Annotated in this window: 51 protein-coding genes (1 of these 51 running past the window's edge); 30 read left to right on the top strand and 21 right to left on the bottom strand. The window is 68.9% G+C overall.

The window, feature by feature from the left end; all coding sequences use genetic code 11:
- From ON21_RS20170 to ON21_RS20105, 14 genes are all read left to right on the top strand, one after another.
- Nucleotides 1-676: the 3' end of a cytochrome P450 gene (locus tag ON21_RS20170; protein ID WP_083880754.1), read on the top strand. 734 nt of this gene lie to the left of the window's left edge; 676 of the gene's 1,410 nt are visible here — the last part of the coding sequence; its start codon lies beyond the left edge, outside the window; it ends in the stop codon at nt 674-676.
- Nucleotides 673-3,417, top strand: coding sequence for a PEP/pyruvate-binding domain-containing protein (locus tag ON21_RS20165; protein ID WP_039799826.1), 2,745 nt, complete (start codon nt 673-675; stop codon nt 3,415-3,417). The genes ON21_RS20170 and ON21_RS20165 overlap by 4 nt, the downstream gene beginning before the upstream one ends.
- A complete protein-coding gene (locus ON21_RS20160) occupies nt 3,414-4,706 on the top strand; it encodes an aminotransferase class I/II-fold pyridoxal phosphate-dependent enzyme (protein ID WP_051021083.1) in 1,293 nt (430 codons plus the stop codon). The genes ON21_RS20165 and ON21_RS20160 overlap by 4 nt, the downstream gene beginning before the upstream one ends.
- A 1-nt stretch (nt 4,707) precedes the next feature.
- Entirely contained in the window at nt 4,708-6,114 is a 1,407-nt protein-coding gene (locus ON21_RS20155) for a nucleotidyltransferase domain-containing protein (protein ID WP_039799825.1), read from the top strand.
- Nucleotides 6,111-6,845 carry an HAD family hydrolase gene (locus ON21_RS38530; RefSeq protein WP_051021077.1) on the top strand — a complete coding sequence of 245 codons (735 nt, stop codon included), beginning with the start codon at nt 6,111-6,113 and terminating at the stop codon, nt 6,843-6,845. The genes ON21_RS20155 and ON21_RS38530 overlap by 4 nt, the downstream gene beginning before the upstream one ends.
- On the top strand, nt 6,830-7,771 hold the full coding sequence (locus tag ON21_RS20145) for a diacylglycerol/lipid kinase family protein (RefSeq protein WP_039799824.1): 942 nt from the start codon (nt 6,830-6,832) through the stop codon (nt 7,769-7,771). The genes ON21_RS38530 and ON21_RS20145 overlap by 16 nt, the downstream gene beginning before the upstream one ends.
- Nucleotides 7,768-8,547 (top strand): SDR family NAD(P)-dependent oxidoreductase, encoded by a 780-nt coding sequence (locus ON21_RS20140; protein ID WP_157170892.1) that lies wholly within the window; start codon nt 7,768-7,770, stop codon nt 8,545-8,547. Before ON21_RS20145 ends, ON21_RS20140 begins: the two co-directional genes overlap by 4 nt.
- Nucleotides 8,548-8,886: 339 nt before the next feature.
- Nucleotides 8,887-9,471, top strand: a complete 585-nt coding sequence (locus ON21_RS20135) for a GNAT family N-acetyltransferase (protein WP_051021111.1) — start codon at nt 8,887-8,889, stop codon at nt 9,469-9,471.
- Between the two features lie 314 nt (nt 9,472-9,785).
- Nucleotides 9,786-10,883 carry a cytochrome P450 gene (locus tag ON21_RS20130; RefSeq protein WP_218004112.1) on the top strand — a complete coding sequence of 366 codons (1,098 nt, stop codon included), beginning with the start codon at nt 9,786-9,788 and terminating at the stop codon, nt 10,881-10,883.
- 328 nt (nt 10,884-11,211) lie between these two features.
- Nucleotides 11,212-12,993, top strand: coding sequence for an ABC transporter ATP-binding protein (locus tag ON21_RS20125; protein WP_039799822.1), 1,782 nt, complete (start codon nt 11,212-11,214; stop codon nt 12,991-12,993).
- Nucleotides 12,994-13,059: 66 nt separating this feature from the next.
- Entirely contained in the window at nt 13,060-13,314 is a 255-nt protein-coding gene (locus ON21_RS20120; protein WP_051021071.1) for a winged helix DNA-binding protein, read from the top strand.
- 122 nt (nt 13,315-13,436) lie between these two features.
- Complete coding sequence (locus tag ON21_RS39285; RefSeq protein ID WP_169332711.1) at nt 13,437-14,135, top strand: aminotransferase-like domain-containing protein; 699 nt, start codon at nt 13,437-13,439, stop codon at nt 14,133-14,135.
- A 2-nt stretch (nt 14,136-14,137) separates the two neighbouring features.
- The gene (locus ON21_RS20110; RefSeq protein WP_157170891.1) at nt 14,138-14,935 is read left to right on the top strand and encodes an NAD(P)-dependent oxidoreductase; all 798 of its coding nucleotides are present in this window, start codon (nt 14,138-14,140) and stop codon (nt 14,933-14,935) included.
- Nucleotides 14,932-15,744: a DUF1206 domain-containing protein gene (locus ON21_RS20105; protein WP_039799821.1), complete on the top strand. Its 813-nt coding sequence runs from the start codon at nt 14,932-14,934 to the stop codon at nt 15,742-15,744. The genes ON21_RS20110 and ON21_RS20105 overlap by 4 nt, the downstream gene beginning before the upstream one ends.
- A 6-nt stretch (nt 15,745-15,750) precedes the next feature.
- On the opposite strand, the gene ON21_RS20100 is transcribed toward ON21_RS20105, so the two are convergent.
- Nucleotides 15,751-16,641 carry a class I SAM-dependent methyltransferase gene (locus ON21_RS20100; protein ID WP_039799819.1) on the bottom strand — a complete coding sequence of 297 codons (891 nt, stop codon included), beginning with the start codon at nt 16,639-16,641 and terminating at the stop codon, nt 15,751-15,753.
- 3 nt (nt 16,642-16,644) lie between these two features.
- Entirely contained in the window at nt 16,645-18,009 is a 1,365-nt protein-coding gene (locus tag ON21_RS20095) for a flavin monoamine oxidase family protein (RefSeq protein ID WP_039799818.1), read from the bottom strand.
- Nucleotides 18,010-18,310: 301 nt separating this feature from the next.
- Between ON21_RS20095 and ON21_RS20090 the strand changes: the two genes are divergently transcribed.
- The gene (locus ON21_RS20090) at nt 18,311-19,552 is read left to right on the top strand and encodes a cytochrome P450 (RefSeq protein ID WP_039799817.1); all 1,242 of its coding nucleotides are present in this window, start codon (nt 18,311-18,313) and stop codon (nt 19,550-19,552) included.
- 135 nt (nt 19,553-19,687) lie between these two features.
- On the opposite strand, the gene ON21_RS20085 is transcribed toward ON21_RS20090, so the two are convergent.
- Nucleotides 19,688-20,338: a TetR/AcrR family transcriptional regulator gene (locus ON21_RS20085; protein ID WP_039799815.1), complete on the bottom strand. Its 651-nt coding sequence runs from the start codon at nt 20,336-20,338 to the stop codon at nt 19,688-19,690.
- A gap of 273 nt (nt 20,339-20,611) precedes the next feature.
- On the opposite strand from ON21_RS20085, the gene ON21_RS20080 reads away from it, so the two are divergent.
- Nucleotides 20,612-21,691 (top strand): ADP-ribosylglycohydrolase family protein, encoded by a 1,080-nt coding sequence (locus tag ON21_RS20080; RefSeq protein ID WP_039799814.1) that lies wholly within the window; start codon nt 20,612-20,614, stop codon nt 21,689-21,691.
- A gap of 43 nt (nt 21,692-21,734) precedes the next feature.
- On the opposite strand, the gene ON21_RS20075 is transcribed toward ON21_RS20080, so the two are convergent.
- From ON21_RS20075 to ON21_RS20060, 4 genes are all read right to left on the bottom strand, one after another.
- Nucleotides 21,735-22,688 (bottom strand): alpha/beta hydrolase, encoded by a 954-nt coding sequence (locus tag ON21_RS20075; RefSeq protein ID WP_245562659.1) that lies wholly within the window; start codon nt 22,686-22,688, stop codon nt 21,735-21,737.
- A 117-nt stretch (nt 22,689-22,805) separates the two neighbouring features.
- On the bottom strand, nt 22,806-23,366 hold the full coding sequence (locus ON21_RS20070) for a DoxX family protein (protein WP_051021055.1): 561 nt from the start codon (nt 23,364-23,366) through the stop codon (nt 22,806-22,808).
- A complete protein-coding gene (locus ON21_RS20065) occupies nt 23,363-23,809 on the bottom strand; it encodes an ABA4-like family protein (protein WP_039799811.1) in 447 nt (148 codons plus the stop codon). Before ON21_RS20065 ends, ON21_RS20070 begins: the two co-directional genes overlap by 4 nt.
- Complete coding sequence (locus ON21_RS20060; RefSeq protein WP_174372189.1) at nt 23,806-24,768, bottom strand: hypothetical protein; 963 nt, start codon at nt 24,766-24,768, stop codon at nt 23,806-23,808. Before ON21_RS20060 ends, ON21_RS20065 begins: the two co-directional genes overlap by 4 nt.
- A gap of 107 nt (nt 24,769-24,875) precedes the next feature.
- Here ON21_RS20060 and ON21_RS20055 point away from each other — a divergent pair, with 107 nt between their 5' ends.
- Both ON21_RS20055 and ON21_RS20050 read left to right on the top strand, forming a co-directional pair.
- On the top strand, nt 24,876-25,535 hold the full coding sequence (locus ON21_RS20055; RefSeq protein ID WP_039799810.1) for a MerR family transcriptional regulator: 660 nt from the start codon (nt 24,876-24,878) through the stop codon (nt 25,533-25,535).
- Nucleotides 25,536-25,595: 60 nt separating this feature from the next.
- Nucleotides 25,596-26,162: a type 1 glutamine amidotransferase domain-containing protein gene (locus tag ON21_RS20050; RefSeq protein ID WP_039799809.1), complete on the top strand. Its 567-nt coding sequence runs from the start codon at nt 25,596-25,598 to the stop codon at nt 26,160-26,162.
- A 19-nt stretch (nt 26,163-26,181) separates the two neighbouring features.
- Here the strand turns inward: ON21_RS20050 and ON21_RS20045 are convergent, their stop codons facing one another.
- Nucleotides 26,182-26,853 (bottom strand): TetR/AcrR family transcriptional regulator, encoded by a 672-nt coding sequence (locus tag ON21_RS20045; RefSeq protein ID WP_039799807.1) that lies wholly within the window; start codon nt 26,851-26,853, stop codon nt 26,182-26,184.
- Nucleotides 26,854-26,963: 110 nt separating this feature from the next.
- On the opposite strand from ON21_RS20045, the gene ON21_RS20040 reads away from it, so the two are divergent.
- From ON21_RS20040 to ON21_RS20030, 3 genes are all read left to right on the top strand, one after another.
- A complete protein-coding gene (locus ON21_RS20040) occupies nt 26,964-28,109 on the top strand; it encodes an acyl-CoA dehydrogenase family protein (protein WP_039799806.1) in 1,146 nt (381 codons plus the stop codon).
- Nucleotides 28,110-28,253: 144 nt separating this feature from the next.
- Nucleotides 28,254-28,718 (top strand): PaaI family thioesterase, encoded by a 465-nt coding sequence (locus tag ON21_RS20035; protein ID WP_039799804.1) that lies wholly within the window; start codon nt 28,254-28,256, stop codon nt 28,716-28,718.
- 595 nt (nt 28,719-29,313) lie between these two features.
- Nucleotides 29,314-29,643 (top strand): transglycosylase family protein, encoded by a 330-nt coding sequence (locus ON21_RS20030; RefSeq protein ID WP_039799802.1) that lies wholly within the window; start codon nt 29,314-29,316, stop codon nt 29,641-29,643.
- A gap of 264 nt (nt 29,644-29,907) precedes the next feature.
- Here ON21_RS20030 and ON21_RS20025 read toward each other — a convergent pair whose 3' ends face one another.
- The 3 genes from ON21_RS20025 to ON21_RS20010 form a co-directional block, all read right to left on the bottom strand.
- On the bottom strand, nt 29,908-30,648 hold the full coding sequence (locus ON21_RS20025) for an SDR family NAD(P)-dependent oxidoreductase (RefSeq protein ID WP_039799800.1): 741 nt from the start codon (nt 30,646-30,648) through the stop codon (nt 29,908-29,910).
- Nucleotides 30,645-31,814, bottom strand: a complete 1,170-nt coding sequence (locus ON21_RS20020; protein WP_039799798.1) for a thiolase family protein — start codon at nt 31,812-31,814, stop codon at nt 30,645-30,647. Before ON21_RS20020 ends, ON21_RS20025 begins: the two co-directional genes overlap by 4 nt.
- Nucleotides 31,815-32,216: 402 nt before the next feature.
- Nucleotides 32,217-33,461: a PucR family transcriptional regulator gene (locus tag ON21_RS20010; RefSeq protein ID WP_039799796.1), complete on the bottom strand. Its 1,245-nt coding sequence runs from the start codon at nt 33,459-33,461 to the stop codon at nt 32,217-32,219.
- Between the two features lie 266 nt (nt 33,462-33,727).
- Between ON21_RS20010 and ON21_RS20005 the strand changes: the two genes are divergently transcribed.
- The 6 genes from ON21_RS20005 to ON21_RS19980 all read left to right on the top strand — a co-directional run bounded on the left by ON21_RS20005 (nt 33,728) and on the right by ON21_RS19980 (nt 40,775).
- Entirely contained in the window at nt 33,728-34,867 is a 1,140-nt protein-coding gene (locus ON21_RS20005; RefSeq protein WP_039799795.1) for an esterase/lipase family protein, read from the top strand.
- Nucleotides 34,868-35,010: 143 nt separating this feature from the next.
- Entirely contained in the window at nt 35,011-36,393 is a 1,383-nt protein-coding gene (locus ON21_RS20000; RefSeq protein WP_051021047.1) for a lipase family protein, read from the top strand.
- Between the two features lie 141 nt (nt 36,394-36,534).
- Nucleotides 36,535-37,899: a glutamine synthetase family protein gene (locus tag ON21_RS19995; protein WP_083880751.1), complete on the top strand. Its 1,365-nt coding sequence runs from the start codon at nt 36,535-36,537 to the stop codon at nt 37,897-37,899.
- Nucleotides 37,880-38,626, top strand: a complete 747-nt coding sequence (locus ON21_RS19990; RefSeq protein WP_039799790.1) for a gamma-glutamyl-gamma-aminobutyrate hydrolase family protein — start codon at nt 37,880-37,882, stop codon at nt 38,624-38,626. The genes ON21_RS19995 and ON21_RS19990 overlap by 20 nt, the downstream gene beginning before the upstream one ends.
- Nucleotides 38,623-39,981: an aldehyde dehydrogenase family protein gene (locus tag ON21_RS19985; RefSeq protein ID WP_039799788.1), complete on the top strand. Its 1,359-nt coding sequence runs from the start codon at nt 38,623-38,625 to the stop codon at nt 39,979-39,981. Before ON21_RS19990 ends, ON21_RS19985 begins: the two co-directional genes overlap by 4 nt.
- Entirely contained in the window at nt 39,981-40,775 is a 795-nt protein-coding gene (locus tag ON21_RS19980; RefSeq protein WP_373281141.1) for a 3-oxoacyl-ACP reductase, read from the top strand. Before ON21_RS19985 ends, ON21_RS19980 begins: the two co-directional genes overlap by 1 nt.
- Nucleotides 40,776-40,778: 3 nt before the next feature.
- Here the strand turns inward: ON21_RS19980 and ON21_RS19975 are convergent, their stop codons facing one another.
- On the bottom strand, nt 40,779-41,498 hold the full coding sequence (locus tag ON21_RS19975; protein WP_039799786.1) for an SDR family oxidoreductase: 720 nt from the start codon (nt 41,496-41,498) through the stop codon (nt 40,779-40,781).
- 72 nt (nt 41,499-41,570) lie between these two features.
- Between ON21_RS19975 and ON21_RS19970 the strand changes: the two genes are divergently transcribed.
- Together ON21_RS19970 and ON21_RS19965 are read left to right on the top strand one after the other, a co-directional pair.
- Nucleotides 41,571-42,158: a TetR/AcrR family transcriptional regulator gene (locus ON21_RS19970; RefSeq protein WP_039799785.1), complete on the top strand. Its 588-nt coding sequence runs from the start codon at nt 41,571-41,573 to the stop codon at nt 42,156-42,158.
- Nucleotides 42,159-42,456: 298 nt separating this feature from the next.
- Complete coding sequence (locus ON21_RS19965) at nt 42,457-43,746, top strand: MFS transporter (protein WP_051021104.1); 1,290 nt, start codon at nt 42,457-42,459, stop codon at nt 43,744-43,746.
- A 15-nt stretch (nt 43,747-43,761) separates the two neighbouring features.
- Here the strand turns inward: ON21_RS19965 and ON21_RS19960 are convergent, their stop codons facing one another.
- From ON21_RS19960 to ON21_RS19950, 3 genes are all read right to left on the bottom strand, one after another.
- The gene (locus tag ON21_RS19960) at nt 43,762-44,454 is read right to left on the bottom strand and encodes a hypothetical protein (RefSeq protein WP_157170890.1); all 693 of its coding nucleotides are present in this window, start codon (nt 44,452-44,454) and stop codon (nt 43,762-43,764) included.
- 125 nt (nt 44,455-44,579) lie between these two features.
- Entirely contained in the window at nt 44,580-44,927 is a 348-nt protein-coding gene (locus ON21_RS19955) for an SUKH-4 family immunity protein (protein WP_039799781.1), read from the bottom strand.
- Nucleotides 44,928-45,013: 86 nt separating this feature from the next.
- Nucleotides 45,014-45,583, bottom strand: a complete 570-nt coding sequence (locus ON21_RS19950) for a TetR/AcrR family transcriptional regulator (protein WP_039799779.1) — start codon at nt 45,581-45,583, stop codon at nt 45,014-45,016.
- A gap of 99 nt (nt 45,584-45,682) precedes the next feature.
- Here ON21_RS19950 and ON21_RS19945 point away from each other — a divergent pair, with 99 nt between their 5' ends.
- A complete protein-coding gene (locus ON21_RS19945) occupies nt 45,683-46,120 on the top strand; it encodes a DoxX family protein (protein WP_039799848.1) in 438 nt (145 codons plus the stop codon).
- A gap of 61 nt (nt 46,121-46,181) precedes the next feature.
- Here ON21_RS19945 and ON21_RS19940 read toward each other — a convergent pair whose 3' ends face one another.
- The 6 genes from ON21_RS19940 to ON21_RS19915 form a co-directional block, all read right to left on the bottom strand.
- The gene (locus ON21_RS19940) at nt 46,182-46,985 is read right to left on the bottom strand and encodes an SDR family oxidoreductase (RefSeq protein ID WP_051021045.1); all 804 of its coding nucleotides are present in this window, start codon (nt 46,983-46,985) and stop codon (nt 46,182-46,184) included.
- A 9-nt stretch (nt 46,986-46,994) separates the two neighbouring features.
- Entirely contained in the window at nt 46,995-47,957 is a 963-nt protein-coding gene (locus ON21_RS19935) for a DUF1702 family protein (protein WP_051021043.1), read from the bottom strand.
- A 97-nt stretch (nt 47,958-48,054) separates the two neighbouring features.
- Nucleotides 48,055-49,269, bottom strand: a complete 1,215-nt coding sequence (locus ON21_RS19930) for an RnfABCDGE type electron transport complex subunit D (RefSeq protein WP_039799778.1) — start codon at nt 49,267-49,269, stop codon at nt 48,055-48,057.
- Nucleotides 49,266-51,278: a CRTAC1 family protein gene (locus ON21_RS19925; protein ID WP_218004111.1), complete on the bottom strand. Its 2,013-nt coding sequence runs from the start codon at nt 51,276-51,278 to the stop codon at nt 49,266-49,268. The genes ON21_RS19930 and ON21_RS19925 overlap by 4 nt, the downstream gene beginning before the upstream one ends.
- On the bottom strand, nt 51,275-52,699 hold the full coding sequence (locus ON21_RS19920) for an aminotransferase class I/II-fold pyridoxal phosphate-dependent enzyme (protein ID WP_039799777.1): 1,425 nt from the start codon (nt 52,697-52,699) through the stop codon (nt 51,275-51,277). Before ON21_RS19920 ends, ON21_RS19925 begins: the two co-directional genes overlap by 4 nt.
- Nucleotides 52,696-57,648: an SDR family NAD(P)-dependent oxidoreductase gene (locus ON21_RS19915; RefSeq protein ID WP_083880755.1), complete on the bottom strand. Its 4,953-nt coding sequence runs from the start codon at nt 57,646-57,648 to the stop codon at nt 52,696-52,698. The genes ON21_RS19920 and ON21_RS19915 overlap by 4 nt, the downstream gene beginning before the upstream one ends.
- Nucleotides 57,649-57,671 lie beyond the last annotated feature (23 nt).

Below are 57,671 nucleotides of genomic sequence, written 5' to 3'. Positions count from 1 at the left end.
CGGGCACGCGATGGACGACGCGCAACTGCGGCACGAGGTGCTGACTTTTCTGCTGGCCGGTCACGAGACCACCGGAGGGGCGCTGGCCTGGACGATCTACGAGCTGTGCCGCAACCCCGCGGCACTCGAGCGGGTGCGCGCCGAGATCGACACGTCGGCGCGAGGTCTGGACGATCCGGACGCGATGCGCGCCGCGCTGCCCGAGTTGGAGTACACCGGCCGCGTGATCGACGAGGCGATGCGCCTGCACCCGCCGGCTTGGGCGTTCAGCCGCACCGCGCTCGCGCCGGACCATTTCGACCGGTTCGACCTGCGTCCCGGCGCGATCGTGGTGATCAGTCCGTTCGTCAACCACCGGCTACCCGATTTCTGGGACTCGCCGCTGACCTTCGACCCCGACCGGTTCACCAAGGAGCGGAACCGGGCGCGCCCGCCGTTCCGGTACTTCCCCTTCGGCTGGGGCGCGCATCTGTGCGTGGGTCAGCAGATGGCGTCGATCGAGATCCGCGTGGGTCTCGCGATGCTGCTGTCCCGCTACGACATCGAACTGGTGAACGGGATGCGGGTGCGCGAGCGCCCCGAGATCTCGAACACCCCCGACCCGGTCCTGGTCCGGCTGACCCGGCGCGAGCACGCCGCCGCGGCGATCCCGGCCGGACAGGAGATCGCCCCATGACCAGTACCACCACCGGCGCGATACTGCGCGCGCAAACCCTCGCCACGGACCCCGACGCCGACGCGCACGCGGGCGCCAAGGCCGCCAACCTCGCCCGGCTGCACACCGCCGGGCGTCACGTCCCGCCGTTCGCGGTGTTGAGTACCGACGCGTGCGCGCGGGTGCTCGCCCCGGCGGCCGATTCCATCGCCGACCTGCTGGCCGGACTCGACCCGGACGACCCGGCCGCGCTGCGGGCCGTCTCGCTGCGGATCCGGGCGCTCGTCGAGGCGCTGACGCTGCCCGCGGACATCGCGGCCGAACTGGATGCCGTTGTCGCCGAGATGTCCACCGCAGGCTCGTCTACGGCGGACGTGCGCTTCGCCGTCCGCTCCTCGGTGCGCGGCGAGGATTCGGCCACCGATTCCTTCGCCGGGCAGCTCGACACGGTGCTCAATGTCGCCGCGACGGGCCTGCCCGCCGCGATCGGCACTGTGCTGGCCTCCGCGTGGTCGGAGCGGGCGCTGTTCTACCGGGCGCGCCGTGGTCTCGACGCGACGCCGATCGCCTGCGCCGTCGTGGTGCAGGTGCTGCTCGACAGCGCCGTCTCCGGGGTGGTGTTCAGCTGCAACCCGCAGACCGGTGATCCCGCCGAGGCGGTCGTCGCGGCGGCGCTCGGATTGGGTGAGGGGGTCGTGGCGGGAACAGTCGACTGCGACACCTATTTCGTCGATCGCGACACCCGCGCCATCACCTCGCGTGTCGTCGTCGACAAGCACAGCCGGGTGACGCCGTCGCCCGACGGTACGGGCACCGCCGTCGAAGACCTCGGCGACCCGGTGCGGACCCCGGCGCTGTCGGACGCTCAAATCCTCGAATTGGCCGAGACAGCAGGGGAACTCGCCGACCGCTTCGGCGCGCCCCAGGACATCGAATTCGCCTACACACCCGACGGCCTGCTGCATCTGTTGCAGGCCAGGCCGGTCACCGTGACCGGCGCGGAGGAGACCATCTTCGACAACGTCAACGTCGCCGAGTCGTATCCGGGAATGTCGAGTCCACTCACCTTCTCCGTCTTGCGAGCGGCCTACGAGCAGGTCTTCCGGGCCTGCCACCGGGATTTCGGCGCCACCGCGCGGATCGTGGAGCGCAACGCCGCCGATCTGTACCCCTATCTGGTCGGCACGGCGCGCGGCCGGATCTACTACAACATCAGCAACTGGTACCGGCTCTTCCTCGAGATTCCCGGCATGGAATTCGCCATCGAGGGCTGGGAGGCCGCACTCAACATCGAGAACCGATACCGGCGACCGGACGCGCCCGCCCACGGCGTCGCCCGGGTGCGCGCGATCGCCCTGCGGCTACGGGTGTTCGCGGTCATCCTGCTCGGCTGGCTGCGGCTGCCCCGGCGACTGCGCGCATTCTTCAGCGAACTGGCGGCGATCACCGCCGACCTCGATCGCCGCCTCGACCCGGGCACGCCGGAGCGCGAACGCGACGCGCAGGCGTTGCTGGCCTGGATGGAACGCTTCTTCGCCGAGCTCGTGCCCGTGTATTCGGTGCAGATCTTCAACGACTTCCTCGCCCAGCAGATGTTCCATGTGGTCGGTCTGCAGCTGCGGCGGGCGGGCTTGGCCGAGGACGCGGCGCTCACTTTGCGCAACGAGCTGTTCTGCGGTGAGGACGGCGTCGACAGCGTCGACCCGGTGCGTTCGGCGCTCGCGCTCACCGCCCGGGTGCACGCGGATCCGGCGCTGCGCGCGCTGTTCGACGGCCCCGACACCGCACCGGAAGTGTGGACGACGTTGTCGGAGGATCGGTTCGCGGACTTCCGCGCCGCCTGCCTGCGCCACATCGCGGAGTTCGGCGACCGCACCGTGGACGAGCTGAAGCTGGAGACCGATCCGCTGGGCGAGCACCCCGAACGGCTGGTGCCGATGCTGCGCAACTACCTGCGCGGCGGGCAGAACGCCGACGACATGATCGCGCGGGAGCAGGCGATCCGCCGCGCGGCGGAGCAAACGGCCGCCGGACTGTTCGACGGTAAAGCTTTACGGCGCGCAGCCTTCCGCCTCACGCTGCGCTTGGCGCGCGAACACGTCAAGCAGCGGGAGAACATGCGTCTGGGCCGCAGCCGCTCTTTCGGCTTGGTGAAGCGAGTGTTCCGCGAGTACGGCCGACAGCTGCACACGTCCGGGCTGCTGGACGATCCGCGTGATGTCTTCTGGCTGACCTACGAGGAGATCGCCGCCCTCACCCGCGGCACCGCGGTGGACACCGACGCCGCCCGCACCGTGGCCCTGCGCAAGGCCGACCACGAGCGCTGGCGTGCCCAACGACTGCCCTCCCGCATCGTCACCACCGGGATCGCCGCGGCAGGCATCGCCGACCCGACGCTGGAGGAACCGGACGACGGCGTTGTGGCCGGCGCTCGGGTTCTGCGTGGAATCGGTTGTGCCCCCGGCCGTGTCGAGGCCCCCGCGCTGGTGCTGCGCACCCCGGACCCGGACGTGGCGATCGACGGCCAGGTGCTGGTGGCCTCCACCACCGACCCGGGATGGGTGTTCCTCATGGTGGCCGCGGGCGGTCTGGTGAGCGAGCGCGGCAGCCTGCTCTCGCACACGGCCATCATCGGACGCGAACTCGGCATCCCCACGGTCGTCGGGGTTCCTGGCGTCACCCAGTTGGTCGCCAGCGGCGACGTCCTGGTGCTGGACGGCCGGGCCGGAACCGTAACACTCGGTAAGGAGCAGCGAGCATGACAGCTCCCGATCTCGCCCACGGCGAGAACTTCAGCCTCGAACACTATCTCGACCCCACGGCACATACCTTCGAACAGCGTTTCGCGGAGTTCCGCCCCTACGCCGAGCACGCCCGTGGCAGTGGGTTCGTGCTGCGCGAGGTGGCCGGCCCTTCCGGCGCGGTCGTGCCGGTGCGCGATCCGGCGACCGGCGCGACCGACGAGCTGATCATGCTCGGGTCCAACAACTACCTCGGCCTGGGCAACGAACCGCGGATCGCCGAGGCAGCCATCGCGGCGATCCGGGAATACGGTGTCGGACACGGCGGCCCGCCGCTGCTCAACGGCACCACGACGCTGCACCGGCGGCTCGAGGAACGGCTGGCCGAGCTCAAGGGCAGCGAAGCGGCCATGGTGTTCTCCTCCGGCTACGCCGCCAACGTCGGCTGGGTGACCGGTCTGCTGCGCAAGGGCGACGTGCTGCTCTACGACGAACAGAATCACGCCAGCCTCTACGACGGCATCCAGCTCGGCCGGGTGCGCTCGATGGCGTTCGCCCACAACGATCTACGTCACCTGCGCCACCGGCTGATGCAAATCAGGTGGCGCAATCCGGGCGCGAACATCGTGGTGGCCGTCGAGGGCGTGTACTCGATGGACGGCGACATCGCCCCGCTACCGGAGATCCGCGCGCTGTGCGACGCCTTCGGCGCATGGCTGGCGGTGGACGACGCGCACGGCACCGGGGTGCTCGGCGCACGCGGGCACGGCACCGCCGAGCACTTCGGACTCGGAGCAGGCGCCGTGGAGCTGTCCATGGGCACGTTCTCGAAGGTCTTCGCGAGCACCGGCGGTTTCGTGACCGGCTCCAGGGATCTGGTGGACACGCTGCGCTTCTTCGCCCGGTCCTACATGTTCTCCGCGGCGCTCGCGCCGCCGGTGGTCGCGGCGGTACTCGCCGGAATCGACTTCCTGGCCGAGCATCCCGATCGGGTCCGGCGATTGCACGACAACGTGGCGTATTTCGTGCGCGGATTGCGCGCCATGGGTTTCACGGTGGATCCGCAGACCGCGATCATTCCGATCCTGGTGCCGCAACGCCTCGCCGTCGCCGACGTGGTCACCGCCCTGCACCGCGAGGGCGTGTTCGTCAACGGCGTCGAATTCCCCGCGGTGCCCCGCGACCAGCAGCGCCTGCGGATCAGCATGATGGCCACCCTCACCCGCGACCACCTCGATCACGCGCTGGACCGGATCGACACCGTCGCCCGCCGCTTCGGCTTCCATCCCGAACAGGAAGGGATCGCCTGATATGACCGACACCATGATCGCCGCGGGCGGGACGGACGCCGAGCGGCTGCTGGTGCACGCCGCGCTGGCCGCGCCGACCGAATCGGAGCGCTTCGAGCTGACCGAGTTGGCGCACCGGGTCACCGACTGGACGAGCTTCTTCGAGCTGGCGCAACTGAACGCGACGGTTCCGCTGGTGCGGAACTCGCTGCTCGCCGCCGGGGTGTACGAGCTGGTCCCGCCGTTGACGCGAGTACGGTTCGACGCCGTCGCGGAGCGGATCGCGGCCGCGAACGACCGCCGCCTGGCGGGCGCGGTGCGCCTGTTGCGCCGGTTCGACGAGCGGGGTGTGCGCTGCGTGGTGCTCAAAGGCATGCTCTTCGCCACCGAGATCTACCACGACCCGCGCTACAAGCGGATGAACGACCTGGACATCCTGGTGGAACCGGAGCAGATCGACACCGTTGTCGAGATCTATCGTGAGCTGGGCCTGTTCGCGACCTCGGAGCTGCTGGGCAAGGCGCCCAAGGCGCGGGCCGAGCGCTCCCACCACCTGCCGTCGTTCGTCTCCCGCGACGGCGCGCTGGTGGTGGGCACGCACTGGGGCCTGATCACCCCGCTGGCGCCCTACACGGTCGACTATGCCGCGATCTGGAAGCGCGCGCGGCGCATCGATTTCCACGGCGTGCCCGCGTGGGCGATGGCGCACGAGGACAACCTGCATCACCTGGGCATCCACCTGCCCTACTACAAGACCGGCGTCCGCGAACTCGGGGACATCTGGAACTTGGCCCGCTATGCGGGCGCGGATCTGGACTATGACCTGCTCGCCGCCGAGATCGCGGCGGCGGGCAGCGAAGGGCTGATGTACCACGCCCTTTCGCTCGCCCACCGGCTCGTGCCCAACGACGACTTCGCCGTGCTGCTGGACCGGATCGCCGCGCGCGTGGACCGGTTCACTCGCGGCGACACCGCGCGCAAGGTCGCCGACGTGCACACGCTGCTCCGCAGCCGCTCCACCCACACATCCCGCATCGAGAAGGCCTACACCGAGTTCAACATGACCGCCGACGTGCGGGAGAAGCTGGACGGTTTCGGCCGGCTGTGGTCCGGGCTGCTCCTGGTTCCCGGCGCGGAGGCGGCCCGGATGAGTTCGCTGCGCGACCCGGGCCCGGTAGCCGCCCTCGGCGCGCGCGTGATCGCGCCCTACCGCCTGACCCGCGTGTTCCAGCGCGACCTCGGCCGATGGCTGTTCCCCGCCGCGCTCGCCAAGACGGTCTTCGACCTCGGTGCGGCATACGCCGGACAGCTGCGGTCGCGCACCGGGCTCGGCGGCGCGCGGACCACGCCGCCCGGTATCGAGGAATACGCCGCCCGGCTCGGGCTGACCAAGGCGGATCTGCAAGCCGTACTGGACAGCCAGGAATGACCGAGCGGCGCACGGTGCTGTGGGATCTGGACGGCACCCTGATCGGACTGCGGCGGCGCACCTTCGCGACGTTGATGCCCGCCGGGGCGGCATGGGTGTTCCGCGATCTCGCGCCGCCGCACCGTTTCCTGCCGATGTTGCGCCGCACACTGCGGGACGTGCGCGCCAACGACACCGACCACACCAATACCGAGCTGATGCTGCGACTGCTCGCCGAACGCGTCGGCACCAGCCGCGACGTGGTCGCGGCCCGCTTGGCGCGGCTGTCGGAGGTCGAATTCGTCCGGCTGCGAGCGTGTTTCCCGCCGAGCCCGGCCGCGGTCGCGACGGTGCGCCGTTTGACGGCGTCGGGTGCGCGTCAAGTGGTCGCGACCAACCCGTTGTGGCCGCGCAGCACCGTCGAGACCAGGATCCGCTGGGGCGGACACGATCTGGCGTCGTTCGCGTTCACCACCAGCGGTGAGACCATGCGCCGCGCCAAGCCACGGCTGGATTTCTATCGCGAAGTGCTCTACCACCTCGGCGCGGCGGCGGGGGAGTGCGTGATGGTCGGCAACGATCCCGTCAGCGACGGACCCGCGGCGCACCTCGGGATTCCGGTGTTCCTACTGGGCGCGCGGAGCACCGACATACCACCCGCGGTGGCCCGCACCGGTTTGGTCAGCACGGGAGACCACAGCGCGCTGCGCCGGTGGCTGGGCATCGAGGAGGATTCGTGCTCGTCGTCCTGAACCCGCGGTCGAACGCGGGCACCGCGCTGCGGCGTTGGCAGCCGGTGGAATCCGTGCTGCGTACTCGCCATCCGGACCTGTCCGTCGAACTGCCCTCCGACCCTCGGCACGCCACCGAGATCGTGCGCGCGGCCGCCACCCGGCCGAATCCTCCGCGGGTGCTGGTGGCCGCCGGTGGCGACGGCATGGTGAACCTGGTGCTGAACGCCCTCATGGACCCCGCGACCGACCGGCCCCGCGCCGCCGGGTCGGCGCTCGGGGCGGTCGGACTGGGCAGCTCCAACGACTTCCACAAGCCGGTGCCCGCGAGCGCGCGCGTCGGCGCCATCCCGGTGCGGCTGGACGCCGCGCGCGCCGAACTCGTCGACGTGGGCAAAGCCGGCATGCTGCTGGCCGACGGCACGCGCGTCGTCCGCTACTTCTTGCTCAACGCCAGCATGGGACTGGTCGCGGCGGGCAACCATTCGTTCAACCACGCCACCGGCGTGGCAGGCTGGCTCAAGTCGCGCAGCGTCGAAGCCGCCATCCTCGCCACGGCGCTGGCCACTATCGCCACCCACCGGCCGCTGCCGGTCTCGATACGCGGCGGCACCTGGACCCACAGCGCCCCGATCACCAACATCGGCGTACTCAAGAGCGTGCACTTCGCGGGCGGCATGCGTTACGACACCGAGGTCACCCGCGGCGACGGCCAGTTCGACGTGAACATCTGGTCCGCGGCGGGAAAGCTGCGGACCCTCGGCCTGATCGCCGGGCTGTACGCCGGGCGGTTCCGAGGCTCCCGGCTGGCGGTGTGCTACCGGGACACGGCGGTGGAGCTGCGGCCCGACCGTCCGGCGCCCCTGGAGCTGGACGGTGAGATCACGATGGTGGAATCGGCGCGACTGGAAGTTCTGCCACGGGTACTGCGGGTGTGCGCCGCATGACCGTCGTGCTCGTCACCGGGGCCGCGAACGGTATGGGTGCGGCCACCATGGAACACCTTGCGGCACTGGGATACACCGTCGAAGGATGCGACCGGGTGCCGGCATCGGGTGTCGCGCGAGTGGACGTGCGCGACCCGGAAGCGGTGGACCGCTGGGTGCGTGACGCGCACGCACGGCACGGCCGCATCGATGCGGTAGTCACCTTCGCGGCCTACGGCGTGGTCGGCTCGGTCGAGGAGACCACGCCGGAGGAAGCCGCGGCACTGTTCGACACCAACGTGCTCGGCACCCATCGCGTGCTGCGAGCCGTGCTGCCGCTACTGCGGGATCAGGGCGCGGGCCGGGTGATCGTGGTGAGTTCGGGAGCGGGCGCGATCGCGGAGCCGTACGGCGGTTGGTACTCGGCCACAAAGGCGGCTGTCGAGCGTATCGGCGAGGCCGCGCGGATGGAGGCGGCCGGGTTCGGTGTGCAGGTGTCGGTGCTCGTCCCCGGATGGACCGTCACCCCGATCATCGACACGGCAGTGCACATGTCCGACCCGATCGCCGCATACGACCGCGACCGCGCGGCCGTGCTGAACCTGGTGCGCGGCTACCTGGCGGCGGGACAATCCGCGGAAACGGTCGCAAGGAAGGTCGCGGTGATCCTCGCCGCCGCCCGGCCCCGGCAGTCGTACCTGTGCGGTCGGGACGTCCGGTTGTCCTTCTGGACCCGCAGGCTTGTCCCGGCCTACGTCTACGAGCGACTGGTGCGGCGGTACTACGGTTATGCCTGATGCGGCCGGCGACGGTCAGAGGCGTGTCGCGGTGTGGACGAGGTCGGCGACGGTTTTGGATCTGCTGTGTGGCGGCCAAGCGATGACGGTCGTGACGGCCGGTGCGTCCGGCACGGGCACGACGGCATGCTCGTCGCGTAGCTGGGTTCGCAGCAGCCCGGATCAAGCGCCTGTTGCTCGAGCATGGCTACCCGCCGGACAAGGAGTCGTCGGCAACCGCCCGATGCCTGCCGGAGGCGATCGAATGCGGGGGTCGGCGTGTGCCTGCGGTACCCGGAAGTGGAAGTGGTTATGGTGACACCGGGCCGATATCCTGTGCATATCGTGGGGAGGCTGACCATGGACGATGCTCTGCAAGTACCGCATCTGAGAGCCACCGCAGACTTGGAACTCCGCCCGTGGTCGTTGTCCGCGGCAGACCTCGAGCTTGTCAGGGAAGCCTCTGCCGACGACGTGATTCCGATAACCACGGTGCCGGAGACCTTCTCTCGCGAGGATGCAACGCGGTTTGTCGAACGCCAGCGGCAACGAGCGACCGATCGAACCGGATACCCGATGGTGATCGTCCGGCGACGGGACAACACACCACTGGGAAGTATCGACCTGTGGTTGAAGGACATCGACGAAGGTCGCGCATCGCTCAGCTACTGGGTGGTCCGCTCTGCCCGCGGCCATGGCGTCGCCGCGCATGCTCTGGCGGCAATGGCTACCTGGGCGCTGGAAGAGCTGCATATCCCACGGCTCCAGCTCTATGTGGAACCTTGGAACCGCGCTTCGATCCGCACTGCGCAGAGAGCCGGTTTCGAATGCGAAGGGCTCCTCAGATCGTGGCAGAAGGTCGGCGATCGACGCCGCGACATGTTCATGTACGCGCGCCTGGCCACGGGAATCCTCGCCGAGACGGATCGGGTTTGTACCGGTTAGACCTCAATGACCGGTTGCCCGGCGGTCGCGGGTGATCGTGAACCGATACCACTGCCGGCACAGTGTTCGATAGGCGGCGGTGCCGGGGTAATCGCCTGGTGGTCGACTTCCACGGCCTCGCTTGCAAAATTACTCGAGACTATGCTTGATCTGCGTTCGTACGCACAGCCAGTGGACTGATCCGCTCGAAACATCTGATGAATCGCTCACCCTCTCTATGAGAGGACCGTCCGATGGGTTTTGCAGAGATGCGCCGGTTCCGGCGTGATCCGTTGGGTTTCCTCGAGAATCTGCGCCGGACCAGCCCGGTAGAGGTGTTCGGGCTGCCGTGGGGCGGGTGGTGTGTCGGCGATACGGGTCTGGCGCTGACGGTGTTGAGTGACCGCGCTTTCAATGCGGGGAAGTCCGGGTTCTTCGGTTCTATGCTGCCTTCGCGGTCTGCTCAGGTCGATTTCGGCCGCGCGGTGCGCGCGATTCTGCGGACGCATACGCCCGAGTATCGCGAGTCCCTGGCGGCGGCGGTGCTCGAAATGCCCTCCGTCACCCGCTGGCCCGCAGCGGGGGTCGAGCTGGTGTTTCGGTGCACCGCGGACCTGTTATTGCACCCCGATGGTTCTCCAGAATTGCGGCGGTTGCTGGAGCGAAATGCACGCGTGGGCGCGCTCCGCCCGGCCCGAATGGCGCAGCGGGCGCGGGCGCAGTTGTTGCGCACCAAGCTGTCCACCGCGCTGAACGAGCAGATCCGGGACCGGCGCAGCGCCACCGGCCGCAGTGCGGAAGCCGAACCACGGGATCTGCTCGATGCCGTGATCGGTGCCTGTCCCGACGGCATCACCGATACGACGGTGGCGCAGCTGTATGTGCTCATGTTCCGGTCCATTGTGGGACCGCTGGGCTACTCGCTCGCGTGGTCGGTGCTGCTGGGCAGTCTCCACTCTCCCGGCGCACCATGGCCTTGGCCCGTCGATTGGGTGGTACGTGAGGCCCTGCGGCACCGGCCGGTCTCCTGGATGGTCAGCCGTCCCGTCCCCTATCCCGCCGAGTTCGGGGGGATCGCCTTCCAGACCGGCGACCTGCTGTCCGTCAGCCCCTATCTGCTCCATCACGACAACAAACACTGGACCAGACCATGGGCATTCCAACCCGACCGCTGGATTCGACCGGGCGAGCACGGCCCATTCGTGCCCTTCAGTTCCGGCCCCTTCACCTGCGCCGGCGCCGCGGTCGCCCACGATCTGGTCACCGATGCAGCCACCACCCTCATCGAGAACACCTCTCTGCGCGTCATCGGCGGCGGTGATACCCGCCCGATCGTGACCAATGCCGCGACCCCCAGGCCGTTCACCCTGCGGCGTACCCCCACGAGCCCTGTCCACGCCCGACCGAGCCCCAGGAAGGAGGTGACATCATGATCAAGGCATTGCTGTTCATCATCACCAACAAGCCGACCCGTACCTGGGACCCCGCCCAATACGGATGATTCTGCTACCGGCTGGATGGCTCGACCGACGCCAACCAGCTCTCGGTCATCGTGATGCTCGATTCGGCCGGCGAACAGTGCTGTCGGTCAGAGGAACACCCACGGCAAAATCGTGCTCGAGCCCTGACCTGTACCTTGTTGGCCGATCATGAGAACCACGGTTCGCAGCCGTGGTCGGCGAAAATCGCTGGCGGTAGGCCGCCTGTGCTCGGGATAATTGCTCACCTGCGTCGCTCGTTCGATTCCAGACGAGGGGGAGCATGAGTTCACGCGCGACGGCGGTCGAGTTGGTGCTGCGTTTCTATGGGCGGGAGATGGCCGCGCGCAAGGCCACGACGATTCCGGCGCTGTTGGCGCCTGCGCTCGGCAATGTCTGCAACCTGTATGTCGCACCGCTGATCGTCGCCATGGTGGTCGGTCGGGTCGCGGTGACCGGGGACGCGAGTTTCGGGTCTCTGGCCTGGTACATTCTCGCCTTCGGCGGCACCCTGCTGCTCGCGGAACTGCTGTGGCGCATCGGGATCCACTGTCTGAACCGAGTGGATGCCTACGGTATCGAGCACCTGTACGTGCTCGCCATGGACGAGCTGCTCGCCAAGGACGCGGCGTTCTTCCACAACAACTTCGCCGGTTCGCTGACGAAGCGATCACTCAGCTTCGCGTCCCGATTCGAGCAGTTCGTGGACACCCTCGCCTTCGAGATCCTGGCGGCGCTGGTGCCGCTGATGTTCGCCTCGGTGGTGTTGTGGCGCTACAACCCGGTGCTGGTCGTTGTGCTGGTGGGGATGATCGTGGTGACCGCGCTGGTCATCATGCCCTTGATCCGCCGCCGCCAGAAGCTCGTCGACGACCGGGAGGCCGCCATCGCGCAGGTTTCCGGACATGTGGCCGACAGCCTGGCCAATATGCAGGTGGTGCGCGCCTTCGCCGCCGAACCGCAGGAGGCGGCCGAGCATCGGCGGCGGGTCGCCTCGTCGCGGCGGAAGTCGTTGCGCTCCTGGGATTACGCGAACCTGCGGATAGATACGCTGGTGGCGCCGCTGTTGGTGCTCACCAACGTGACGGGCCTGTTGATCGCGCTGGGCCTCGGCGGCGGGAATGCGGGGGTGGAGGCCATCGTGGTGGCGTTCACCTACTACTTCAACGCCACCGGGATCATGTTCCGGTTCAATCAGATCTACCGGCGGTTGGAGACCGTGCTCACCGAGGCGGCGCAGTTCACCGAACTGCTGCTCGACGAGCCGAAGGTGCTCGATGCCGCACATCCGGAACCACTGCGGCCCGCGGGCTTCGACGTGCGCTTCGAAGCAGTGGACTTCACGCACGAGGGTGCTCGGCAGCTGTTCCGCGGATTGGATCTGCACGTACCCAGCGGCGCCAAGGTAGGCCTGGTCGGACGATCCGGCGGTGGCAAGACCACCATCACCCAACTGCTGCTGCGGTTGATGGATGTCCAATCCGGAACGATACGCATAGGCGGGCAGGACATCGCTCGGCTGCGGCAGGCGGATCTGCGCAGTCTGATCGCCTACGTGCCGCAGGATCCGGCCATGTTCCACCGGACCCTGAGCGAGAACATCCGGTTCGCCCGCCCGGAGGCCACGGACGAGGAGATCCTTCGGGCCGCCGATGCCGCGCACGTCACCGAGTTCGCGGACGCGCTGCCGCAGGGTATGGAAACGCTGATCGGCGAGCGCGGCGTGAAACTGTCGGGCGGCCAGCGTCAGCGGGTCGCGCTGGCGCGCGCCATCCTGCGGGACGCGCCCATCCTGCTCTTGGACGAGGCCACCAGCGCCCTCGACTCGGAGAGCGAATTACTTGTGCAGCAGGCGCTCTGGGGGTTGATGGATGGGCGAACGGCGCTGGTCGTTGCGCATCGGCTGAGCACCGTGGCCGGGATGGATCGGCTGGTGGTGCTCGACCACGGGCGTGTCGTCGAGGAGGGGACGCACGAGGAGCTGTTGTGCGCGCGAGGGACCTACGCTCAGCTGTGGCGGCACCAGTCGGGTGGATTCCTCGGCGAGGACGTGGTCGCCCGCTGAACGGAGTTCGCACTCGACGGCATCACTCGTTGTGAACCCTCGGCCGAGCTGGCGCGCCTGTGCTTCGTGACGCGGCAATCGCTGCAGGACGTGCTGGGCGGGCTGCGCCAGGCTGGGCTCGCCGAGGTCGCCGAGCGGGCCGATACCGGTCGCGCCAGACCCATCACGCTGACCCCGGAGGGCCGGGCGCGGCTGCGCGCCGCGGAGGAGGTGGTCACGGCGGTCGAGCGGCAGATGTTGGGTGGCCTGGGCGCCGCGTCCGGACGAACACTGAGCACGTTGCTCGCCACGTGCGCGGAAAACCTCTCCGCGGAGTTCTGAGCGGCGCCCTGCTTCGTCGCCGACGTCCTTCGCGCGGGTCGAGAATTCTCGATTCTTGCGCCCTTGGCATTCAGCTCTATGGCTCGATCCGTACCGTAGTTTACGGTTCGTCACTCGACCCCGTGATGAATCGCCCGGCATTCCCACAGCTGGAGCCGGGCGATGCCGTGGTGATGAGACGATCTGACGGTGAACGAGCAAGTCGACGCCGAGATGCCGGTCAGCACATACGATTACGACGAGCATTCTCACCTCTGCCGATCGGTTGGTCGCAGTACGAGGTCCTGGAGGAATCGGGAATCTCGTATATCGTTCTCGAAGACACGGGAAAGACCTGGTCCACCAGTGAAATAAAAGTCGGATTGACGGTGTGCAGTCCGGATATGTACGCAGAGATGTACCGGCTCCACGACGATCTTTTGCAGAGCGTCTCACCTTTCCATCTGCGGGTGCTGACGGAATTCATAGAGGATAGTTCGAGAAATGGTGTGGAGCACACCATCCTGCCGGCTGTGCAGGAGAGCAGGGCTATTCTCCGGTCGATTCTGTCGGACGATGAATTGGAGTTCCTTACCCAGTTGCGATCGCCTGTCTCGGTGGACTGGCTGCGCCTGGGAAAGGGACTCGATTGCGAAGACTTCGTGCGCGAGGCGATTCGGGAAGGCGTGCACATTCTACCGGGAACGAACTTTTTCTGGAATCAGCCGGAGCGCGGGCGGCAGTTCGTTCGCGTTGCGTTGGCCCGCGATCCACAGCTGGTCCTGGAGGGTGCGCAGTTGCTGCGAGACACCGCCATTCGGCTCGCCGCGAAGGATGCGTGACCGTGAGCGGTCGATCGAGCCGGTGCCGCGTCTTGCTCACCGGGGCAGACTTGTCGTCAGCCGATTCCGAATGGCTACGGCAGCAGAATCTCGAGGTCGAAGTTCGTCGCTACGACCTGTCCGAGATCGAGTTGGCCCGCGCCCTGGTGGACAAGGACGCATACATTCTCGGGGGTGTGGAGCGTGTGACCGCTGCCGCGTTGTCCACTGCCGAGAACCTGAAAGTCATCGCGTTCATGGGTGTGGGATACCACGCATACATCGATACAGCGGCAGCGTCCGCGGCGGGGATCGCGGTGACCAACGCGCCCGGAGCCAACGCACGTGCGGTCGCGGAATTCGCGATCGGTCTCATGCTCGATGCCTGGCGCGCGATCACGGACCTGGCGATGGAGACGAGAGCCGGTCGATGGCGCGAGACAAAGGGACGCAACCTTCACGCGAAGACGCTGGGCATCGTCGGCATGGGGACGATCGGCACCATGGTCGCCCGGATAGCGGCCAACGGGTTCGGGATGCGCGTGGTGTATGTGAGCCGAACAGCCAAACCAGAGCTGGAACGTGACATCGCGGCTCGGCGGGTATTCAGAACCTTCTGGCGACGGGAGGAGATCCACGCCTTGTCAACCCCGGCTTCCGTGATCATGCCCGGTGGTTGCCCGTGCGTCCGAGCGGCTCCGGTCGATGATGGCGAATCAGTGGGCACCGAGACGGACAGGTGCTTTCTCGACCGACTTGGGTATCCGGTCGGTGTCCTGCGGCGGCTTTCGTCGTGGTATCCGGACGGAGGAGCAGCATGACCCACACCGGTCTTTCCGGCACCGCCGGTCGTATCGCCCAGAACGGCGTGTTCGCGCGGTTCGCCCGCGCGGGCTACGTCATGTCCGGCCTCGTGCACCTGCTCATCGGCTACATCGCCATCCGGCTCGCGTTCGGTGGCGGGGGCAGCGCCGATCAATCGGGGGCGATGGCCGAATTGGCCGATAAACCGGGCGGTGTGCTCACCCTCTGGGTGGCTGTGGCCGCGTTCGTGGTCATGGCGCTGTGGCGGCTGGCGGAGGCGGTCTTCGGTAGTGCGTCGGAGCAGGGGGGCGGCGGTGATCAGCCAGGAGTGTTCGACCGCGTCAAAGCCTTCGCCCTGTTCGCGGTCTACCTGGGATTGGCCGTCACCGCGTTCCGTTTCGCCCTCGGCAGTGGGAAGTCGACCAGCAGTCAGAGTGTGGGGCTCACGGCACGCCTGATGCAGCACACGGCCGGAACCATCGCTCTTGTCGTGGGTGGGCTGGTCATCATCGCGGTCGGCGGATACCACGTGTACAAAGGCGCCACCCAAAGCTTTCTCGACGACCTGCGCGGGGCTCCGAGCGCATTCGTGCGGCGGCTCGGCACGGTGGGGTACATCGCGAAGGGGCTGGCCGTCGCCGCGGTCGGGTTGCTGGTGATTCTCGCCGCGACCGAATCCGATCCGAACAAGTCCGCCGGACTGGACGGAGCCATCAAGACGCTCGGCGCGCAACCCTTCGGTATGGTTCTGCTCCTGATCGCCGGGCTCGGCATCATCACCTACGGTCTCTACAGCTTCGTCATGGCCCGCAGCGCCAAGATGTAGCGCGGCCTACCGCACGGCGGTCAGAAGCCTGGGCTGCCGCCACAGCTCGTCGAGTTCCTCGGGGAGGTCCTGGACCGATCGCCTGTAGGACGCGGCGAGTTCGCTCGGACTCTCGCTCCGCACCGACCAGCCGTGGCCGGCCAGCCACTGCGCCGGATCGGCCCGGTCGTCGTCGTAGAACAATTCGGCCGGATCGACGTCACCGAACGGGTTGCAGCGGTCGAAATACTTCTTCTCGATGTTCGCGAAGCGTTTGACGTCGGTTCCGGCCACGAAGCTTTCCACGGCCAGCCTGCTGCCAGGGGCGGACAAGTCGTCGATGTACTCGAACAGTTTGTCCTGCGCGGCGCCGGGCAGGTAGGGCAGCAACCCCTCGGCGGACCATGCGGCCGGTTCGCCGGGATCGAAACCCGCGTTGCGCAGCGCGGCGGGCCAGTCCTCGCGCAGGTCGACGGCCACCGTGCGCCGGTCGGCTTTCGGGCGCGCGCCGTTCTCGGTGAGCACCCTCTCCTTGAATTCGAGGACTTTGGGCTGGTCGATCTCGTAGACCGTGGTACCGGCGGGCCAGTCGAGGCGATGTGCCCGCGCGTCCAACCCCGCGGCGACGATCACGGCTTGCCGAACACCCGCCGCGGCGGCCGACAGGAAGAAGTCGTCGAAGAACTTCGTGCGGAAGCCCATGAACCCGGGGACCAGCGGTATGTCGTCGAGCTGGGAGGGGTCCGCCAGCAGCCCGGTGAAATGCGGATGGCCCGAAGCCGCGACGAACAGGGGCGCGTAGTCGTCCCGGATCAACGGATCGGGAGCGGTTGTCTCCAGCGCCCGGAACGTCGCGACTCCCAACGCGGTGAGCCCGACACTGCTGACGATGTCCCATACGTCTCCGTCGGTTCGCATCGCTCAGCCCACCGCCGCGGTCTCGTGTTCCAGCACTTCGCTGGCCGCGCGTTCGCCGGAGCGGATGGCCCCGTCGATCCAGCCGCACATGACCGCGGAACTCTCGGTGCCCGCCCAGTGGACGCGGCCGCACGGCTCGCGCAGGGCGTGGCCGAATTGCGTGAGCACCCCGGTGGGCGCGTGGCTGAGCATCCCGCCACCGGAGTAACGCTCGGCGCTCCAGTCCTGCTCGAGGTAGTCGACCGGCGAGCGCGCCTTCGGGCCGAATCGCTCGACGAGCGCGTCGAGGATCGCGCCGCGGCGCTCCGCGTAGTCGAGTCGGGCGACCTGCCGCGCGATGGGTCCCTCGATGATGACGCACAGGACCCCGGGCCGCCCGGTGTCCGTGCACGCATCGATGGTGATCGTCGCGGGCGAACCCGGCGCGGCGGACTGGCCGGACAGGCCGTCGCCCCGCCAGAACGGCTCGTCGTACACGACGGAGACTTTGATGATCGACCCGCTCGGCATGCGCTGATGCAGGAACATGCGGTCGGCGGGCAGCATCGGTTTGTACGAGATCTGGCCTGCGACCGCGAGGGGAACGGTCACGATCGCCCGGCGCGCGCGCAGCCTCAGGTCGGTCGCGCGGACCGTCACCCCCGCGTCGTCCTGGTGGATGCAGCGGACCGCCTGTGACAGGTGGATCGCGTCGCCGAGTTCGGCGGCCATCGGCCGGTAGATGGCGCCCATACCCCCGACCGGTCGCGCGTCCTGGGCCGCGTCTTTGACGCCGAGCACGAAGCCCGGCCCGCCGCCCGAGGCCATCTGGTACAGGACGAAAAGCAGCGAGACCTCCGACGCCGCCGAGGTGTAGCAGCCGGCGACGGCGGTCTCGAGCAGATCGTGCGCCGGCTTGGACAGGACATTGGTCTCCAGCCAGTGCGCCAGGCTGACCTGATCCCACTTGTCGGCCTTCTTCGCCGCCCACGGCGCTTCGAGTGGAACCGACTTGCACATATGTCCCAGCTCGAGGAAGACGGCGCCGAGGTTCATCGCCGCCCACGGGCTCATGGTCCACGGGATCGTGCCGGTGTAGCGGTGCTGCTTGCCGTCGACCACCATCATGGCCTCGCCGTCGGTGTACTGCTTGTAGCTCGGTACCCCGAACTCGGTCATCAGCGCTTGGATGCGGTCCTGGCCAGGCCCGATCCACGCGCCGCCGCGATCGATCCACGACCCGTCCTCGCGCACCTCGGTGAACGTGCGACCGCCGAGGCGGTCCCTGGCTTCCAGCAGCGCCACCGATCGACCCATCTGTTTCAGCCGCAGCGCGGCCGTCAATCCCGCGAATCCCCCACCGATTACGCAAAAGTCGACGTCTGTCATGGCGTGCCGTCCTCGGGTTGCAGTTTCGCGCACGGCCACCGTGTTACCTGCGCTCGACCGGCGCACTCGACACAGCGGGTGCGATTCGCCTTCGATCAGGTCAACGCGTCGAATATCGGGGCAATTCTATAGCAACTTGCGGCGGCCGGTCATCTCGAGTCGTTTCCGGTGCGGGCGGCCTGCGGGCTGCCCGAATGGCGCAGCCGGACCATGTCCGTCAATGGCCGCGTATGGCTGCAGCGAAGGCGCAAGTGCGCTTAGGCTCACGGATCCTGTTGTCCGACCGCCTGGAGCTTCTCCGATGACGATGCCCCCGTCCTCCGCGCACAGCCGCGCACCGCTCGGTTCGCCGATCGACACCGATGTCCCGCGGATTCCCTTGTTCTCCAACGAGTTCGCCGCGGATCCGCACAGCGCCTATCGCCAGATGCGTGAGCGGTACGGATCGTTGGCGCCGGTGGAACTGGCGCCGGGTGTGCCGGCCACCTTGGTGCTCGGGTATCACACCGCCGTGCGGATTCTGAACGATCCGGACCACTTTCCGGCCGATCCCCGCGCGTGGCAGCAGGACATCGCCGCCGATTGCCCGGTGCTGCCGATGATGCAGTGGCGGCCGAACGCGTTGCGGAACGCCGGAGCCGAGCATGCCCGCTATCGGCAAGCCAACGTCGCGGGTCTGGCCAAGATCGACATGTACGGGCTGCACGACACCGTCGCGCAGCTGGCGACACCCCTGATCAACTCGTTCTGCGCGGCCGGTTCCGCGGATATCGTGCGCCAGTACGCTTTTCCGCTCGCCTTCGCGGTGCTGAACGCCATGCTGGGTTGTCCGGCCGAGATCGCGGAGCGCGCCGCGACCGGTATGGCCGCGATCTTCGAGGGCGTCGACGCGGAACAGGGGAACAAGATGCTCATCGATTCGCTGGGCGAGTTGACGGTGCTGAAGCGGGCCGATCCGGGTGATGACATCACCACGCGCATGCTCCGGCACTCCTCCGGGTTGACCGACACCGAGATGGTCCACCAGCTGGGCACGCTGTACGGCGCGGGCATCGAGCCGCAGCTGAATCTGATCGTCAACACGCTGCTGCTGATCCTCACCGACGAACGGTTCGGCGGCAGCGTACTCGGCGGCAGCCTGTCGACCCGGGACGCGCTGGACGAGGTGCTGTTCAACGACCCGCCGATGGCGAACTTCTGCTTCAGTTTCCCCAAGCAGCCGATCCTGATCGACGACGTCTGGTTGCCCGCCCATCAGCCGGTCGTGATCAGCATGGCCGCCTGCAACACCGATCCGGCGATCCGCGCCGACCGCTACGCGGGCAACCGCGCCCATCTGGCGTTCGGCGGTGGGCCGCACGCCTGTCCCGCGAATTCGCTGGCCTATCTGATCGCCCAGGACGCGATCGACCAGCTGCTCGACGCGCTGCCGGAGCTACGCCTCGCGGTGCCGGTCGGGGAGCTGACCTGGCGTCCGGGTCCCTTCCATCGAGCGCTGACCGCCCTGCCGGTGGTCTTCCCGGAGTCGCCGCCGCTGCTGTAGTGCACGAGAGGGTCGCAGAACCGCGTGCGCCGGGCGTGACGGCAGGCCGTATGTCACCGCATCAGGGCGTGCTCGGGCGGCGGATTTCCGCGGCACGTCGGCGCAGGGCGGAAACGAGCGTTCCGGCGTGAAGAGCTACCCGCCACCCGCGAGTAGCCGATAGCGGGTCTCCAGCCCGTCCAGCAGAGATTCCAGACCGACTTCGAAGGCGTCCCGATCGATCCGCTGCTGCCGCTCGGCCAGCAGGTGCGCCTCGTTCAGATGCGGATACGCGTCGGCGTAGACCGCGACATCGGAGGGGAAGCCCGCGGCGAACGATCCCAGCGACGCTCCGGTGAGGAAGTAGCGCATGGTCGTGCCGACGGTGGTGGCCTCGCGGCGCGGCCAGCCCGCCGCGACGAGGCCGCCGAAGACCGCGTCGGCCATGCGCAATGCGTTGGGGCGATGACCGGGACCGCTCGCCAAGGCGGGCACGATGTGCGGGTGCGCCGCCATCGCGGTGCGGTAGGAGCGGGCCCACTCGCGCAGTGACGAGCGCCAGTCTCGATTCTCGGCCGACAATCCCTCGAACATCGAGATGTCGACTTCCCCGAGAACGGCGTCCACCACGGCGTCGATGAGGTCGTCCTTGGTGCGGACATGGTTGTACAGCGAGGGCCCCTGCACGCCCAACTCGGTGGCCAGCCGCCGCGTCGAGACAGCGCTCAGACCCTCGGCGTCGACCAAGGCGAGGGTGGTGTCGATGATGCGGTCGCGGGTCAGCAGCGGCCGGCGTGGTCGTGCCATGAAGTCTCCTTTCCGTCCTCGCATTCTCGCAGGCGCGGGCCCCGGATACTTGCGCCGCTAGTTTCAGTGTCCTACCGCCGCCGCGGTGGTCGACGGCTGGTTTCGCACCGGCGATTTCGGAGTGAAGGACGCCGACGGCTATCTGCCCAGGACGGCTGCGCTCGGGATCTGTCCGATCATCTGACCGCGGAGATCGTCACGGTACTTCGGTCGAGACCTGTTCTGGTGGCCGCGCGGCGGGCAGGGGCCGCGCGGGATACGCAATGATGTCTCGTGGCGGATTACATGACGGTCTTCGATCGGGTCCGGGGTTGTCTGCTGGGTGGGGCGGTCGGTGACGCGCTCGGCTGGCCGATCGAATTCCTGCGGTTGGAGCAGATTCGGCAGCGCTACGGCGACGAAGGCGTGACGGGTTTCCTGCCCCAGTACGCCCAGGACGCGCCGCAGCAGGTGACCGACGACACCCAGATGACACTGTTCACCGCGGAGGGGCTGTTGCGCTCCGCGCCCGGCGCCGATCCGGTGCCCGCCTTGCGCCGAGCCTATCTGCGCTGGTTGCAGACTCAGCGGCAGGAGGCGCCCGCACCACACGTCGACGGCTGGCTGGCGAGTCTTCCGTTCCTGTACGCGGTGCGGGCGCCGGGGAACGCCTGCATGTCCGGACTGGGACAGCAGTCCAGGGGATATCTCGCACCGGTCACGTTCGGTGCGAGTGGGCCGGTGAATCCGCATTCGAAGGGATGCGGCACCGTCATGCGGTCGGCGCCCTTCGGATTGTGCGGTGTCGGGCCCGATCTCGCGTTCACCACTGCCGCGCGGGCCGCACAGCTGACCCACGGGCACCCCACGGGATATCTCGCCGCGGGGGCGTTCGCGGCACTGGTCGACCGGGTTGTGAGCGGAAGCGAGCCGGCGATCGCAGTGCGGGAGACGATCACTCAGCTCGCCGCCATCCCTTCGAGCGCGGAGACGGTGGCGGCGCTGACCCGCGCCGTGGAATTGTCCGAGCACCCTGTCTCCGCCGAACAGGTCGAGCGGGTGGGCGAAGGGTGGGTCGCCGAAGAGTGCCTGGCCATCGCGGTGTACTGCGCCTTGCACGCGGCCAGGACCGGTGACGCTCGCGCGGCGCTGCTCCTGGCGGTGAACCACTCGGGTGATTCGGACTCCACGGGCGCGGTGGCGGGCAATCTGATCGGCGCCGCGCACGGTGTCTCCGGACTGCCGATGGAGTGGGCGGCGGCGGTCGAGGGACGCGACGTGCTGGTGCAGGTCGCCGACGACCTCGTCATGAACTTCCGTCTCGGCGACCGGTCCGCGCTCGCCGCGCGCTATCCCGTCGACGAAGGCTTGTGAACATCCCCGCGGAGGTGACCGCGGGCCGCGGCAGTCCGAATCCTCACGCGCCGAGGGCGCGCGCCAGGTGCGGCCACGAATCGTGGAGGTCGGTCTCGAACTGCCCCCAGGTGTGCGAGCCTTCCGCGCGGTGCACGTGGATCGCGGGCAGGCCGAGCTCGTCGAGACGATCGGCGAAGGCCGCCGTGCAGGAGCCTGCTATCGCCTCGATGGGCGGAAAGGGCAGGCCGCCGCGATCGATCGCACCGGGAGTGCCGGAGGCGGCGGACAAGTAGACGGTCTTCCCGGCCAGTGCGCCCGCGTTGGTGAACGCGTCGTGCGCCCGCCAGATCACGTCGCCGGGAGCGCCCCACATGTTCGCCGGATTACCCCCACCTCGGATGACCTGCGCGCTCACCATCGCCGCGCCGACGGCGTCCGCGGCCCACGGGCATCCGCTGTAGGCCGCCACCGCGTCGTACACGTCGGGCGCCTGGATCGCGAGATCGACCGCGGACCCGGCGCTCATCGACACCCCCGCGATCGCGTTGCGCCCGGTGGCGCCGAGTTCGGCGTCGAGCGTCGCCGGTAGCTCCCGCGTGAGGTAGGTCTGCCATCGATTGCGCCCGACCGCCGGATCGTCGGCGAGCCAGTCGGTGTACATGCTGTAGGCGCCGCCGACCGGCATCACCACGTTGACGTGCTTGTCGGCGAAGAACTCCCGGACGTCGGTGTCGTCCCACCAGGAGATGCCGTCGACTCCACCCCCGATACCGGTGAGCAGGTACAGCGTCGGCGCTGGTGCACCGCCCGCCGCCCGGATCACCCGATTGGTGATCACTTTGTCCATCGAGGGCGAGTAGACATCGACCTGTGACACCGATCCGCCGAGCGGAGCCTCCCCGACCACGCGCGCACGCGCGGAATCGGCTTCGGCGGGACGGACGGAGAAGACCGAGACCACGACAACCGTCGCCAGCGCGCCGACGAGCGCGCCCAAATACCGAGAAGCACTCACGATTCCGTTGTACCCGGCCGCGCGCAGCCCATTCAGGGAAATCGGGTAGTCGCGAGCACCGATAGCGAAAGCGACACCTCGGCAATGAGTTTCGAGGCGGCGACGCCGAGCTCCGGTTCAGCCGGGTATGTTTCGAGATCCCGTGCGCGGCTTCGAAGTCACCGCCGCGTTCTCGATTCGGTCACTGCCCGCTCGTCGCGGGAAGCGCAGGATCCCGGCCGCCCACAGGGCGACGCCGATGTACAGCGCCTGCTCCGGAATGCGCTCCCACAGTGGCGAAGCGGGTGCGCCGTTGAACGGGATGTGGGAGACCGCCGCGTAGATGTTGGCGGGCAGCAGCACGACGAACAGGGCGGTGAGCCCGAGCCCCGCGGCACGGCGGGTGGCCGCGAGGAAGAGGCCCACCGCGCCGAGCAGTTCCAGTACGCCGGTCAGGTAGACCATCGCACCGGGGAACGGGACGAACGGCGGCACCATCGGGAGCAGATCCGCGTGGGTGGGAACGGGGGAGTCCGCGAACGTCTCGGGAAGGAAATGCGTGGTGCCGGTCATGATCAGCATCACGCCGAGTGCGTAGGCGGCGCAGGTGGGCCATGCGGCGAATCGGCGCGCGCCGAGAGCGCCCGCGGCGCGCAACGTCAGAAGCGTGGTCAGCAGAACGATGAGGGTTTCCATCATGCCTCCAGGGGGACCGACCGGCCGGACGCCGGTGTCGTGGTGATTCGGATGAGCAGGTAGAGCAGCACGCCGATCGGCGCGAACAGGATGGTGAGCACGAGCAGCGGGCTGATCAGCAGCGGAGTGCGGCCACGCGCGCGACTGTCCAGGAAGATCCAGCGCCCGAGAAACAGGTCGAAGGCCACGAAATGAGCCCACGCCGCCGCGGCCCCCGCCTCTCGGCCCAGCACTTCGCGCAGCCCGGGCAGCTCCGGATCGACGAGCGCCGCGGCGAACGGGCCGAACTCGGGCGCGACCAGGGCCGCGTAGACGAGCAGGGGAGGCAGGCAGATGAGCGGCGAGGCGACGATCGCACTGGTCCGTCGCCATCCCGGCGCCAGGATCATCAGTGCCCAGAACGGCGCCGCGAACCAGAAGGTGATGTCGAACAGCAATTCCGTCATCGCCCCGCTCCTACCGGGACCGGCTGCGCTGCGATGTTTTTCGTCCGCACCGCGACTGCCGCGGATAGTGCGGTACCGAGGGCGACAGCGGCGAGAGCCGACGCGGTGGCGGCGTCGGGATGGACCACCGATTGTCCGCGCAGCGCCTGCCAGGTCAGTACCGCGAGCAGCGCGGCGTAGGCCGCCGCGGCGATCACGACCAGCCTTCGCCTGGCGCCTGCTGGGCGCAGGGCCGGAAGTCGGCGGGACCCGTACTCGACGGCGAGCAGAACCAGCGGAAGCACTTGCAACGCATGCATTCCGAGGAAATGGGGAACCCGCAGATCGCCGCCGGCCGTGCTCCAGCCGAGGATGGGCAACCCGGGGCCGCCGTCGGCGAGCCCGACCGTGTGGGCGCCTCTGATCGCACTGCCCGTCGCCCGCTGCTCGGCGGTCGGCGGCACCATCAGCATTCCCAGCGCGGCGCCCGCCAGCGAGAGCGCGGCGCCGTAGCGGATCGCCGCGTTGCGGGCGGGGTCGGCCGTCGGGTCGGCGAACAACGCCGCCGACGCGACCAGGGTGGCGATCCAGACCAGCACGATCGAGGACCCCATGATGTCCCACAGCACCGCGTTCACCGGCGTCGTGAAATTGAAGTGACTGGTCGTGCCCCGCGCGATCTGGGTGGTGATGACCAGAAGTTCCACCGCCAAGCCGAGCGCGGCCACGGTCCCGGCCCACCAGGCGATCCGCCGCCATCGAGTGAGCTGGGCGAGCAGCCACGCCCAGGTCACGGCGTAGATCAGGACCGAAAGCGCGAACTTGGCCGACTTGGCCCAGATCGGCAACCCGGTCAACGTGCGGTCGTCGAGGACCATGCCACCGATGGACCAGACGGTCAGCAGCGCCATCGCGACGGCGAGCAGCATCAGTGGCCGATGCCAGGACAGAGCGGGGAAGCGCTGGAAGAGGGCGGTCACGGTACGTCGACCTTTCGAAACTCAAGGTATCGATAGTTGCACTATCGGCAGCAATTATGGATAGCTGTACTATCCACTGTCAAGTAGTGACGAGCCCGAGGAGTCCGATGCGGATCGCCGAACTCAGCCGCGCCAGCGGCGTTCCTCCCGCGACGATCAAGTACTACGTGCGCGAGGGGCTGCTGCCTTCCGGCGTGCGGACCCATCGCAATCAGGCCGAATACAGCGACGCCCACGTCAGCAGGCTGCGGCTGATCCGGGCGCTGGTGGACATCGGCGGCGTGTCCATCGAGGCGGCGAAGGAACTGCTGGCGGCGCTCGACAGCGGCAGCCTCTCCGCGCGGGACTCGCTCGGCCATGTGCAATACGCGTTGGGCGGGCGGCGATCGCAGGTCGGTGACGAGCAGCGGGACGCCGCCGACGAGGATGTCGCGGCGCTGCTGGACCGGCGCGGCTGGCGGATCGACGACGACAGCCCGGCCCGCGGCACGCTCGTCGACGTCTGCGCCGCGCTGCGCCTGCTCGGCCACGACGACGTGGTCGCCGCGATGGACGACTACGCGGACGCGAGCGAAGCCATCGCCGCCACCGACATCGCCCTGGTCCGCAACGAACCCGGCCTCGAGCGGATGACCGAAACCGCCATCGTCGGAACGATTCTGGGCGACACCCTGCTCGCCGCGCTGCGCAGGCTGGCGCAAGAGCATCTGTCCAGCACGCTGCTGCCGCCGGACGACGCCGCGGATCGCGCCTCCGGCGAGGTTTAGCGCGGCCCGCGCGCGGCATGCCGGAAACAGGACCATCCCGAGGCGAAAGGAGAGCGGCTCATGACCGACCAACTGGATGGGACGCGCGTGCTGATCATCACCTCGAATACGGGCGTGGAGCGGGACGAACTACTGGTGCCGCGCGACGAACTGCGCAAGCGCGGGGCGCGCGTGACCCATGCCGCGCCGAAGCTCGAGGAGGTGCAGACCTACCTGCACGACACGGAGAAAGACACCGTCGTGCGACCGGATACGTCGGTGCACGAGGTCTCCGTGGACGATTTCGACGTGCTGGTGGTCCCCGGCGGCACGGTGAACGCGGACAAACTGCGGGTCACCGACCGGGCGATCGAACTGGCCAAGGAGTTCGCGGGCGCGGGCAAGCCGATCGCGGCGATCTGCCACGGCCCGTGGCTGCTCGTGAACGCCGAGTTGGTGCGCGGCAAGACGCTGACCTCGTACTTCTCGCTGCGGACCGACATCGTCAACGCGGGCGGCGACTGGGTCGACGAAGCGGCGGTGCGCTCCGCCGAGGGCGGGTGGACCTTGCTCACCTCGCGCAACCCCGGCGATCTGCCCGATTTCGTGCACGCCATCACGCGCGAAGTGGTCCCCGCCGCGCGTTGACCCCGCCACCGCTGGGGACTCAATTGCCCGGCAACGGTTTTCGAGGGTCGACCGCGATGCCCAGATCGCGGAGCCGGTTGTCGATGAGCAGCCAGCACTCGGTGGTCAGGCGGTCGACGAGCGCGCTCTCGGTGGTGTCGTGGTGTGCCAGCCACCAGCGCACCGAGGCGTCCACCAAGCCGAGCAGGGCGACCACCACCCGGTCCGCGGCCAGCGGGTCGGCCCCGAATTCCGGCAGGTAGCGCGTCGCCGCGGCGGAGATCTCGGCGGCGAACGCGCTTCCGCCGACCCGCGGTTCGTTGCGGCCGCGCCGGTAGTCGCGTCCGACCAGGAAGCGATAGAGATTGGGATGCTCGGCGGCCCACCGCACGTGCTGGGCCAAAGGCGCGCGGATGATGTCCAGGGGGGTGCCGTCCACCGCCAAACGCGCGCGGATCCGTTCGGTCAGATCGTGGTGCGCGTGCCGGGCGACTGCCAGGTCCAGCTCCTCCTTGCTGGCGAAATGCCGGTAGACGTGGGTGCGGGCCAGTCCGGCGCGGTCGGCGATCCGGCCGGTCAGCGCGTGCGGGCCGTCTTCCTCGATGGCCGCGATCGCGGCCGCCACGATGGCCCGGCGGCGCTCGTCGCGGCCGGGCCGGTCGCTGGTGGAACGCCGCACGTCGGCGGTGTCCACCCAAGGTCGTCTTGCCACCGGCTCAGCGTATCGGCAGGCGGATCGAGTGGTACACCTTGTACCCGGCGGATCGTTGGTACACACTGTACCCGTAACTGTCGGTATCACTCTTCGCAAGGAACACCCGAATGACGACCTACCGGTCCGCCTGGCTCGACGACGACCTGGACGCCCTGCGCGAGCTCGCCCGCTCGTTCTTCGCGAAGGAGTTGACGCCGAACATCGACAAGTTCATCGAGCAGCACCACGTCGACCGCGAGTTCTGGAACAAGGCGGGCGCCCTCGGCCTGCTGTGCGCGTCGATCCCGGAGGAGTACGGCGGTGGCGGCGGCACCTTCGCGCACGAGGCGGTGCTGATCGAGGAGCAGGCCAGGGCGTTCGACACCTCGTGGGGCGCCACCTTGCACAGCGGCATCGTCGCGCACTACCTGCTGCACTACGGCACCGAAGAGCAGAAGCGGCAGTGGCTGCCCAAGATGGCCACCGGTGAGGTCGTCGGCGCGATCGCGATGACCGAGCCCGGTACGGGATCGGACCTGCAGAACGTCAAGACCAAGGCGATCCGCGAGGGCGACGAGTACGTGGTGAACGGTTCCAAGACCTTCATCACCAACGGCAGCCAGGCCGACCTCATCATCGTGGTCGCCAAGACCGACACCAGCGAAGGCGCAGGCGGCATCTCGCTGATCCTGGTCGAGGCCGATCGGCCGGGCTTCCGGCGCGGCCGGGTGCTGGACAAGGTAGGGCAGAAGGGGCAGGACACCTCGGAGCTGTTCTTCGAGGACGTCCGGGTGCCGGTGTCCAACCTGCTCGGCACGCAGGAAGGGCAGGGCTTCATCCAGCTGATGCAGCAGCTTCCACAGGAGCGGCTGATCATCGCCGTCGGATCGGTGGCCGGGATGGAGGCCGCGCTGGAGGTGACGCTGCGCTACACCAAGGAGCGGCACGCGTTCGGAAAGCCGCTGTTCGCCTTCCAGAACACCAAGTTCACCCTGGCCGAGGCGGCCACCGAGACCCGGGTGGCCCGGGTGTTCCTGGACGACTGCATCATGCGGCATCTGCGCGGGGAACTGGACATCCCGACCGTCGCCATGGCCAAGTGGTGGACCACCGATCGCGCGATGTCGGTGGCCGACGAGTGCCTCCAACTGCACGGCGGTTACGGCTACATGACCGAATACCCGATCTCACGGATGTGGACCGACAGCCGCGTGCAGAAGATCTACGGCGGCACCAACGAGATCATGAAGGAGATCATCGCCCGCAGTCTGTGATGGGCGCGGCAGGCAGTGTTGGCAAACCGCCAACACTCTGCTCGGCTGTGCTCCTGAGGGCCTACGCTTCGGTGACGTCCACCGAGGTGGCCGTGGCAGAGACAACGAGGTGCGGGCCACCTCCGGCGTGAAGGGACGGTTGCGATGAGCGACGTCGAGACTCCTGCGTTCAAGGACATCGTCAACGGGGCACTGGAATTCACCATCCCGATCGCGCACAAGATGGGGGTGCAGGCGGTGGAGGTGCGGCGCGGTTTCGCGGCGACCTCGGTGCCCGCCGAGGGCAACGGCAACCACTTCGGCGTGATGTACGCCGGAGTGCTGTTCACCGTGGCCGAGATTCTCGGCGGCGCGATCGCGATCGCCACGTTCGACAACTCGGCGTTCTATCCGTTGGTCAAGGACCTGCGCATCTCCTTCCGCAAGCCGGCCAAGACGGATGTGCGCGCGGAGGCGATGCTGTCGGAGGAGGAGATCACGCGGATCACCGCGGAGGCGGCGGCGAACGGCAAGTCCGACTTCACGCTGCGGGCCGTGGTCACCGACGCCGACGGCGTCGTGGTGGCGGAGACCGAAGGGCTCTACCAGTTGCGGGCGCACGGCAAGTAGCCCGCGTCGGCGCCGGAGCGGAGCGTTCAGCGCGTTTCCGGCGCCGTACCCGGCGCCGAGTCCCGCGTAGGGCCGACGACGGTGTACGGCCGGGTTGCCGAGCTCGCGGCCAGATCACGGAACGGTCGCGGGTCGATGGTCCGGCCTCGGCGTCACGACGCCATCTCTGACGCTTCGGGAAGGTAACGACTTGGTAGCTGCCGACTGTGCGGCGGCGCAGGGCAGCACCTGTATGCCTACTACTGCAAGTCGTGGACCTGCGAAAATGCGATCCGCTTCACCATATCGCGGTGATCTCGATCACATAACGGCGGCATAACGGCCGGTCGATATCGGCCGATTTTTCGCGATCGACCTGGGGTAATGGCGCAGAGTCTCGACCAGGGGTTAAACCTGGGCCGACGTTATTCGAACGTGATCTGTCGTGACATCTCCGCTAACGTCGGTCACGGCTCGGGGCAACACCGAGATCGAGCTCGAATCGCAGAACGCCGGAAACCCTGTCCCGCGGTTCGAGTGTCCACGAACTTCCCTGGGGGCAGGGGCGCGGCGAATTCGAATTCGCCGAGCCGGTGGGCGCAGGCGGGAAATCTCCATGTCGCATAACCGTAAATTCACCACTCGTGTTCTCGGCTTCACCGCGGCCATCGGCGCTTTCGTCGCCGTGCCGTTCGGTCTGTCCACCGCGACCGCGTCGGCCCACAACTGGGACGCCGTCGCGCAGTGCGAGAGCAGTGGCAACTGGTCCACCAACACTGGTAACGGCTTCTCGGGCGGCCTGCAGTTCACCCAGAGCACCTGGGAGGCCAACGGCGGCAGCGGCAGCCCGTCCAACGCCAGCCGCGAAGAGCAGATCCGCGTCGCCGAGAACGTTCTCGCGACCCAGGGCCCGGGTGCCTGGCCCGTGTGCGGCGCTTACCTCTGATGCGTCACCGGCGCCTACCGCAATCCGCGGTAGGCGCCGGATTGTTTTGGCCGATAATACCCCGTCGGCCCGAATTTCCGTTATCGACGCAATCTCGCCGATAATTCGAAATTCGATCAGCAACTCCGAATCCGGATTCACCGAACCCGAATTCGTCTTCCTCGGTGGCGCGGGATCGCGCCGGTCGCCGTCAGGTAACGCCGCGCCGCGGCGCGGGCGGCCAGGGTGCGCAGACTCATGCCGGTCGCTGCCAGGTAACGGTCCTCAGGCCCGCCACAGCTGGTCACCGGCGCGGGACAGCACGATGTTCGGCACCACCGCGTTGCGGGACAGCCGGGTGATCGCCAGCACCATCTCGGCGATGTCACCGGTGGTCAGCATGGCGGACCGGTCGAGGACATCACGCTTCCACGCCGTCATGTCGGTGTCGACATAGCCGGGAGAGATCGCCGTCGCGCTGACGCCGTTCGCGGACTCCTCCAGCGAGACCGTCTCGCACAGCGAGATGAGCGCCGCCTTGGTGGCTCCGTAGGCCGCCAGGCCCGCCTCTCCCGCCACACCGGTGATGGAAGCCAGCGCGATGATCTTCGCACCGCGCTCCCGATCGTCGTCCGCGCTCTTGCGCAGCAGCGGCAACGCGGCCTGGATCAGCGTCGAGGGCGCGCGGAAATTCACGTCGAGCATGCGCTCGTACGCCTTCGCGGGCAGATCGGCCACGGCGCCCGCCGTGCCGGTGCCCGCGCTCAGTACCAGCGCGTTCATGCCGCCGAATCGTTCCTCATGCGCTTGGGCCAAGGCGCGCACCTGGTCGAGATCGTTCATCTGCGCGACCGCCGGGTGCACTTCGGCTCCGGTTTCCGCGCGCAGGCGCGCCGCGGTCTGCTCGAGCGTGTCGAGCGTGCGCGCGGCGAGAGTCAGGTGATAACCCTCGCCCGCCAGGCGGCGTGCCACCTCGGCGCCGATGCCACGCGAACCTCCGGTGATCAGTGCGGAGCGGGTGCTCATCCGAGGCGTTCGATGATCGTCGCGTTGGCCAGGCCGCCCGCCTCGCACATCGTCTGCAGGCCGTAGCGGCCGCCGGTCTGCTCCAGGTGGTTGACCAGCGTCGCCAGGATGCGGGTGCCGGAGGCGCCCAGCGGGTGGCCGAGGGCGATGGCGCCGCCGCGGGGGTTCAACTTGTCCGGATCGGCGTTCAGTTCGTGCTGCCAGACCAAAGGTACGGGCGCGAACGCCTCGTTCACCTCATAGGCATCGATGTCGTCGATGCTCAGCCCGGCGCGATCCAGCACCTTGCGGGTGGCCGGGATCACGGCCGTGAGCATGAGCAGTGGGTCGTCGCCCACCACGGAGAACGAGTGGAACCGGGCGCGCGGGCGCAGGCCGAGTTTCGCGGCCGCCTCCTCGCTCATGATCAGCGCGGCCGAGGCGCCGTCGGTCAGCGGCGAGGAGTTGCCCGGGGTGATCGACCACTCGATCTCCGGGAAGCGCGCGGTGTACTGGTCGTCGACGAAGGCGGGCCGCAGCTTCGCGAGGCTTTCCCCGGTGGTGGCGGGCCGGATCGTCTCGTCGGCCGTGAGGGTGCCCGCCGCGACCAATTCGTTGTCGAAGCCGCCTTGTGCCGCGGTGTCGGCGGCGAGCCGATGCGAGCGAGCCGCGAACTCGTCGAGCGCGGCGCGGTCGAACTTCCACCGCGCGGCGATCACCTCGGCCGCGATGCCCTGCTGGATGAGGCCGTCCGGGTAGCGGTGGGCGAGCGGACCGCGGTTGGCGTCCTTGCCCTGGCCGTTGGAGAACATCGGCGCGCGGCTCATCGATTCGACGCCGCACGCGATCGCGACGTCGTAGGCGCCCGCGATGACACCCTGCGCCGCGAAGTGCGCGGCCTGCTGGCTGGACCCGCACTGCCGATCCACCGTGGTGGCGGGCACCGACTCCGGGAATCCGGCGGCCAGCGCGGCGGTCCTGCTGATGTTGAACGCCTGCTCCCCGCTCTGCGTGACGCACCCGCCGACCACGTCGTCCACCACGGCGGGATCCAGGTCGTTGCGGGCGACGAGTTCGGCGAGCACGCCTGCGAGCAGGGTGGCCGGATGCACGTCCGACAGGCCGCCGCCTGCTTTGCCCTTACCGGACGGTGTGCGGACGACATCGACGACGACGGCGGACCTCATGGGCCATCTCCGATCAGATAAGTTAACTGCCATTCTCGATTAAGTTAACACAGATTCGCCGCGGTGGGCCATGGGGTGGTGCGAACACCTTCGCGGTCCAGCGCCTGCCGGAGCCGATCCAGCAGGTCGTCCAGCGGCCCGCCCGCGTGGTCGACGAGCGGAACACCCGAACTTCGCCACGGCTGAGCCGCGCCAGTTCGCGCAGCGCCGCCAAGTGGAAGCCGAAGTCCGACCGGTCGGCGTAAGTGAACAGCAGATGCGAGCTCAGCACCAGGTCGAAGGCGCCGTCGGGAAGTCGAGCGCGGGCGGCGCGCCGAAGCGGTCGCGCTCCGGATCGGCGCGCGGATCCGCGGCGACGGGCGGTAGCCAGGAACCGCGCGCGGTGCGAGCGGGCTTCCTCGGCTAGAACTTGACCTCGTCGGGCCTGCCCGGATACAGGCGCTGAATCGTCAGCGCGGCCGCCAGCAGCCGGGAGTCGTGCGGGTCGGTGGGATCGACGCCGGTGAGTTCGGCGATGCGGCGCAGGCGATAGCTGAAGGTGTTGGGGTGCACGTGGATCTCGGCGGCCGCGGCCTTGCGGTCGGAGCCGTGGCGCAGGTGCGCGTCGAGGGCTTCCAGCAGGTGTGGGCTGTCCAGGATCGGGGCGATGCGCTCGGCCAGCCGGGTGCGGGCGGTGCCCGGCCTGGTGAGCTGGTACTCCAGCAGCAGGTCGTCGAGTTGGTAGACGCCGGCCGGGCGGCCGAGCAAGCGCACGAGTTCGGCGAGGTCGGCGGCTTCCTTCGCGGTCTGCGCGATGGCGTCCCTCGGCACCGACGGATATTCGGCGAGGAACACCGGGACGCCGAAGTTCTCGGTCAGCTCGGCGGCCAGCCCGGCGTGGCGCGCGTCGTCGGCTTCGGCGTCGGAACCGCTGGGCAGCAACGCGATTCCGGTCCAGCCGTCGAAGGTGGCCAGTGTCGTGGTGCCCGCGAGGGCGTCCAAGGCGCGGTGCAGCAGGCGGATGCGGCGGCGCCCGACGAGCGTCGCGACCTTACCCGGCTGGTCGTCGGGCCGGATGTGGATGGCGAGCACGGTGTAGCGCTCGGCCAGGGCGGTGTCCGCGCGCGCCGCCAGCTCCGCCGCGGGCAATCCGTGCAGCAGCGCCGAGCACAGCGCCCGGCGCGCCTCCCGTTCGGCGTTGTAGATGGACTGCTCGACCTCGGTGTAGGTCTCCACGACCGTGATGTTGATCTGCATGAGCAGGTCGAGCAGTCGGCTGCCGACCAGGACGAGGTCGTCGAGCTCGTCACGGGAGGCCAGCGCGGCCGCCTCCTGGAGCACCGACTGCGCGGAACCGTGAATCGCCTCGATCAGCACCGGCAGGGGGAACCTGTCCTCGGCGTGCCGCTCGGCCACCGGGGCGACGAACGTCGCGACCTCGGCCTTGGTGAAGCTGCGCTGTTCGCCGATCGCCTGGAGCACCGCGCGGCCGCACGCGTAGATCGCCGGAAGCACCTCGGCGGTGAAATGCCCCTCGGGCAGGTCGGCGGCCGGTGGAGTGGTGCCGAGGCCCGCGGCGAGCATGCGCTCGGCGATCTGCGGCCAGCGGGTGAGCAACCGGGCGACGAGCGGAGCGTCTCCGGCCACCGGAGACAACACGACGGACATGGGCCGATTGTTTCCGACCACAGAAACCCGCGGCAAGGTCGCGGGAGCGGTCGCGCGAATTTTGGCTCCCACGCCAATATTCCGAAGGGAATGTTCTCCTCGGGGTGCAGTGACATCGGTCCGCCGAGCGCCCTACATTCGGAAAGCGGCTATGGCCCCGATCACATCGCTTCTCGAATGTGGCGCGGCAGACATTTCACGGCGGTGCTCGGTTCACCGCCGGCCGCGTTCGTTCGGTGCGAATGGAAGTGAACTGAATGTTGGCAATGATGCACAACGCTCGGCAGGCGATTCTAGGGGCCGCGGTCATCGCGGGCGTGACGATGGCGACCGCGCTGGGCGGCGGAGCGGCGCACGCGCAGCAGGAGATCGAGCCGACCCAGCAGGCCCTCGCCGATTACATCAGCGCGGGCCTGACGCCCGCCCAGGACGGCAGGCAACCGCGCGCGATCGTGGACACCGGCAGCTCGTCGGGCTGGCCGACCAGCGTCGCTTCCGACGCGTTCGGTGAAGGACCGGAGATGTCGGCGTACCTGGCGGCTTTCGCTTACGGCCTGACCCACCCGGACGCCGCCCCGCCCGGCGCCAACAGGTGGAACTGCATCCCTTCCGCCGAACACCCACGGCCGGTGGTGCTGCTGCACGGCACCTGGCTCAACGCCTACGACACCTTCTCCTATTTGTCCCCGCGCTTGGCCCGCGCCGGATTCTGTGTGTTCGCCTTCAATTTCGGGCGGTCCGGAATCCTGGAGGGCGGCGGTCTCGGCCCGATCCTGCCCGGGCGATTCGGCGTGGGCCGGATGGAGGATTCGGCGGTGCAGCTGCGCGATTTCGTCGACCGGGTGCTTGCCGCGACCGGTGGGCAAGCGGTCGACATCGTGGGCCACTCCCAAGGCGGCACGGTCGCCGACCACTATCTGAAGTTCGAGGGCGGCCAGGGCAAAGTGGGCAAGCTGGTCAGTTTGGGGGCGACCCACCACGGCACCTCGCTGATGGGCATCGCCACGCTGGGCCGGGTCATCAACAATCTGGGCGTCGATATTCTCGGGTTCTACGAGCCGCTGGTCGGGCTCGCGAATATCCAGCAGGCGGTGGGCTCGCGGTTCTATGCCACTCTGAACGCCGGGGGCGACACGGTGCCGGGCGTCGCCTACACGGCGGTCGGCTCCCGCCACGACGAGGTGACCAACCCGTATCAATGGACGTTCCTGCAGGCGGGGCCGGACGCGACGGTGGACAACGTCACGCTGCAGGACGGGTGCGAGCAGGATATGTCCGACCACCTGACGATGATGTATTCCCCACGGGCCGCGTCGATCGTGCTGCACGCGCTCGATCCGGTCGCCCAGCCGACGTTGGAATGCACCTTCAATCCGTGGATGGTCGGCGGCAACGGCAGTTTGTGAGCCGCTGTCACTGCACCGGCGCGAGAATCCGCGAGCGTCTAATTGGCACCCGGGACAATTCTTTTCCGGCCGCGACCTTGGTTGGGTGAATACGGGCTTCCGGCGCGGGACGCCCGGCCGTGCCGTCGGAAAGGAAGAACCGGATGAGTGTGCAGCTCGAATGGGATGGGGGCCAGGCGCCGCCCGATCCGGCCGCGTTCTCGCATCGGCCGATACTGCCCGAAGACGACCCGTTCTACGTTCCGCCGCCCGCGGTCGGGCGCTTGCGCCCCGGTGTGATCGTGCGCGCGCGGGCGGTGCGGATCGGCTTCTTCGGGATTGTGCCGCAACGTATCTCGGCCTGGCAGCTGGTCTATCGGACGTGTGATCTGAACGGGGTGCCCGAGGTGGCGGTGACCACCGTGCTGTTGCCGTGGGGCGCGGATCCGGCCCAGCCGCGCCCGCTGGTCTCGTTCCAGTGCGCGATCGACGCGGTGGCCTCGAAATGTCTTCCGTCCTATTCGCTCCGGCGCGGGGCGCGGGCGGCGGGGTCGATTCCCCAGCTCGAGCTGCCGCTGATCGTCAGCGCCCTGGCGCGGGGGTGGGCGGTGTCGGTGCCGGATCACGGAGGAACCGCGGGCCGGTTCGGCGTGGCGAGGGAGCCGGGATATCGCGCGCTGGACGCGGTGCGCGCCGCCCTCGCCTTCGTTCCACTGGGACTCGACCCGGCCACGCCCGTGGCGCTGTGGGGCTACTCGGGCGGGGGATTGGCCACGGCCTGGGCCGCGGAGACGGCCGCGGAGTACGCACCGGAGTTGAACATCGTCGGCGCGGTGGCCGGGTCGCCGGTGGGGGATCCGGCCGCCGCGTTCGTCCGGCTCAACGGCACCCTCTTCGCGGGATTCGCGGCCGTCTTCACCGCGGGACTGCGCCGCGGCTACCCGGAACTGGACCGCTTGCTGCACGCCCATCTGGACGCCCGGTATCTCGGCTGGCTGGCCGAGACCGAGACCACCGCGACGTTCCCGCTGCTGTATCGCTTCGCCCGCCGCGACATCGACAAGCACAGTGACGCGGGGCTGACCGCCATGCTCGAGCAGGACGGGTTGCGACGGATCCTCGACGACATCCACCCCGGCGGCCGAGCGCCCGGCATGCCCATGCTCGTGCTGCAAGGCGTGCACGACGAGGTCATCGCGGCCGCCGACGTGGACGGCCACGTCGCGCGCTACGTCGCGGCGGGCGCCCACGTGCGCTACCTGCGTGATCGGCTCAGCACCCATCTGCTGCTGCAGTTCCTGGCGCTGCCGGTCATGGTCGATTGGCTCGCCGGTCGCTTCGCCGGCCGCGAGTTGCCCGCGGCAGGCACGCAGACCCGTTGGTCGCTCGCCCTCGCCGGTCCTGCGCTGCGGGGCCATCTGCGTTTCGCGGCGTTGCTGCTGCGCATGTGGCTCGGACGGCCGATCCGCGCACCGCGCCCGCCCGTGCTGTCACGTCCGCGCAGGCTGTCGATCATTTCCGCGGCCCTCCGCAATCCGTTGTCCTGATCTCTGCTCGGCCACCGCCGAGGCGTTCGAGCCGGCCCGATCGCGCAGTGTGACGGGACGCGGACGATATTCCGGTGTCACGTCACACAGGTGTCCGTTTTGCTCTAGCGTGAGCACGGTTGGTGCCGAGAGGGGTCGTGGATGCGTAGCGGGATGCTGAGTGTGGCGCAATTGCGGGACCAGGTCGATACGGGTGAGATCGACACGGTGCTGGTCGCCATGACCGACATGCAGGGACGGCTGCAAGGGAAGCGCTGCGCGGCACGATATTTCCTGGAGGAGGTGCTCGAGCACGCCACCGAGGCGTGCGGCTACCTGCTCGCGGTGGACGTGGATATGACCACGGTCGACGGCTACGCCCTCTCGTCCTGGGAGACCGGGTACGGCGACGTCGTGTTGCGGCCGGATCTGCGCACGCTGCGGACCGTGCCGTGGTGGCCGGGCACGGCGCTGGTGCTCTGCGACGTCGAGCACGTGGTGCCGCACGGGCGGGCGGTCGCGGCGTCACCGCGCCAGGTGCTGCGCGAACAGCTGGACCGGCTGAGCGAGCGCGGTCTGCGCGCGTTCGTCGGGACCGAACTCGAGTTCCTGGTGTTCGACGACAGCTACGAGGCGGCCTGGAACGCGGGCTATCGCGGGCTGACGCCGGCCAATCAGTACAACGTCGACTACTCGATGCTCGGCACCGGGCGGATCGAGCCGTTGCTGCGCCGTATCCGCAAGGAGATGGACGGCGCCGGAATGTATGTCGAGTCGGCCAAAGGCGAGTGCAATCCCGGTCAGCACGAGATCGCGTTCCGGTACGACGAAGCCCTCGTCACCTGCGACAACCACAGTATCTACAAGACCGGTGCGAAGGAGATCGCGGCGCAGGAAGGGCGCAGCCTCACCTTCATGGCGAAATACAATGAGCGGGAAGGCAATTCCTGCCACATCCATGTGAGCCTGCGCGGCGATGCGGGCGAGCCGGTCTTCGCGGGTGACGGCCAGGACGGCATGTCGGCGCTGATGCGGCAGTTCATCGCGGGCCAGCTGGATTGCCTGCGCGAGTTCACCTACCTGCTGGCCCCGAACATCAACTCCTACAAGCGATTCGCCGTGGGCAGCTTCGCGCCCACCGCGATCGCGTGGGGCCGCGACAATCGGACCTGCGCCATCCGCGTCGTCGGCGAGGGCCATTCGCTGCGCTTGGAGAACCGGGTGCCCGGCGGTGACGTGAACCCGTACCTGGCCGTCGCCGCGCTGATCGCGGCGGGATTGCACGGCATCGACCGACGCCTGCCGCTGGAGCCGGAATTCCACGGCAACGCCTATCACTCCGAGCGCCCCCGGGTGCCGCGTACGCTGCGCGAAGCGGCCCAGCTGTTCGGTGACAGCACGGTGGCGCGCGCGGCCTTCGGTGATGATGTAGTGGAGCACTACCGCAACGCGGCGCGGGTGGAGCTGGACGCCTACGACGCCGCGGTCACCGACTGGGAGCGTATCCGTGGTTTCGAACGACTCTGAGGTCGCGGGAGCCCGTCCCGTGATCGGCCTGCCCACCTATGTGGAGCAGGCCCGTTTCAACGCGTGGGAGCTACCGTGCGCGGTGCTGCCGCACGCCTATGTCGAGATGGTGGCCGCCGCGGGCGGCATCCCGGTGCTGCTGCCGCCCGCGGGCGTCGCGCGTCCCGAGTTGGTGCGGCGGCTCGACGGGTTGGTGCTGACCGGCGGCGCGGACGTCGATCCCGCGCGCTACGGCGGCCCTGCGACCGGGATATCCGGCTACACCAGGCCGGACCGGGACGAGTCGGAGTTCGGCCTGTTCGAGCTGGCCAGGGCCGCGGGCATGCCGATTCTCGCGGTGTGCCGCGGGCTCCAGCTGGCGAACGTGGCGCTCGGCGGCACGTTGATCCCGCATCTGCCCGACGTGGTCGGGCACGAGGAGCACTCCGGCGTCGAGGGCGGGTTCACCGCCACCCGGGTGCTGACCATCGCTGGCAGCAGGGTCGCGCGGCTGGCCGGTCCGGAGGTGAAGGTGCACTGCCACCATCATCAAGCCGTCGATCGGCTCGCCGCGGGCCTGACCGCCAGCGCGTACGCCGCCGACGGCACGATCGAGGCCGCGGAGGCCACCGACGGGCCCTTCCTGGTCGGTGTGCAGTGGCATCCGGAGGCCGACGCCACCGATCGCAGGCTGGTGCGGGCACTGACCGAGGCGGCGGACACCTATCGAAGGGAGCGGGACTCGTGACGACAGCGCAGGTGCTCAATCCGGCGACCGAAGAGGTGGTCACGACCGTCGAACTCGTCGGCGAAGCCGGGACCGATGCCGCCATCGCCGCGGCGCAGCGCGCGTCGGCCGCGTGGCGCGAGGTGGCGCCCGGTGACCGGGCGCGGTTGCTGCGCCGGTTCGCCGAGGCGGTCGAGGAGGATCTCGAGCACCTCGCCCGGCTGGAGGTCGCCAACGCGGGGCACACCATCGGCAACGCGCGCTGGGAGGCGGGCAATGTCCGCGACGTCCTGCACTACGCGGCCGGGATGCCGGAACGGTTGCTGGGCAGCCAGATTCCGGTCGCGGGCGGAGTCGACATCACCTTCCACGAACCGCTCGGCGTGGTCGGGGTGATCGTGCCGTGGAATTTCCCGATGCCGATCGCGGCCTGGGGTTTCGCCCCCGCGCTCGCCGCGGGCAACACCGTGGTGCTCAAACCCGCCGAGCTCACTCCGCTGACCGCCCTGCGGCTCGGCGAACTCGCGCTCGAAGCGGGTCTGCCGGAGGGTGTGTTCCAGGTGCTGCCCGGCAAGGGATCGGTGGTGGGGCAGCGCTTCGTCACCCACCCGTCCGTCCGCAAGGTGGTGTTCACCGGTTCCACCGAGGTGGGCACTCAGATCATGGCCGGCTGCGCGCGGCAGGTGAAGCGGGTGACGCTGGAACTCGGCGGCAAGAGCGCGAACATCGTGTTCGCCGACGCCGACCTGGAACAGGCGGCGGCGACCGCGCCCTACGGCGTCTTCGACAATGCCGGGCAGGACTGCTGCGCCCGCTCCCGGATTCTTGTGCAGCGCAGCGTATTCGACCGCTTCCTCGAATTGCTGGAGCCCGCCGTGCAGGGGGTGCGCGTCGGCGACCCGTCCGACGAATCCACCGAGATGGGCCCGCTCATCTCGGCCGCGCACCGGGAGCGGGTGGCCGAGTTCGTGCAGCCATCGACCAAGGTCGCGTTCACCGGAAGCACGCCCGATGGTCCCGGATTCTGGTACCCGCCGACCGTCGTGCTGCCCGGCGCGCCCACCGACCGGGTGCTCACCGAGGAGGTGTTCGGCCCGGTGGTCGCGGTGGTCCCGTTCGAGGACGAGGCCGACGCGCTGCGCATCGCCAACGATACGAACTACGGTCTGTCGGGTTCCATCTGGACCAGGGACGTCGGGAGGGCGCTGCGTGTGGCCCGCGGTGTGGAGGCGGGCAACCTGTCGGTGAACTCGCATTCGTCCGTACGGTACTGGACGCCGTTCGGCGGTTTCAAACAGTCCGGGCTGGGGCGCGAACTCGGTCCGGACGCCGCGGTGGCCTTCACCGAGACCAAGAACGTCTTCCTCGCCATGTAGTGACACCCGCATACCCGACAGGAGATACGTTGCAGCGCTTACAGGATCGAGTCGCCGTCGTCACCGGCGGCGGGAGCGGTATCGGTCTGGCCACGGTCCGTCGCTTCGCGGCGGAGGGGGCGAAGGTGGTGGTCGCGGACATCGACGCCGGGACCGGCGAGGCGGCGGCCAAGGAGGTCGGCGGCCGGTACGTGCAGGTGGACGTGACCGACGAAGCCCAGGTGCAAGCCATGTTCCAGACCGCGGTCGACACCTACGGCGGGCTGGACATCGCGTTCAACAACGCGGGCATCTCCCCGCCGGAGGACGATTCGATCCTCACCACCGGCATCGACGCGTGGCGGCGGGTCCAGGAGGTCAATCTGACCTCCGTGTACCTGTGCAGCAAGTACGCCATCGAACACATGCTGGAGCGCGGCAAGGGTTCGGTGATCAACACCGCTTCCTTCGTCGCGGTGATGGGCGCGGCGACCTCGCAGATCTCCTATACCGCCTCCAAGGGCGGCGTGCTGGCGATGAGCCGCGAACTCGGCGTGCAGTTCGCGCGCAAGGGCATTCGGGTCAACGCCTTGTGCCCCGGGCCGGTGAACACCCCGCTACTCCAGGAGCTGTTCGCCAAGGACCCGGAGCGCGCCGCCCGCCGCCTGGTGCACGTGCCCCTCGGCCGGTTCGCCGAACCGGAGGAGATCGCCGCCGCCGTGGCCTTCCTCGCCAGCGACGATTCCTCGTTCATCACCGCATCCCAGTTCCTGGTGGACGGCGGTATCGCGGGCGCGTACGTGACGCCGCTGTAGGACCTATTTCGGCGCGCCCAAGCGTGCGCCGCCGTCGACGCGCACCACGATTCCGGACGTGAACGAATTGTCCACCAGGAATTCGATCGCGTGCGCGACGTCGTCGGCGGTGCCGACGCGCCCGACCGGGGTGGTCGAGGCGATCGAATCGAAGACCTCGGCGCGCGCACCGTCGGGCAGGAAACTCCACCATTCGGTGTCGATCACCCCGGGGGACACCGCGTTCACGCGCAGCGGCGCGAGCTCGACGGCCAGCACCGGAATCATCGCCTCCACACCGGCATTCACCGCCGCCAGCGCCGCGGTGGCGGGCATCGAGCCGCCCGCCGAAGCCGCCGACACCAGGGTGATCGAACCGCCTTCCGTCAGATGCGGCAGCGCGGCCTGTATCGCGGCGGTGTGCGGCAGCAGTTTGCCCTCCACGTGGCGGCGCAGATGGTCGAGTTCGAGTTCGCGGAACGGCGTCGTGCCGGACGGGCCGGTCACGGTCACCACCACGTGGTCGATCGGCCCGGTCTCGGCGAAGAACCGGGCCAGTTCCGCCTCGTCACGCGCGTCGACGGTCCGGCCGGTGACGTTCTCGCCCAGTTCGGCCAGCGCGGCTTCGAGCCTGCCCTTGTCGCGACCCGCGATGATTACGGCGTGCCCGTGGCCGGCGAGCCTGCGCGCCGCGGCCCGGCCGATGCCCGATGTACCGCCCACGATGACGACTCGGTTGCGCACAACATCCTCCTGATTTTCGAAGCTCTGTGTCTCGAAATATAAACGAGTCACGGTGTCTTGTAAAGTGTCGGCATGACCGGAACCCGCGGCCGTCCGCGCAGCGAGGACACCAGGCGCGCGATCCTGCGCGCCGCGCTGGAACTGTGCGAACGCGACGGCTATCAGGACCTGACCATCAAGGCGATCGCCGACGCGGCGGGCGCGGGCAGGCAGACGGTGTATCGCTGGTGGCCGGACAAGGCCGCGGTGCTCATGGAGGCGCTGGCCGGGCTCGTCGAGGAGGATCCGGCATTGCGCGCGTCCGCCGAGTCCGCCGACGTGCTCGCCGAGGTCGAAGCTCTGCTCACCGTGACCTACGAGCTCACGCGCAAACTGACGGGTCAGGCGCTGGTCGGACTGATGGCCGACGCGCAGCGCGATCCCTCGCTCTCCGAGCGCTTGCAGAGCGCGGTGATCGGCCCGCGTCGCGCCGTGTTGCATACGCTGCTTCGGCGGGGCGTGGACAGGGGCGAGTTCGCCGAAGCGGTGCCGTTGGACCTCGTGGTCGATTTCGCTTTCGGGGCCATGTGGTACCGACTGCTGAGCCGGCACGCCCCGGTCGATGGGGCGCTGGCGCGGGAAGTCGCCGCCGCTATTGCCGTCATGCTCGGGCGGAAGTGATCGCAGGTGCCATCACTTACTGGCCGGCGGGGTGTGGTGACGGCTGCGAGTGTTATGTGACCTACATCACAATCACTTCCATGGTGGCAGGTCAGAGCGGGCGCGCTCATCCTCTTCCTGTCGCGTGACTGTTTGCCGCGTTCCAATCCTGGGTATCGGTCTGTTTCGTGCCCCACCTTCGGTTCCAGGGATCGGAGATGGAACGAACCGAGGTCCGTGACGGACTGGAGAGGACGTGCACGTGACCGATCGAACATCCGGCAGTTTTCCGCTACGACGCTCCGTGGCGGCTTCCGCCATGGGAAACGCGACCGAATGGTTCGACTACGGCGTCTACGCGGCGACGGCGACATACCTGACCGACGCCTTCTTCCCCGGCGAACTCGGCACGCTCGGCACCATGCTCGGCTTCGCCATCTCGTTCGTACTCCGGCCGCTCGGCGGCATGGTGTGGGGGCCGCTGGGTGACCGGATCGGCCGGAAAGCCGTGCTGGCCACCACGATTCTGCTCATGGCCGCCGCCACCGGCGCCATCGGCGTGCTGCCGACCCACGCGTCCGTCGGCGTACTCGCGCCGATCCTGCTCATCCTGCTCCGTGTCGTGCAGGGGTTCTCGACCGGCGGTGAATACGGAGGCGCCGCAACGTATCTCGCCGAATGCGCGTCCGACCGCAAACGCGGATTCCTCGGCAGCTTCCTGGAGTTCGGCACGCTCGCCGGCTTCGTCGGCGGCTCCGCGACGGTGCTGGCCTGTCAGCTCGCGCTCGGTTCGGACACCATGCACGACTGGGGCTGGCGCATCCCGTTCCTGATCGCCATCCCGCTCGGCCTGACCGGTTGGTACCTGCGAGCCAAGCTGGACGAGAGCCCGGTGTTCACCGAGGTCGCCGAGCACAAGCGACCGCCGGGCGGCCTGCGCGAGGTGCTCACCACCTACCGGCGTGAGACGCTCACGCTGGCCGGACTGGTGGTCGCGCTCAACGTGGTGAACTACACGCTGCTGACCTACCAGCCCACCTACTTGCAGAACACGATCGGCCTGGGGGAGTCGGCCACCACCGCGATGATGCTGCTCGGGCAAGTGGTGATGATGCTCGTGCTGCCGTTCTTCGGCCGGCTGTCCGACAACGTCGGCCGCCGTCCGATGTGGTTGTTCTCGCTGACCGGTCTGGCCGTGCTCGCGGTGCCGATGTACTGGCTGATGGGTCAGGGCACGGCTTGGGCGATCCTCGGCTTCATCGTGCTCGGACTGCTGTACGTGCCGCAGTTGTCCACCATCAGCTCCACTTTCCCCGCCATCTTCCCGACCCATGTCCGGTACGCGGGGTTCGCGCTGGCCTACAACGTCTCCACCGCGATCTTCGGCGGCACCGCCCCGCTGATCAACGAGGCCGTCATCGAGGCCACCGGCTGGTCGCTGTTCCCCGCCGTCTACATGGTCGGCGCTTCCCTGATCGGGCTGCTCGCCTGGAACTACCTGCGGGAGACCGCCGGGACTTCGTTGCGCGGCACCGAGGTTCCCGACGCGGGCGAACCCGCGCCGAACCCGAACCCGAACCCGGACCTTCCTGCGCAACCCGCCTTCTGAATTCGGAGCGCCGACCTACTGCGTGGCAGACCAGACGGTCACGGAGGCCGTGTAGGCGTGTACCGCGTTGTCGAGGGAGAGTCCGGTGATGAAGGCCGTGCGGCCCGCCGCGGTTTTCACGCAGTAGGCGCTGTCCTTGGTGATCGGGAGGGTTTCCGCGCCCTGGGTGGAGATGAGGTCCGAGCACTGCTGCCTGGTGGGTGCGGCCGAGGTGGTCCACTGGGCGAGGGTGGGCTTCGTCGTGAAGAATCCGCCGCCGAGTCCGTAGAGCGTGGCCGCGGAGAATCCGCCGGACGACTCGCGGTCGTAGCTGACCCAGGCGCTGGCGCCACCGTTGTTGGGCAGGACGCGGGGCGGAACGGAGTCCAGGTCGAGGTAGGTCATGTTGAGCGTGCCGGACCATCGGACGTCGTTCGATCCGGCGGCCGCCGAGGTCGCAGGGGCGGGCGATGTCGTGGAAGAGGGGGTGCGGGCCTCCGAGGAGACGGTGGTCTGCGTAGTCGACGTCGAGGTTCGCGCGGAGTCGTCGTCTTTGTCGTCGGTGAACTTCTCCACCGCCAGGACGATCAACCCCGAGACGATCGGGAACAGCAGCGTCGTGAGGATCGTCCCGGAGTGGCGACGAATCCAGCTCTTCTGCTCGCTGGAGTCCTGCTGCCGGGGCTGCTCCGTGTCGCGCGTACCGTCGTCGGGATCGTTGTCCCCCATGAAGAAACCCGCCTCCTGTGGCTGCATCGGTTACGGAAGCTCGACACCTCCCTGTTCCGCCCGGTGGACGGCGCCGCTGATCATGGTCGTGGGCCGGTTTTCAATTGTCAATGGCCGCAACGGGTTTACTCCGGCCAGCTGTCCTCGATGACGAGGTTCCCGTCGCGCAGCGCGGTCGCGTACTGATCGGCGACCAGGTCGGCCGGGTAGGTCGGCCAGTAGGAGACCGCGCCGGTGGGCTTGTCGATGACGCACACGGAGCCGCCGACGATCACCGGCGGGCTGTCCGGGTCGGCCTGCGGCGGCCGGGGAAAGGTGGCGACGGCGACGAAGCAGGTGTCGAACTCCGTCAGCTGATAGGTGATGCCGCGATCGGCGTAGTCGCCGGTGGTGAGATGGCGGTCGGCGATCCGGTGCGCCTCGGTCGGGTCCACCGGTGTGGTCGCGTCGGTGGGATAGGCGTGGATGTCCATGTGTCGATGGCAGCTGGGAGGTGGCCGCCTGCTCCTTCCGGGTCTCTGGATAGCACGGTGGCGGCTCGGCGCAAGCCGGTTTGCGGTCAGTCGAAGCGGACGGTGGACAGCATCTTGCGGGCGAGGACCTCCGGATCGGAATCGGTGGCCAGTGCTGAATTATGCAGCGCCCCTTCGCGCCACAGCGAAGCGAAGCCGTGCACCAGCGACCATGCGGCGAGTTGCGTCGCCCGCTGACGGTCGTGGCCGTGGCCCGGCTGGATGTTCGACACGCCGGAGCGCAGCGCCAGGCCGGATCGCTCTCGCGCGGCGCGCAATGTCTCGTCCTCCGCGTGGAGCAGGCTGTGCCGGAACATGACGTCGAAGTGTCCCGGATGCTCGCGCGCGAAGCGAATGTAGGCCACCGCGACCTCCCGGAAGTCCGAACCGGCCTGCGTGAGCTGTGCGGCCAGCAGTTCGAATCCCTCGATCGCCAACGCGGTGAGCAGTCCGGCCCGATCGCCGAAGTGGTGGGCGGGCGCGGCGTGCGAGACGCCCGCGTGCCGGGCCAGATTGCGCAGCGAGAGAGCGTCGACGCCGTCGGCGGCGATCCGCTCGGCGGCGGCGGTGAGCAGCGCCGCGCGGAGATCTCCGTGGTGATAGCCGTCCTTCGCCATACCTCGATGGTGACCGATTATCTAGACATTGACAAGTTCTTGACCGCGGTCGTATCTTTCCACTGTCAAGATTTGCTCTTCGATCCACAGGAGATCCCGATGGCACCGCTGGTCGTCCTCGTCGCCGTCACCGCACTCGTCCGGCTCATCGGCTGGCTGACCGGTAACGGCTGGCTCGATTCGTGGGCGCACGCGACCGCGCTCGGGCTGGCCGCGATGCTCGTCCTCACGTCGAGCGCGCACTTCCTCCAGCCGCGCCGCGACGCTCTGATCGCCATGGTGCCGCCGCGGTTGCCGAACGCCCCCGCGCTGGTGACGCTGACCGGCGTGCTGGAACTGGCGGGTGCGGTCGGCGTGCTCGTTCCCGCCACCGCCGACCTGGCCGCGGCCTGCCTGATCGCGCTGCTGGTGGCGCTGTTCCCGGCGAACGTCCGCGCCGCCCGCGCCGAACTGGGCATCAAGACCATGCCCCTGCCTCTGCGGGCGCTGGTCCAGGTCCTGTTCATCGCGGCCTGCGTGGTGATCATCATCGGGTGAATACGGCGAAAGGCCCGCTCACGCAACGGATTCGTGAGCGGGCCTTTCGCGCGGCCTGCGTTCAGTCGCCGCGCAGTGCCTTGGCGATGGTGCGGCGCATGAACGGCCGGGCCAGGTCCTCGGGCAGGTTCGCCCAGGCCAGGAAGAACCGCGTGAGCGGGTCGAGCGCGATGTGGTGGCGGCCGCGTTCCAGGCCGCGTACCGCCGCCTCGGCGACCGTCTTGGCCGACATCGGCTCGATCGATCCGGTGATCGCCTTGGTCTCCACCGGCTTCCTGGTGTTCTCCATGGCCAGTCCCGGTGTGTCGGTGTCGGCCGGATAGATCACCGTGACGTCCACGCCCTTCGGCTCGACTTCGTAGCGCAGGCACAACGCCAGCTGCCGGATGCTCGCCTTGGTGGGTCCGTAGGCGGTGTACCCGGTGATGCCGAGAAACGCCGACGTGGAGCTGACCAGCAGGATCTTCCCCCCGGCCCGCTCCACCATGCCGGGCAGCACCCGCCGCACCGCGTGCACCGCGCCGAGATAGTTCGCCGACATCTGCACCTCGAACTCATCGGGGTCCACTTCGAGGAACCGCCCGGGTAGCGCGAGACCGGCGCAGCAGGCGATGACCTCGCACGGGCCGTTGCGCTGCTCCAATTCCGTGATGGCCGCGGCCAATTGGTCCGCACGCGTGACATCCGCGGCGGCCCAGTCCGCGCCCACTCGCTTCGCGGTGTCGCGCAGCGGAAGCTTCCGCCGCGCGATGATCGAGACCTGCGCGCCGCGCCCCGCGAATGCCTCCGCCACCGCGGCGCCGATCCCTTCCGATCCTCCGGTGACGATGACGTGCTTGCCGACCCAGTCCTTGACCCGTGCCATCGCGCCGGCTCAGGCCCGACCGGCGGTGACGATGTCGGCGATCCGGTCCCGCCACAGCAGGTAGGTGCCGGAACTGCCGTCGTCGGGCAGGCCGTCGAGCGAACTCTCGATCAGCGCGTCGGTCTTCGCGACGGTGTTCCCGCAGAAGACCTGCGCGGCCGCCTCGCTGTGCTCGTTCACGCTGTCGGTCTGCTGCCGGATGCGGGCGACCATGGCCGAGCCCAGCGACAGTTGCGGCCGGAACTCGCCGGCCACGTCCCAGAGTTCTTCCATGGCAGCGGATTCCACGCCACCCGCGAAGGTGACGGCGATGCCGACGCCGCTCCACAGATCGGCGTGCCGTTTCGGGTCGAACTCGCCGATCAGCCGCACGACGCCGGCCGGGCTGCCGCCGCCGATGAACCACAGCGCGCGGCCCATGCCCTGGTCCGCGATGCGCTTCAGATTGTCGCGGTCGCCGAGCCAGCCGGGGTAACCGGTCTCGACGTGCTTGTCGCGCACATAGCGTTGCATCTGGAAGAACGCCTTGTAGAAGCCGTAGCCGTCGATGGCGAGCCAGCGGAACAGCGGGTGCTGCGGAAACAGCTTCTTCCACCGGAACTTCGGGATCTTCGCCATGGCGAGGCCGACACCGACGTACATGGTCAAGGCGTACTCGGCGGCCGGGCCGTCGATCAGGTCGGCCGCGCGCCGGCCCGGCGAGAGCGAGTCGATCGCGGTGAGACCGACCGCCGCGCCTTCGTAGGCGAACCCGCGGTACTTCGGCGGCACCTGCGACAAGGTGGCGATCAGCTCGTCGTTGTTCGAGCTGCGCACCGCGGAATCGATGCCCCCGACCAGGTGCATCGTCACCTGCTCGAGTTCGAGCGCGGTGTGCTGGTCGGGCTGCTCGAATTCGCTGAGCACTTGGCGGACACTGGCCGGACTGGGGACGAACAGGGCCGCGCGCAGCGGACCCAACGGCGAGGGCATGGGTTCTCCAATCGTCGGAGGAGTGCCGTGGCCACCCGGTGGTGACCACGGTGACGCCGGTGGCGAACGCGCCGAGCACGTGACTCGGCGCGTTCGGTCAGGAGCGGGCGGCCTCCTTCTCCGGTTCGGGTTCGCCCGCGATGTCGGCCTCGAGGTCGTCGGCCACCACGGGCTGCTCCGCCGCTTCCGGCGCCGCGCCCCGTCGCTGCCACCATTCGGCGATGCCGCGCGCCCACCAGTAGACGCCCCGGGCGCCGCAGACGATGACCAGCGCGATGAACAACCCGTAGGAGATGTGCAGCGCGGTGACCACGCCGTACATGATGCCGACGGATGCGCCGAACATGATCTGCTGCCTCTTGCCCGACGGCGTGGTGCCGGGGTCGGTGACCATGTAATTGGTGAACAGGACGAACGCCAGGCCGGTCATCATGCTCAGGCCGGCCAGGATCGAGATGTTCGGCTCGATGAGCCCGCGCACGATGGCCTGCAGCGCGAACGCGCCCACCCACGCCATGATCAGCGGCATCTTGAGCGTCAGCTTGGCGTTGAGCATGGTGCCGGTCGTCAGCAGACCCAGCACGATGAGCGCGTCGGCCGGTCCGGTGATGTATTCGGTGAAGTGGTACGGCGGCGCCACCGCGATCATCGGGAACACCAGGAAACACACCACCACACCGAAGTTCGACGGGTTCATGAAGTGGCGCATCTTGCCGTTGATCTTCGCGCGCAGCACCCACTTCGTGCCCACCGCGACCACGATGCCGAAGATCACCGGCCACAACTTGTCGTGCGCGAAGGTCAGGAAGTTGAACGCCAGGCCGGTGATGTGCGCGGGCAACAGGAACTCGAACAGCCCACGCGGCCCGCGGCCACGGAAGGCGGGCGGGCGCTTGTACGCCCAGGCCGCCAGGACCTCCAGCCCGATTTCGGTGGTGTATGCGGTGGCGAGTGCGATGAACGGCCAGAGGAACGGCTGCTCGAAGCCGAGCAGCGGGAACCCGATCAGGTTGAAGATCGTGATCGAGATGGCGAAGTTGCGCAGCGCCAGGTAGCGCGGATCCTTCGTCGCCGCGGGCTTCTCCACCCATTCCTTGGCGAACTCGGTACCCGAGCGCTGCATCGACGAGATGCGTTCGGCGGTGGTCGCGGGTGCGGCCGTGCCGTTGCCCTCGGGTGCGGCTCCGTTGCCGTTGCCGTTGCCGTTGCCGTTGGCCGCGGCACTGCCGTTGCCGTCGGCCGCGGGCGCTTCGTGATGGCCGTTCGACGCGGCTTTCGCCTCGCCCGGATCGTTCTTCTCGTTGTCGCTCATCGCTGCTTGACCTCCTGCGCGTCCGAGGCGAGGTTCACGGTGTGCCAGCCCGGCGCGAGCTGGAGGGATTGTTCGTGCGGGGTGCCGTTGGTCTCCCGCCAGCGGAGCGTGACGTTCAACGGGGCGGCCGGATCGACCTCGCCGAGGCCGATGTGCACCTCGGTGGCCCGCTTGCCGGTGTGTCCGCTGCCGCCGTCGAGGTGGCTGGTGAGCAACCGGCCGTCCGGCGTGCGGACCTCGACCTGGGCGTCCACCGCAGGAACGCCCTGCGGCGGAAGGCCGGCGACGGTGGTCGTGGCGGCGTTGCCCTCCCAGGTCGGCTTGAACAGCTTCAGGCCGAGGAACTGGCCGCCCTTCGCCTTGTTGTTGTGGTAGAAGGTCGGATCGCCCCACTGGCGGGCGACGGCGAAGCTGAGCGCGCCGTTGCCGGAGGTGTCGCCGACGGCGATGCCGCGCGAGGGCACCGGGGTGTCCATGCCGAGCGCGTGGGTGAGGTTGGCGAACTTGCCGTCGTCACCGCGGCTGAAGAAGCCGACCGGATTGCTGCCGGCCAGGTCGGCGTCGGAGCCGATGATCGGCCAGGCCCACGGGTACTTGGTCAGGTCGTCGTTCATGGTGCCGAGTTCCTGGATCTGCGGCCACCGGTTGGTGTCGCCCTTGATCATGCCGGTGGCCTGGATCAGCTCGTTGCGGCCGTCGTTGTCGAAGTCGTCGATCTTGGCGTCCCAGCCCCAGGTCTCCCAGGCCAGGCCGACGTCGGTCGCGCGGTTCTTGAACGGCGCCACGCCCTCGGCCAGTTGACGTGCCGCGTCGGCGGTGTCCTTGGCCGTGTTGTAGAACGCGAAGTGGCCCTCCATGAGCGCGAAGCGCACGGCGATGTTGCTGACGAACAGGTCCGGCATGCCGTCGCCGTTCAGGTCGCCGAAGTCGGCGGCCATGCCCTTGTCCGAATCATGGCCCATCACATACGACTTCGGCTCGGTGATCCCCCGCTCGCCTTCGGCGAAGCCGAAACGGATCTGGCCCGGCGTGGACTTGTTGACGAACAGGCGGTCGCGCCCGAAGTCGTTGGCCACATACAGCTCGGGTAGCTGATCTCCGTTCAGGTCGGCCGCGGCGGCGGCCAACGCCCATCCGGTGTCCATACCGATCGGGAACGGGTTGGCCACCTCGCGGTACTCGGCGGTCGGCTCGTCGCCCGACTTGGCGGAGGCCAGGGTGAAGATCCGGTCCTTGCCGCCGTTGCGCGCGTTGGACAGCGAGTCGGTCATCCACAGCGCGAGCTGGCCGTCCTTGGAGAGCACGTCCATGTCGTTGAAGTACTGACCCAGGTAGATGTCCGGCTTGCCGTCGCCGTCGAAGTCGGAGACCGAGACCGCCGCGGTGATCCAGCGCTGGCCTTCGTAGTGCCCGTCCGGGGTGTTCGGCGAAGGAACGAGGTCGATCGGGCGGAACGCCTTGGCATCCAGGCGGGTCGCGTTGGCCCGCTGCAGATACAGGATCGGCGTGCGGCCGTAGTAGGACACCAGCGCGTCCATGCGGCCGTCACCGTTGAAGTCGCCCGGGATGCAACCCGATGGCACCGTGGAGGAGTCGACCGGAAGCGGCTTCGGATCGAGCACGAAGGGCTCGTACCGAGCGGTGTTGCTGTCCGGCGTCGGCGTGATGAAGGCGGTGTCGGAGCGCGGGTCGACCACGCACAGGTCGTCGGCCAGCCGGTTGCCGTCGAGGTCGTTCATCGCGATGGCCGCGCCGACCGAGGAGATCCAGGCCGACAGGTGCTTGTACGGCTCGCGTAGCTCGCGGATCTTGCGGTCCGTGGGCAGGCCCTTGGGCAGCGCGATCGGCATCGCGGTGAAGTCGAACTTGCTCGCGATGGGGCCGCCCGCCTCGTCGTAGGTGGGCAGCAGCGCCGACCGCGCGGGAATGAACAGCGAGCCCATCAGCAGCAGCGCCACCCCGGGCACCACCGCTTTTCGGAGGAGGGATCGGTTGATGGGAATTTTCACGAGTGCTGCTCCTCATGGGCGAGTGTGAATTGCTGTCCCGCGGTGTCCGCGAGTCCGTCGAGCACCTCGCGCAGCGTGGCCAGCGCCTGGTCCATTTGCTGCTCGGTGTGCCTGCAGTTGATGAAGAACCGCAGCCTGGCCTCCCCGGCCGGGACGACCGGATGGGTGATGGCGTTCACGCTGAAATCGCGTTGCAACATGGCCAGCGCCGCCAGCACGGCCGGTTCGTCGGCGCCGGTCATGACCGGAATGATCGGCGAGCCCTCGGACGTGCCGATGTCGAAGCCGTACTCCTCGGCGCGGCGGTGGAAGTACTCGCTGTTGTGCCGCAGCCGCGTCACGCGGTCCGGCTCGTCGCGCAGGACCTCGAGCCCGGCCAGCGCGGCGCCGATGGCCGACGGGGCGGGCGCGGCGGTGTACATGCTCAAACCGCCTGCCACGTACTTGAATCCGTCGACCAGTTCCCGGTTGCCCGCGAGATAGCCGCCGACGCTGCCGAGCGCCTTGGACAAGGTGCCCATCCAGACGTCCACGGCGTCGCCGGGCAGGTCGAACAGCTCGCGCACGCCGTGTCCGGTGGCGCCGAGTGTGCCGAACGAATGCGCTTCGTCGATCATGATCGAGCAGTCGTAGCGCCGAGCCACCTCGATGATCTCCGGCAGCCGGACCACGTCGCCGTCCATGCTGTAGAGGCCCTCGATGATCACCATGGCCCGGTCGAAGCTGCGCCGCGACATCTTGAGGATCGTCTCGAGCGACTCGGGATCGTTGTGCCGGAACGAAACTCGCTTGCAGCGCGACCACTCGGTGCCGGAGACCACGCTGTGGTGGATCAGCGCGTCGCACACCGCGAGATCGCGCTTGCCGAGCAGGAATCCGACCGCGGCGGCGTTGGTGAGGTAGCCGCTGGCGGTCACCAGCGCCGCCTCGGTGTCGTAGATGCGGGCGATCTCGGCTTCCAACTCGCGATAGATCGGCAGCTCGCCCGCCACGATCCGGACCGCGGCGGCGGAGGTGCCGTACTGGTCGATCGCGTCCTTGGCGGCCTGCCGTACCCGCGGGTCGGCGGCCAGGTCCAGGTAGCCGAAGCTGCTGAAGTTCACCACGTCCCGGTCGGCCATCCGGGTCACCGCGCCGCTGATGCCCTCGTGCGGCAAGTAGTACGGGTTGACCAGTCCTACCTGGTTGACCCAGGCGTCGAACCGCCCGAACCGCTGCGCGGCCTCGAGCACGCCGGGGTGGTCACGGAAGGACGTGTGTGCGACCCCGCGCTGCGCGCCGTTACCGTTGCCGGCCGCCGCGGTGGGCGCGGCGGAGCCGTTCGCGGCCTGCGCGCCGTTGCCCGTCGCCGGGGCGGTGTTCTCGCCGCCTGCGTGCCTGGCCAGCAGTGCGCGGGCCAGTTCCCTGTTGTTGCCGGTCATTCGTCCTCGCTCCTCGCCGCGCGCTCTTCTTCCTGGGCAATCTGCTCGGCAATTCGCGCGCCGAGCCCGCGCAACGTCAGTCCGATCACGGCGAGCACCGACAGCTGGGTGCCGAGCACTTGCACCACGCGGGCGCCGAACTCCATGCCCATCAGCGAATCCATGCCGAGTTCGGGCAGCGGGGTGTTCAGGTCGATCGTCTCGGCGTCGACGCCGAGCACCGCGGCCAGCTGCTCGGCGAGCAGGTAGGCCACCACCTCGCCGCGCTGCTCCACACCCAGCTGCAGGATCTCCGCCCGCAGCGCGCCCGCACCCGACGCGCCGCCGCCCGCGGCCGCCACCTGGTCGGCGAAACGCGGCGTGCGGGTGGACGGGCGATGCGCCAGCGCCCACTGGCTCCAGTCCACGTCGAACAGCACGATCTGCGGCAGGTTCAGCCGCAGGCACTCGCCCAGCAGATCGGTGGCGACGTCCATGTCCACCGAGCGGTACCCGGTCATCTCCGCGTATCGGCTGACCGCCTCGTAATCGGCCATGCCACCGCCACCGCTCATGAAGCCCCAGTTCACCGCGAGCGCGGCGGCGCCACGGGCCCGCCGGGCGGCGGCGATCATGTCCAGCACGGAATTGGCCGCCGCGTAGCCGAATTGGGGCGAGATGCCGACGATGCTGCTCGCCGAGGAGAACAGCACGAACATGTCGAGGTCGATGTCGGCCGCGGTGACGGCGGTGTCCAGGTTGACCGCACCGGCGACCTTGGGCCCGAAGATCTCCGCCAGCGACTCGGCGGTGATCTGCGGGACCTCGAGGTTGTTCACCACACCCGCCGCGTGGAACACCCCGCGCAGCGGATGTCCGCTGGCCTGAATGCGTTCGATCAGCGCGGCGACGGAGTCGTAGTCGGCCATGTCGAGACGCTCCTCGACCACCTCCACACCCGTGGCGGCGAGTTCGGCGACCGCGGCGCGGGCCGCGTCTCCGGTGGCGCCGCTGCGTCCGACCAGCACCAGGCGCCGCGCGCCGATCCGCGCCAGCCAGCGTGCGGTGGCCAGGCCGAACGCGCCGAAGCCGCCGGTCACCAGGTAGCTGGCCGCGGGGTCGATCGGCAGACTCGGCCGCTTGGCCAGCACGGTCGGCTCCGGCTCGCGCAGATCGAGCACGACCCGGCCGATCTGCTTGGAACGCACGACGGTTTCGAACGCCTCGGCGGTCGAAGCGAGCGGGAACGCGGTGTAGGGCAGGTAGTCGTAGGTGCCGTCGTTCAGGGCGTCCATCGCCCGGCGCGCCGAGCGGCGAACCAGTTCGGGACGCACGGCCAGGGCGCGGTCCATGTCCACGGCGAAGAACGACAGGTTCCGGTCGAACGGGCGCAGGTCGATCGTGCCGCCGCCGTAGATGTCGGCCTTGCCGATCTCGATGATCCGGCCGAATTCGGCGGCCACCCGCAGGTTCTGCTGAAGAATCTCACCGGGGGAGGAGTTGTAGACCACGTCGACGCCGCGCCCTTCGGTCAGGGCGAGCACGTCGTCGACGAAGCTGACCGAGCGCGAATTGACCACCTCGTGCGCCCCCGCCGCCGCGGCCACCGCGCGCCGGGAGTCCGAGCCCGCCGTCGCGATCACCCGCGCGCCGAGGCGCACCGCCACTTGCACCGCCGCCATGCCCATGCCGCCCGCCGCGCCGTGCACCAGCACCGTCTCACCCGGTCGCAGGTGCGCGAGCTCGCCGAAGGCGAACTCGGCGGTGAGGAAGGGCAGGACCGAGCTGGAGTGGCACGGGTCGAGTTCGGTGTCCGGGTAGTCGAGGGGCATCGTGGCGCCCTCGTCCGGCCGGAGGGTGACGTAGCGGCGCACCAGGTCCCTGGCGCACACCGACATCTCGTCCCCGACGGCGACCTCGGTCACCCCCGGACCGACCCGCTCGACCACGCCGAACCCGTCCATGCCCAGTTCGGTACCGAAATACGTTCCGGCCAGCTCGTTTTCGGTGAGCACACCGAGCACCTTGAGCGCGTCCTTGTAGTTGAGACCCACCGCGTCCATCCGGATCTCGACCTCCCCGGGCCCCGGCGGCACGCGATCGACCGCGCGCCACGCCAGGTCCGACAGCAGTCGTGAGCGCGGAATCTCCAGGCGGAAGGAGCTTTCCGGGTCGGTCAGCGGCGCGGCCTCGTCCCAGACCGCCAGATGGTCGCGCAGGGACTTGCGCAGGTGCAGCGCCCAGCACGCGCCCGCGCGCAAGGCGACCTCGTCGGCTCGTCCGTCGCCGAGCACCTGCTCGAGGATGTCCGCGGCGCGCGTGGTTGGTTCGGTGTCCACCAGTCGCCACTGCACCGCGGGTTGCTCGTTGCGCAGCGTGCGCCGGGCGCCGGTGAGCGCGGCTTGCGCGGGATGGGCGAAGGCGTCGATCGGCAGGCAGAACGCCTGCTCGGTGACCACCACCGCGCGCACCTCGGTCGCCGGGGCGTCGTCGTCCTCGTCCCCGACCACCAGTTCGCCGACCGCTTTGGCGACCTGCGCGAGCCCGTAGGCGTTGGGTACCGCGTCAAGTTCGGCGCCGGACACCACCACGAGGCGGCCGCGCGTCACGCCGGGCCGCTCCTGGGCGGCGCGCAGAGCTGCCAGGACGCGATCCGAGGCGTCGGCCTCCTCCGGTTCCAGGGTGAGTATCTCCGCCGACGCCCGCGCGCTGGCGATCTCCTTCGCGCGCTGGGAGACGGTGCTGCCCAGGCTGACCACGAGCAGGAACTCCTCCCCGCCCGCGGGTTCTTCGGCGGTCGCGGCGTCGTCGACGATGGCCCACACCGGCTCGTAGAACAGCCCGTCGAGCTGGTCGTGCAGGTCCGGCTCGGCCGCGAGGCTGGCGAACCGCACGCCCGAAAGGGTCAGTGCCACAGCGCCTTCCGGCGAGGCGACGGTGATGTCGGCGCACAGCGGGTCGCCGTCGACGCGGCGGACGAGCACGACCGCCTGTTCGGGCAGCGGCCCGGTCCAGCGCACCCCGGCGACCGAGGACGGCACCACGACGCTCGCGCCGTGCGCGGTCTGGGCGTACAGGGCCGCGAAGCACTGCAGCGCGGCGTCGACCGCCGCGGGATGGGCCAGATGCGGCAGGCTCGGCGCGCTCCCGGCCAGCGGCGTGAGATCGAGCCGGGCCAGCACGGAGTCGGCGCCCACACTGGCGGCCGTGATCAGCCGGAAGCTCGGCCCGTAGGCCAGGCCGTGCGCGGCCAGGCCGTCGTAGAGCGTCGCGGCGGAGACCTCCACCGCGTCCGCCGCCGGGGTGAGGTCGATGGTGCGCGCGTCGACGTCCGCCTCGATCAGCCTGCCGTGCGCGTTGACCGTCCACGTGGTCGCGGTGGCGGCGCGCGAGCGCAGGGTGAACCGGCGAGTGGTCTCCTCGACGGTGAGGCGCAGTACCGGCACGTCGTGCCTGCCGATCACCAGCGGCGCGACGAACTGGACGGACTCCAGCCCGAAAGTGGCGCGCCCGGTCCGCACCGCGACGGCGCTGAGCGCGGCGTCCAGGTAGGCCGCGCCCGGCAGCACGACGGACCCGTCCACCACGTGATCGGGCAGCCACGGCAGCGCGGCGACGGACAGCTCCACTTCCCACTCCGGCGCGGACGCCCCGGTGCGCTGGCCGAGCATGACGTAGCCGTCGACGGCGCCGACGCGGTCCGCCTCGATGGCGGGGTCCTCGGTCCACAGCGTGCGGCGCTGCCACGGATAGCGGGGCAGATCCAGCTGCGCCACCGGCGTTTCCGGCGCCCCCGGCGCGTGCGCGGTGTCCAGCCCGCCCGCTTGGTACAGCTCGCCGACCGCGCGCAGGAGGTTGCCGCGGTCGTCGGCCTTGCGGGACAGGGTGCTGATCGCCGCGCCGTCGAGGCCGCGGCGCACGAACGCCTCCTTGATGTTGCCGCTGAGCACCGGATGCGGTCCCACCTCGAGGAAGACCCGGTGCCCGGCGTCGAGCAGGCTTTCCACGGCCGCGCCGAACCGCACCGGCTCGCGCACGTTGCGGCACCAGTATTCGGCGTCCCAGTCGGGGCCGGACAGTTCACCGCCGGTCACGGTGGACCAGATCGGCACCCGCGCGGATCGCGGCTCGAGGCCGCCGAGCACGGTGGTGAGTTCGCCGAGGATGGGATCCATCAGGTGGCTGTGGTAGGGCACCTCGACGCGCAGCGCCTTGGCGAAGACGCCTTCGGCGGTGAGATCGTCCCTGATGCGGTCCAATTCGGCCAGGTCGCCGGACAGCGTCGCCGCGGAGTGGCTGTTGATCGCCGCCACGCAGACGCCCGCCACGCCCGCCAGGCGCTCGCGCAGTTGCTCCTCCGACAGACCGACGGCGAGCATGCCGCCGGTGCCCGCGGTGGTGGCCTGCAAACGGGCGCGGTGGTAGCTCACCAGCAGCGCGTCGCGCAGCGACAGCGAGCCGGCGACATAGGCCGAGGCCACTTCGCCGACGCTGTGGCCGACCACCGCGGCGGGGTGGATGCCGAGTTCGGCGAGTTCGGCCACGAGCGCGGCCTGGACCAGGAAGTTCGCCGGCTGGGCGTACGCGGTCGCGGTGATCCGCGACTCCGCTTCGGGGCGCAGCAGTTCCTCGACGATCGACCAGCCCGCGATCTCCTGGAAGACCTCGTCGATCGACCGCGCGGCGGCGGCGAAATGCCCGCCCGCCTCGAGCAGGTCGCGGGCCATGCCCCACCACTGCGGGCCCATGCCGCTGAACACGAACACCGGCTGGGTGGAGCCGTCGGTGAGCGCGCGGGCGGGCGACTTGCCCGCGCCCGCGGCGAAATCGGCCAGCTGCGAGCGCAGATCGTCGGCGTCGCGGTAGGCGAACGCCGCGCGGATCGGATGGTGCGCACGTCGGGTCCAGGCCGCCTCGGTCACCGCGTCCACCGCGGTGGTCTCGGTCAGGTCGTGCACCTGGGTGGCCATCGTGCGCAACGCGGTCTCGTTGC

This window comes from Nocardia araoensis NBRC 100135, assembly GCF_000308435.1.
Taxonomy (GTDB): domain Bacteria; phylum Actinomycetota; class Actinomycetes; order Mycobacteriales; family Mycobacteriaceae; genus Nocardia; species Nocardia araoensis.
Note: the sequence above shows the minus strand (reverse complement) of the source record. Positions and strands in the feature narration are given on the sequence as shown.

Coding starts and splice junctions, on each gene's coding strand:
- ON21_RS20140 (WP_157170892.1), top strand. CDS start 7,768: ATGACCGTCGTGCTCGTCACCGGGGCCGCGAACGGTATGGGTGCGGCC.
- ON21_RS20125 (WP_039799822.1), top strand. CDS start 11,212: ATGAGTTCACGCGCGACGGCGGTCGAGTTGGTGCTGCGTTTCTATGGG.
- ON21_RS20010 (WP_039799796.1), bottom strand. CDS start 33,461: ATGTCCGTCGTGTTGTCTCCGGTGGCCGGAGACGCTCCGCTCGTCGCC.
- ON21_RS19950 (WP_039799779.1), bottom strand. CDS start 45,583: ATGGCGAAGGACGGCTATCACCACGGAGATCTCCGCGCGGCGCTGCTC.
- ON21_RS20160 (WP_051021083.1), top strand. CDS start 3,414: ATGACAGCTCCCGATCTCGCCCACGGCGAGAACTTCAGCCTCGAACAC.
- ON21_RS19915 (WP_083880755.1), bottom strand. CDS start 57,648: ATGGCCACCCAGGTGCACGACCTGACCGAGACCACCGCGGTGGACGCG.
- ON21_RS20000 (WP_051021047.1), top strand. CDS start 35,011: ATGAGTGTGCAGCTCGAATGGGATGGGGGCCAGGCGCCGCCCGATCCG.
- ON21_RS20135 (WP_051021111.1), top strand. CDS start 8,887: ATGGACGATGCTCTGCAAGTACCGCATCTGAGAGCCACCGCAGACTTG.
- ON21_RS20105 (WP_039799821.1), top strand. CDS start 14,932: ATGACCCACACCGGTCTTTCCGGCACCGCCGGTCGTATCGCCCAGAAC.
- ON21_RS20050 (WP_039799809.1), top strand. CDS start 25,596: ATGACCGACCAACTGGATGGGACGCGCGTGCTGATCATCACCTCGAAT.
- ON21_RS20025 (WP_039799800.1), bottom strand. CDS start 30,648: ATGAGCACCCGCTCCGCACTGATCACCGGAGGTTCGCGTGGCATCGGC.
- ON21_RS19995 (WP_083880751.1), top strand. CDS start 36,535: ATGCGTAGCGGGATGCTGAGTGTGGCGCAATTGCGGGACCAGGTCGAT.
- ON21_RS20090 (WP_039799817.1), top strand. CDS start 18,311: ATGACGATGCCCCCGTCCTCCGCGCACAGCCGCGCACCGCTCGGTTCG.
- ON21_RS20035 (WP_039799804.1), top strand. CDS start 28,254: ATGAGCGACGTCGAGACTCCTGCGTTCAAGGACATCGTCAACGGGGCA.
- ON21_RS20055 (WP_039799810.1), top strand. CDS start 24,876: ATGCGGATCGCCGAACTCAGCCGCGCCAGCGGCGTTCCTCCCGCGACG.
- ON21_RS19970 (WP_039799785.1), top strand. CDS start 41,571: ATGACCGGAACCCGCGGCCGTCCGCGCAGCGAGGACACCAGGCGCGCG.
- ON21_RS38530 (WP_051021077.1), top strand. CDS start 6,111: ATGACCGAGCGGCGCACGGTGCTGTGGGATCTGGACGGCACCCTGATC.
- ON21_RS20030 (WP_039799802.1), top strand. CDS start 29,314: ATGTCGCATAACCGTAAATTCACCACTCGTGTTCTCGGCTTCACCGCG.
- ON21_RS20040 (WP_039799806.1), top strand. CDS start 26,964: ATGACGACCTACCGGTCCGCCTGGCTCGACGACGACCTGGACGCCCTG.
- ON21_RS20005 (WP_039799795.1), top strand. CDS start 33,728: ATGATGCACAACGCTCGGCAGGCGATTCTAGGGGCCGCGGTCATCGCG.
- ON21_RS19920 (WP_039799777.1), bottom strand. CDS start 52,699: ATGACCGGCAACAACAGGGAACTGGCCCGCGCACTGCTGGCCAGGCAC.
- ON21_RS19965 (WP_051021104.1), top strand. CDS start 42,457: ATGGGAAACGCGACCGAATGGTTCGACTACGGCGTCTACGCGGCGACG.
- ON21_RS20165 (WP_039799826.1), top strand. CDS start 673: ATGACCAGTACCACCACCGGCGCGATACTGCGCGCGCAAACCCTCGCC.
- ON21_RS19935 (WP_051021043.1), bottom strand. CDS start 47,957: ATGCCCTCGCCGTTGGGTCCGCTGCGCGCGGCCCTGTTCGTCCCCAGT.
- ON21_RS19955 (WP_039799781.1), bottom strand. CDS start 44,927: ATGGACATCCACGCCTATCCCACCGACGCGACCACACCGGTGGACCCG.
- ON21_RS19960 (WP_157170890.1), bottom strand. CDS start 44,454: ATGGGGGACAACGATCCCGACGACGGTACGCGCGACACGGAGCAGCCC.
- ON21_RS20100 (WP_039799819.1), bottom strand. CDS start 16,641: ATGCGAACCGACGGAGACGTATGGGACATCGTCAGCAGTGTCGGGCTC.
- ON21_RS20155 (WP_039799825.1), top strand. CDS start 4,708: ATGACCGACACCATGATCGCCGCGGGCGGGACGGACGCCGAGCGGCTG.
- ON21_RS19940 (WP_051021045.1), bottom strand. CDS start 46,985: ATGGCACGGGTCAAGGACTGGGTCGGCAAGCACGTCATCGTCACCGGA.
- ON21_RS19930 (WP_039799778.1), bottom strand. CDS start 49,269: ATGAGCGACAACGAGAAGAACGATCCGGGCGAGGCGAAAGCCGCGTCG.
- ON21_RS20065 (WP_039799811.1), bottom strand. CDS start 23,809: ATGACGGAATTGCTGTTCGACATCACCTTCTGGTTCGCGGCGCCGTTC.
- ON21_RS19945 (WP_039799848.1), top strand. CDS start 45,683: ATGGCACCGCTGGTCGTCCTCGTCGCCGTCACCGCACTCGTCCGGCTC.
- ON21_RS20095 (WP_039799818.1), bottom strand. CDS start 18,009: ATGACAGACGTCGACTTTTGCGTAATCGGTGGGGGATTCGCGGGATTG.
- ON21_RS20020 (WP_039799798.1), bottom strand. CDS start 31,814: ATGAGGTCCGCCGTCGTCGTCGATGTCGTCCGCACACCGTCCGGTAAG.
- ON21_RS20085 (WP_039799815.1), bottom strand. CDS start 20,338: ATGGCACGACCACGCCGGCCGCTGCTGACCCGCGACCGCATCATCGAC.
- ON21_RS20070 (WP_051021055.1), bottom strand. CDS start 23,366: ATGATGGAAACCCTCATCGTTCTGCTGACCACGCTTCTGACGTTGCGC.